A 45,799-nucleotide genomic window follows, 5' to 3' on the forward strand; every position below is an offset into this window, starting at 1 on the left:
TGACAGCACCGCATGGTTGGAGGCCAAGCGGGCCGCCGAGCAGGCCGAAGCTGACGCGTGGAGCGAGCATTACCGCATGCCGCCGCTGGAAGGCACCGACCGTGCCGTCTCCTGGGCAACGCGCTGCCGCCACCAGCTCCTCTCCGCCGCCTACATCGCCACTGTGCTGGAAGGCGCCACCAGCGACGCCGAGTGGGAGCAGATCGAGGAGGCCGCTCGCACCATCACGCGGGCCGGTTGGTGGATCGATCAGCGCGACGCCGACCCCAGCGACCTGCCGGAACTGCTGGACGCCGCCACCGAGGACGACCGGCCAACCGAGAACCCGCACTTCTGACGCCATCCCCTGGGGTGCACTACCACGTACGTACGTCCGGCCGGGCCAAGCATGCGATCGCACGGATCCTGTCGTCCGCAAGCTGCACCCCGGGGGCTGCCCGTCTTTCGTGACATCAGCAGCCCAGACGAAGGAGACCGTCGTGCCCGAGCCGACCATCACCATCCAAGTCGAGCCCAGCGGCAGGGTCAGCGCCCGAGGCGCCGACGACCTGGCCGCCGTACTCCTGCGCCGGGCCGGATTCACCGAGATCAACGACTGGCACGGCCTGCGCCACCGACTGGCCTTGACCACACCTTTCGAAGAGCGGACGGACGTGGCCACGTACGCGGCGCAGATGCTGCGGGCAGCCCGCTACAACGTCGTCATCGACCCGGCACTCGACACCAGCCGCATCACCCGGCTGGGAACTAAGCGATCGGCTCTGCGCAGCCAGTGAACAACTTAGCCAGATCAGGGACGACTTGCACGGGCTTCCCCACGAGATCAGGACGTTGGACAGCGCCGACGCGTGCGAGACCCAGCACGCCGTTGCTGCTGCGGCTTCCATGCCTGCTGTCGCCCATGCGGCCCGCGCCGTCTCGCCGGTTACCACCAACGTCGCGACAACCAGCGCCCGTTTCCCAATGAGTACGGCATCACCCACGCCCACCTCGCGGTCGCCCCGGCGATCGCTGTGAAGCCCTGGAGTTCCGAACTGTGCCCGACCCCCTTGCCAGTCTGGACGACCGCTTGGAGGCGAAGCTCGGTTGCAGCCTCGACGAGCTGTACGCCGTCGCACCTGACGCGGCAGACGCCGCACTCACCCTGATCACGACGCACCGGCATCTCGTCACCGCCGAAGCATCCACCGCCGCGCTGCGAGCACGGCTGGACTCGCTGACCGGGAGCGCTCACCGCACCGACGCGATTTTCGTGGACGCCTTGTTCGACATCGCCGAGCAACTCGACAACGCCGTGACCCAACGCGATGCACTGCGTTCCCGACTGACCGACCTCCTCACGCCGCCCTCCGCGCGCACTACGCCCCGCCTCACCCGCTAAGGACACCGCCCATGACCGCCAGAAGAGCACAGCGCAGCGCTCCTCAAGCCTTTCCCGTCTGCTCTCGGAGTTCGAAGTGCCATCCCCGCGTACACGTACGCCCTCGTCCACCCCCGGAACCGACGCTCTGCTCTACCTGATGCTCGGCGTTGCCGGTGTGTTTCTCGGGGGCGGATCGGTTGCCTGGCTGTTCGGCAACCTCACCAACTTCCTGCTCGGATCGGGCCCGTGGGCCCGCTACCAGATCGCAGAAACGATCCTTCATCCCGCCCGTTTGTGGCCGGCTCTTTCGCAGCCCGCGCTGATCGCCGGCTGCTACGTCGTGCCCGCGCTCGTCCTCCTGACCATTGCCGCTCTCGGTGTGAAGCTTTGGCTGCGGCTGCGGCGCAACCCGCAGGGCCTGGCCAGCCGCCGCGATTTGGCCGCGCTGCTGCCCAAGGAGATCGCCGCCAAGGCCATCGACCTGCGTCCCAGCCTGAGCAACGTCAAGCCCGCCCAGGTCAAGCCCGAAGACCGCGGGATCCTGCTCGGCACCCTGAAGAACACCCGCACCGAGGCACGGTCCTCCTGGGAGGACGTTCTTCTGCTGATCATGGCCCCGCGGTCCGGCAAGACCAGTGGCATGGCCATCCCCGCGATCCTGCGCGCTCCCGGCCCGGTGCTGCTGACCTCCAACAAGGCGGCACGCGACGCGTTCACCGCGACCGTGGACGCCCGCGCCGAGGTCGGCACAGTGTGGACTCTGGATCCGCAGCAGATCGCGCACGCGCCGCGCGAGATGTGGTGGGACATCCTCGCCGACGCCCGCGACCTGGCCGGAGCGCGGCGCCTGGCTGGGCACTTCGTTTCCGCGAGCGTCGATGAGTCCAGCCAGGGCGACTTCTGGTCCACCGCCGCCGCCAACACCCTCACCGCGCTGTTCCTGGCAGCGGCCCGTTCCGGTCGCCCGATCACCGGTGTGCTGGCCTGGCTCGCTTCCCCGGCCGACCGCACCCCGGTCGACGTCCTTCAGGACGCCGGGCTCGACGCGGTCGCCGCCCAGCTCCAGGGGACGGTGGCCGGGGCCGTCGAGACTCGCGACGGCATCTTCGAGACCGCCCGGCAGTACGCGGCCTGCCTTCTCGATCCTGCCATCGCCGCCTGGGTCACCCCCGATCCGACGCTGCTGGAGTTCCAGCCGAACGCCTTCGCCACCAGCCGCGACACGCTGTTCCTGCTGTCGAAGGACGGCGGCGGCTCCGCCTCGGCGATCATCGCCGCAGCAGCCGATGCCGTGATGCGCTCCGCTGTCATCCAGGCCGAACGCGACGGTGGACGCCTCGACCCGCCGCTGCTGGCGATCCTGGACGAGGCAGCGAACGTCTGCAAGATCAGTGATCTTCCGGACCTGTACTCCCACTTGGGGTCCCGGGGCGTCATTCCCGTCACGATCTTGCAGAGCTACCGGCAGGGCGTGCGGGTGTGGGGCGAGGCCGGCATGGACGCCCTGTGGTCTGCGGCCACTATCAAGGTGATCGGCAGCGGCATCGACGACGCGGACTTCGCCGACAAACTCTCCCGCCTGGTGGGCGAGCACGAAGTGCAGACCGTCTCCACCTCCAACAGCGAGTCCGGCCAGTCCACTTCAGTGTCGATGCGCACCGAGAAGATCCTTCCCGCCGATGAGATCCGCGCCCTGCCCAAGGGCAGCGCGCTGTTGCTGGCCACCGGAATCCGCCCCGCCCTGCTGGATCTGAAGCCCTGGTACAGGGAGTCGAACGCCAAGCAGCTCGGCGCCGCTTCCGCCCACGCGACGGCGGCCATCACACAGCGGGCCATCGCCAAGACCGTGCGCCGCGAGGACTTCGGAACCGCAGCATGACCACACCCCCTCACGCTTCCTCATCTGCTCACCCGTGGCCGTCTGGAGCCTGATGTCCGAGCACACCCCCACGTTCTCTTCCGTCCACGCCTCCGCGCGCCTGGCCGATACCCCCCTCGTCAAGTGCCGGAGCGACTGGTGGCTGGTCACCCCGAGCGGCTCGCTGCGTGCGACCGACCCGCACTTCATCGGCGAACTGGACGGCTTCGCCGCCGCTTTGGCCCTTGCCGACCAGGCGGTAGCGGAGGCAGTCACTGGCCAGAGGGCCGGGCAAAAGGCCGAGCGGTGACGCCGCTCATCCAGGCCGAGCAGGCCGTCCTCGGCGCCATTCTGCTCGATCCCGACCAGCTCCCCCGCCTGTCCGCGTGGCTCGCGCCCGATCACTTCTACCGGCCCTTGCACGGCGCCCTGTACGCCGCGATGCTCCACCTGCACGCCGCCGGTCACGAGGCCGCGAAGCGGCAGCCCGGCCACGACGTCCCGATGTCGTGGGTGACCGACACCCTCACCAAGGCGAGCACGCGCATCCGCGGGGTGACCGCGTCCTACGCGCACACCCTCATCGCGGCCTGCCCCCGCCCGGCCCATGCACCGGTCTACGGCCGGATGGTGCTGGAAGGCGCGATCCACCGCAGCGTTGCCGAGCACGCGACCCGGCTGCACCAGGCGGCACACGCCGATGCGATACGCCGCGAAGTCGAGGGGACCGTGCACCACGTCCAGGTCCTGACCGAGGTCCTCGACGATCTCGCACGCCGCTGGGGCACCGAGCCACGAGCCACCGCCCAGCCCCAACCTCAGCCACCATCCACCACCGCGTCGGCTCCATCTCGCGTGCCGGACGGGCAACTTGAGGACGAGCCCATGCTCCTCGCGAGTCTCGTGGACCACTCCACTGAACTCGGCGAGTTGGTGGCCTGGCTACGCCCGGAGGACTTCGCCGATCCCGGTCACGGACACCTGTACCGATGCCTGGGAGCGCTCCATCATCGCGGCGAGCCCATCGACCCACTCACGGTGTTGTGGGAGGCCCAACGGCGCGGCGTCCTGATCGACGGCAGTCTGGACGCCGACCAGATCCTCACGATCTGCGGCACCCCAGGCATCGCCTCCGAGCACTTCGGCGAACGAGTCCTGCGCTCCTCGCTTTTGCGCACGGCCGCCGCCTCCGCGCGACAGGTCGGCGAGTTGTCCGACAACCGAGCCCTGGCACCTGGGCGCCTCATCGGCTACGCGCTCCACGCCCTCAAGCCCGTTGATGACGTGCACCGCCGCTGGCGCATCGCCACCGGCGCATCCGACCGACCCACGTCGCCGCAGCCGCGTTCATCGGCACGCATGAGCGCCGCCCTCGCCCGCAGCCAACCGCACCCTGCCGCGCGCGGACGTCCTCAAGCCGCCGCGACACCAGCCTCCCTCCCTGCCGCCCGCTCTCACCACCGGAACCACTCGTGATCCACACCCCCCGTGAAGACGCCCGCGCCCTGTCCGCGATGGCCCACGAGGTCGACACCCTGCGCCAGAGTCTGCCGGTCGCCGAAGACCTCGACGGCTCCTTGGACTTGGTATGCGCTTCCCATCAGCTCGCTGCACTCAACTCCCTTGTCACCTGGCTCTCCGATGAGGTGCTCTCCCGCGTGGCCGACCGCCGGCCCGTCTCCGACGACCGCCGCAGGGCCGTCGCCGCCTTCTGCAGCGCAACCACTGACGCCGGACAAGCCGCTGCAGAATTCGCAGGCGTCTACGAGCAACTGGGCTTCTTCTACAGCGTCGCCGGCTACCACGACTCCGCCGACCTACGCGATGTCCGCTGGCACGCCACCACGGTGGCCGAGGACCACCTCAGCGCCACCCACAACGCACTGCAGTCCGCGGCCGACACGCTTCACCTCACCTCCGTACACCTCAACTCGGACGCTGGTCCCCGCGCCACCGCAGCCCGTAGCAGCACCACCACGTCCACGCGCATCGCCGCCTCCGAAGCGTTGTCTTCCTACCCACCAGCGGCCGTGCACATAGCCGCCTCCGGCGCCTCCCGCCCGGCCCGCTGAGGTGCCCGACTCCCCGGCCACGCCGCTGATCGGCAGCCTGTGCTCGGGATACGGCGGCCTGGACCTCGGCGTCCAAGCCGCCCTCGGCGGCAGCCTGGCCTGGCACGCCGACATCGACCCAAACGCCGCCCTCATCCTGGCCCGCCACTGGCCCAAGGTGCCCAACCTCGGCGACATCTCCGCCGTGCGATGGGCGGATGTGCCACGGGTCTGCGTTTTGACCGCCGGCTTCCCCTGCCAGGACGTGTCCTTCGCCGGTCGCCGGGCCGGGCTCGCCGAAGGGACCCGCTCCGGCCTGTGGCACCACGTGGCCCGCGCCATCGAAGCTCTCGACCCCTGCCTGGTGGTGATCGAAAATATCCGAGGACTGCTCACCTCGCCCGCCGGTTCCCCTGGCGACGTGGAACGCTGCCCGTGGTGTCTGGGAAACACCCCAAGTCAGCCTCCTGTGCGAGCACTTGCTGCCGTACTCGGGTCCCTGGCCGACCTCGGGCTCGATGCACGCTGGTGCGTCGTTCGCGCATCCGATGTCGGAGCACCGCACCGCCGTGAACGCGTCTTCCTCACCGCCTGGCCCACCCGCAGGATCACCGCTGCTCAAGACTCCGACGAGCAACCTGGGATCCAACGGCGGCAGCCAGCACCCGGCCAAGCGCAAGCGCGGCGGCCACGGACCGAATCTGGCCGACGAGGTGGAGTGGCTCCTGCTGCCCACCCCGAAGGCTCCGGACGGCATCAAGGGCCGCCCCAACCAGCGCCACGGCAACGGGGATCTGACCTTGCCGTCAGCAGCGGCCCGGCCACTCTCGACGCAACAACCGCACCACACACCCACGAGCCGCAGGGTGCACGGGGAGGTCCGACCGACCTGGCTAGTGATGCCCATGCCGTTGTGGAGCGGCACCGAGTCGGACCGGACACGCTCGACACCAGGTGGGGACCGTACGCCGCCGCCGTCGCTCGATGGGAGATGCGCACCCGCCCGGCTCCGCTTGCCACCGATGCTTTCAGCCGCCTGAGCCCGGCTTTCATGGAGTGGATGCAAGGGCTACCCCAAGGGTGGGTGACCGGTACTCCCGGCCTGGGCCGACCCGCCCAGCTCACCGCGCTGGGCAACGGCGTCGTTCCCCAACAAGCCGCACACGCACTGCAGTTGCTCAGACCACCCCTGGGACTATGCCCGAGCTGTAGGCGGTGGTGAGGCCCTACTACACCTGCCTTCCCGGCCGGGCCAAATCCCTCTTTCTCCGGATTCTCATCCTCCGACGCCGTTCAACCGACACGGAGGAAGGCCCATGTCCGAACCCACCGAAGCGATCCCAGAGCCCGTCCGTATACCCGACCACGACCTTGACGACCTCGCTGCCACCGTCTCCCGACTCGTTGCCGAAAACCGCACCCATGGCCAGCTCCTGGACCGCCTTACTTCCGAAGGTGCCGAAATGCAGTCGGCGCCTTCGGAGCAGGCCGCGCCAGCAAGCGAGGACACGCAGGAGGAGACCGATCCGTCGTCGGTGTTCATCCTCGCCCTCGATGACGAGGCATACGCAGTCGAACTGGCGGCGCTGCGGTTCTGGGTGGACCACCTGGTGTTGCGCACCTACGGGCGAGAGGTCACCACCAGCCGCCCGTGGTGCCAGCAGTGGAGTGAGCACCCCGAGGCGGTCGCGCGCCTGCACGCGCTATGGCTGGCCTGGCAGCAGTTCACCGACGTCGAAGCCGGGCTCGCCGGCCCCTCGATCTGGCACCGCGACCACCTCGACCCGGCCCTGCTCCAACTACGTTCTGCCGACGGGCCGTTCGCCGCCTGTACCACCAGTGCGGCCCGCCCCAACCACCGGCTTCTGGCTTCCCCCGTACCCGCCTCCGAGGCAGCCTGACATGTCCCACCAGCACGAACCGTGGCGCCCCGACTACCGGCTCGATGGCTTCGAGCCCGCCAATGACGCCACCGCAGCCGACTTCGGCGCAGCCACGATCTGCGACGACAGCTTCATCCCCGTCACCGCACACCACACTGGCGATGGCCGCGACAGCTACCTGGTCTTCTACGACACATCGGCGACCTGGGACGTTCCCGGCACGCCCGCGTACGTGGCCATGCACATCACACGCGACCGCGAACGCCACACCTTCCGTTGCGCCACCCAATCCGAACCGCTGGTCCCCCTTGCGCAGCGGTGGCTCATCCAACGCGGCTGTCCTGCCGAGGCGATCAACGCCTCGCCCGACGACGCCCCCCAGCCGAAGGACAACCTCACGCAGCGGCTGGAGGAGCAGCTGAAGTCATCGAGTGATCGATACGACGTGCTCGACCACTACACCCACAACCCCGGCAGTTTCGACTTCGGCACGGAGACCTGGGCCATCATCCACGACCGGCACCCGGACTCCGCTGAACTGCCTTACCGCGTCTTCATCGAAGAGGTCTCAAAGGACTTCGACGTCTACACCGTGCGCGAGGGCGCCTTCTCCAGTTGCGAGGACGCAGACGAGTGGCTGTTCAACCGCGACACTCCGCTGCCTGAGCCCGCAGCCAGCCCGAATCCCTCTGCCACGGCTGCTCGCGCACAGGCCGCGCTCACGCGCTCCACCACCAAGAGCTGGGCAGCACCCGCCTCGATCACCGTGGATTCCGCGATACGTCCGGCCACCGAGCAGCCGCAGACCCGAAAGGGAACGCGATGAAGGCCCCCCGCTACGCCTTCGCCGCGCACCCAGACGCCCTGGCCGATCTCCGCCAGATCCCGAGCCACATCAGGGACTTGGCGTTGTTGGAACTCCAGCACCTGGTGCACGGCAACGAGCGCAGTGCACCGCTCAAGGGCCGACTCGCCGACTGCCACAAGGTGTACATCGACCCCAAGGCCGAGTGGCGCCTGGTCATCCGGTTCCGCGACGCACCGCCGGAAAGCCAACACCGGCGCGAGATCTACCTCCTGGCGGCAGGCGAACGCGAAGCCGGCGCGGTGTACCGCGTCGCTCACGAGCGTTTGCAGCGGGTCCCGCAGACCACCATCACGGCGAGCACGCCGGTCGGTCGCCAAGCACAAGCCGCCCGAGCTCGATCACCACATCTGCGCAGCGTTCCCACCGTCGCCACCACACCCGAGCCGCACCCCCACCGTCCTGCCACCGCGCCCGCCCCTGCCCGAAAGGCCCGCGCATGAACGTCTCCCGCCAGGAAATGGCCGACCTGCTCACGCAGACCGCGAACGGCATCGCCGCCGTGCTGGATGCGGATCCCCCGGCTCCCGCCCGATCCAATCGCCCCTACCTGGCGCCGCTCCTCGGACTGCTGTCCGCCGCGACGCCGGTGTTGTCCACGCTCTCCGACCCGAGTCTTGTCTCGTAACAGGTCGTGGACCTGCTGGGTGGTGCCGTCGGCTTCCTTGGCGTAGTAGTCGAACACGGTCTCGTACGGCCGGAAGTCATGCGGCAGGTACTCCCACGGAATACCGGTGCGGTTGACGTACAGGATCGCGTTCACGATCTCCCGCAGGTCGTGCACCCGGGCCGCTGTGCCGGGCCCGGTCCGGCTCGCCTCCGGCTCGCCCGCCAGGCGGTGAACACCGGCTCGATCAAGGCCCAGCGGGCGTCGGACACGTCACTGCGGTACGGACGACGAGCACTCACACCCTGTGCAACAACCGCCAATGCCACCGGTCACAAAAACATCCCAGAACACCAACTACCTAGATCAGATGCCCTCTAAGTCCAATACCAGCGACTTTGCGTGCTGTTGGGTCGTTGGGTGTGGTGTGCCAAGGCCGGGTCAGGTGAAGTCGTCGTCGGGTGGGCGTCTGTCGGATCGGATTGCTCTGGGGGTGCTGACGCGGGTGTTTCCGCCCGACTTGGTGGATGAGGTGATCGCTGAGTGCGGGCGTGTGGAACAGCGGTCGCGTCTGTTTCCGGCCCGTGTGGTGGTGTATTTCGTGCTGGCGATGTGCCTGTTCGCCGGGCAGGGCTATGAGGAAGTCGCCAGGCTGCTGACCCAGGGTCTTGAGCGGGTGCGGCGGTGGGAGAAGGCGTGGCAGGTACCGACGACGGCAGCGATCGGCAGGGCTCGTCGCCGGTTGGGGCCACAGCCGCTGAAGGTGTTGTTCGGCCGTGTCTGCCGACCGGTGGCGGTGCAGGACACGGCAGGTGCCTGGTATCGCAGGTGGCGGCTGGTGGCGGTGGACGGCACTGTCTTCGATGTCCCCGACACCGAGGACAACGCTGGGTTCTTTGGCCGTCCTGGCTCGGGTCGCGGGCAGCAGCGGAGCGCGTATCCGCAGGTCAGACTTGCGGCACTGGTGGAGTGCGGGACACACGCGGTGTTCGCCGCGGCAACGGGACCACTGTCGGTGCACGAACAGCACCTCATCCCGGATCTCCTGGGCCGGCTTGAGCCGGGCATGCTGGTGCTTGCCGACCGGGGGATCACCGGCTTCGAGTTGTGGCGGGCGGCCGCGAACACAGGTGCCGACCTGTTGTGGCGGGTCCGCAAGAACGTCGTGCTCCCTGTCGTTCGGGATCTCGGTGATGGTTCCTACCTGTCCGAGATCGTCGCGTCCAGCGACCGCGGCCCCCGCCGGGATCCCGCCAGGGTCCGGGTGATCGAGTACACCCTCGACGGCGGCGAGGAGGCGGTCTACCAGCTCATCACCACGCTCTGCGACCCCCACCAGGCCCCTGCCACAGAGCTTGCTGCCCTCTACCATCAGCGGTGGGAAATCGAGAGCGCCCTGGACGAGATCAAAACGCACCAGGGCGGGCACCAGCTTGTCTTGCGCTCGCGGTATCCCGACGGTGTCGAGCAGGAGGTCTACGGGTTCCTCCTGGTTCACCATGCCTTGCGGGAAACCATGCACCACACCGCCCATCAGGCCGGTCTCGATCCCGATCGGATCTCGTTCACCCGCACCCTGAACGCCGCCCGCCGCCACGTCACCGGCCAGGCGGCACTTTCCCCCCTCCAGGCTCCAGCAGGCACTGGCTCACACGGCCCGTGAGCTGCTGGAAAGGCTGCTTCCACCCCGAAGGCTGCGTGCCAATCCCCGCGTCATCAAACGCAAGATGAGCAACTGGCACCTCAAACACACCCACCACCGCAACCCACCCCGACCACCCACGCGCGCAGTCACGCTGGTCCCACCCACCAAACCCACCAGCACACGCCAGAAAAGAACCTAAATCACCGGTATTGCCTCTAAGTCGTCCCTACGAGACGGTCCAGTTCGCCCACGGCAGACGCCCCCGGGCGGAATCGACTACGCACTTCGGCACGCCCCATGCCAACGTACGGGCGTCGGGAAAACCCCAGGTCACCAACCCTCCACCCCACTGCAACAGGAATGCCGTTGACTCACCGTGCACCGCTCACCAACCACCACACCGACGGCACGCCGTGCCCGCCTGAACACAAGCACACCGCCTCCGGCAAACCGCTTCACCCCGACTGCCCCGGCCGCGCCTACTCCCAGGCCGTCTGCACCTGCGGCACGTGGACGTTCAAGGATCGCGGCAAGGGGTACGTGAACGAGTCCCGCAAGCGCCACGTGGCCAGCCATGCCAACCCCGCCGCACCGTAAGCCCCGCGCGACCGACTCGGCCTCGCCCTGCGCTGAACTCCTCACCACGACCCCGTCTTCGGCCCTGAGGGATTCCCATGCCCCGCTCACTGACCGTCGGACAGCTGATCCGCCAGCTTCAGGATCTCGATCCCGACCAGCCTGCCCGTCTGGCCATCAACCCGGACTGGCCTTTCTCCCACTACGTCGGTCGCGTCCTCGATGCCGACGGCGCCGTCTTCATCGCCGAGGACGGCCAGGAGGGCTACCTGCCCCACGGCGTCGGCATTCAGCTCGACTGGCTAACCGGTAGCAACCCCGTCAACGCCCGCGACTCGCACGACGCCCCGTGGTCCCCCGACGCGCCGGACGCCGCGCACGTCGTCACCGGAATTCTGGATGGCCCGGGCTGGACTGTAGACGACGACAGCCTGCCCGCCACCTACTCCGCACCCGGCGGCCACCCCTGGGTCCGCCATGACGATGACGGCTGGCTCTACGAAGCGCGCAAGGCTCCCGAGGCCGATCCGACCTGGCACGTCCACTTCACGTCCTCCGTACCGGCCGACGCGATCCGGGCGTTCACCGCCGCCCTGCTGGCCACATCCTGACCCTGGTCCCAGCTCAAGCCGCCCGAGACGTCTCACGCCTCGGGCGGCTTGTCTTTCACCACACCACTTCACCAACAGGAGCGAAGCCATCACCGCCTTGACCGATACCCTCCTGCCACTGCCGACGCTCGTGCACACCCCCATGCCCGCCGGTACTCGCGGCGCATTGGTCTACACATCAAGTGCTTCTCCCCATCGCGACATCCTCGTTCGTTGGATCAGCCCCGACGACAACCGCCTCGGGTTCGGGAAGATCCTGTTGAACTGGTGGCCCGCAAGCGAGGGCGGCATGGACGTCACCGCCCACCTCGGCCTTGCGACCAGCGAGGTCCTGCTTGCCACTTGGCCGGGGCTGACCGGCCACTGGTCGCACGTCATCCGCCCCACTCTGAACGGAACAACCGGTCTGTGCGCCGCACTCACCGTCGCCAAGGTCGCCTTGGACGTCGCGAACCGCATCGCCGGACCCCGATAGGCCCACCAAGAAATGGCCGCCCCCGCCTCACCCGGCAGGGGCAGTCTCGTCGTGCCAGCGCAATGCCTCACACGCGGCGTCCGTCCACCGACGAACGTGCCCAGCGCCGCTGACTGCCCATCGGGTGCGTACAGATGGCGAGCGTTACATCTGCTGCAATACCGCCGGTTAGGGAAGGTAGGTGCCAGCCAAGGTTCCGTCGTATCCCGTAGCCCGGACCGCTGCCGTGAAGTTGGTGTAGTTGGTGCCGGGCCCGCTGATCATGGCGTCGAAGTCGGCATGCGAGATTTCCGGTTCGGCCCACTGGTGTGCGCAGCGGCAGCGGATGCTGACTCTGCTGCCGTCGCAGATGATCAGCCAGTCACGGCGGGCGCCGCAGGCGGGACACATCACGATGATGCCGGTGATGGTCAGCTCGTGCGGGTGCAACACAGAACGCGAGTACCCCGGGGTGTCAGGTTCTTGCAGCTCTTCTTGGAGACGTAGCAGCGGGTCGTCCAGCGGGGCCGTGGGCTGGTCGGTGGTCTTCGGCTCCCGGTCCATTCGTCTTTGCACGAGCATCATCTCCATCAAGTCCATCTGATTCCTCCGTAACAGTGGGCGCGACGGATGTCCAGCGCTTTTGTGCCCACTGGTGAGTTCAAGCTGCTGGTCAGTGCCGCGTCGGCCTGGCGTGTGATTGTGCCGGGGTGGGCTGGGCTGCAGTCGTCGGGTTCATGCGTGCGGCGTTCCGACCGGATTGTGACTTGTTCTGCCGATTTGCTGCCTTCTTGTCGGATGAGCGGGGCGCAGTCGGTTGCGTGGGGAGGTCGCCCAGGCGGCGCAGCCGCCAGACGAGAACGTCGTTGACGTTGTCTGCCGTGTCCAGTTCGCGCATTTCCACGGCTTCCTTGAGCAGGGCTTCGGGGTCGTATCCGGCTTGCTCGGCTTGGTCGAGCGTGGCCGCCAGCGCGTCCCACCCGGGTGAGCTGCTCGCGTGGTCGGCGCCTTCGGGGAGCGCCGCTCGGACGGTGATGAGGTGTCGTTCGCGGGTCGTTTCGGGAAGCGATCGGCCTTGCTCGCGCATCGCGTTCATCGGGGCTTGAGCCGCAGCTTGGTACCCGGCCCGCAGATGCTCGGCTGCCTCGCGTGAGGCGGCGGCCTGCTGGGCGTGTCCGCGGGCGGAGTGCCAGCGAGCGGCGGCGACGGCGACGAGCACCAGGGTGGAGAGCAACATGGCGGTGGCGCCGCCGTCTTCGCCTCGGCCGAGCGCGCCGCCGGCGTGGACGATACCCCGGGCGGCGGCGCGAAGGGCGTGGTTGTCGGCCTGCTCGGCACGAATGTGGGAGCGAGTGGCACGTTCGAAGGCGCGGGCGGCGGCGCGCAGTTCTGGACGGCTGGCGGCCGGGGCGGTCTGTGCGATGGCGTCCAGCACTTCACCGATGCCCACGAGTTGGGCAGCGGCTTCTTGCGCGTGGTCCTCGTCGAAGGCGCTCATGGCCTGCTCGGCTGCCTTGACTGCGTCTCGGCGAGCTTGCGCGGGGCGCGAGGGTCGAACGGTGACCGTGGTAACGGTCGGCACCTGTGGGTCGCCGTCGGCCTCGTTGGTGGCAGCAGGGTTGGTCAGTCGTTGCCGGATCTTGGGAAGAGACAGGTCGGGAGCGAGTTTGGAGCCGGGGAACCAGATGGGGTCACCGTTGCGGTTACGGTCGCCGGGGAGTGCGACCTTGTAGCCGAGGACGTCGCCGGAGGGGACGTGGCGCTTGTCGACGCGCAGTCCGGCCGCGGTGAGGCGTTCGAAGAACTCGACTTCGGTGGAAGCTCCGGCGAGGGCTTGGCGAACGGCCTCCCTGAGCGTCTCGCGTGCGGTCTGGTCCTGTCCGGTGCGTTCGGCTTTGAAGTGCTCAGCGTTGGTGGGGTTTTTGGCTGCGGTGCCGTCGCCGGGGTTGAGTTCGCGCAGGTTCCATTCCTTCTCGACGCGGCGGCATTCGTCCTGGGCGCGGTTGAAGTCGTAGGCAATGCGGGGTTGTCGGAGGTTGCCGCGCACGATGGTTGCGGCGATGTGGATGTGGTCGTGGGCGTGGCGGACGGCGACCCATCGGCAGCCGTCTGGGTCGTCAGTGGGGGCGATGCCGGTGGCGTTGACGATGCGGCGGGCGACCTCGCCCCATTCGGCGTCGGTCAGGTGCCGGTCGCCGGGGTCGGTGCGGACCGAGCAGTGCCAGACGTGCTTGGCGGGCCCGCGGTCGCCGACCTGGATGACGCGCAGGTCGAGGGCACGGGTGAGCTGGGTGAGGGTGGCATCGGGGTCGCGGCCTGGGTCGGGTGCGAAGCCGTCCCAGGAGGCGACCAAGTGCGGGTCGGTGTGCTCCTCGTGCCGACCGGGTCCGTAGAGGTAGGCGAGCAGGCCGTGCGTGCGCGAACCTCGGGTGACGTTAGGGACCATCAGGCGCGTTGCCGGGCCAGGGTTTCGGCGGCCTCGTCGATGCGCGTGAGGGTGTGCACCAGGCGGGTCAGCGTGTGGTCGAGTACCACGGGTCGGGGCTGGCTGCCGGAGTTGTAGATGTACGCGATCTGGTTGATGTTGTTGCCGACGCGGGAGATCTGGGCGCGCAGTGCTGCCAGTTCGTCGATTGCGGTGTCGAGTTGGCCGGTGGCGTGCAAGACGGTGGAGAAACCGCGGGCTTCGGCTAGTCCTGCGGTGGCCAGGAAGCCGGAGGGGAACATGCCGGTGCGTCGTGCGGCGGCGACGATCTCGCTCTTCTCATCGGCGGTGAGGCGGACGGCGATCACGTCTTCGCGGTGTGTGGGCTGGTAGGTGCGGCGGCGCGGCCGGCGGTCGGGGAAGGCGGGCGTGATCCGGCTCGTCGGTATCGAGCTGGTGCTGCTGTCTGCCCCTTCCTCCTGCTGTGGCGACCCCTGGCGCCGCAGGTCCGGCTGGTCCTCGTGCGCCCTCGCTCGGGGACCAGCCGGGCCTCGCCCGCTGCCCTGGGCGGGGGCAAGCGCGTTGGGTATCCCTTTGGGATATCCAACGCAATAGCTTGCTCCGCCGGGGGCCGTGGGAGCGTGACGCTCCGGTTCAGGGCGGGTGCCGGCGGGGCCCGGGATCGTCATCGGGTCCTCTCCGCGCGGCGGCGCACGTCGCGAAGGATTTCGGCGACGTAGTCCATGGCCAGGACAGGGTGATGGAGGGTGCGTGGGCAGCTTTCAGGGGTGCGTTGGACGGTCCAGGTGCCGTCCGGTGCAGTCTCGACGCGGTGGAGATGGCCTCGGTTGTGCAGAACGGTGATCCAGGCGTCGGCTTGGGCTGTAGTGGCGGGCGCGGTGCGCATGGGCGGCTCTCCAGGGCGGGGAGATCTTGCGTGGGGATGTCACGGGGTGGGTGGTCTGACCGGAGCGACCGGGTCAGACCACCCACACCGTTGGGTTGGCCGGTCAGGCGACCTGGCTGTTGTCCGACTATCCGGGCGTGTCCCGGAGCTGCTGCATCAGGTCGGTCAGCCGCTGGTTGGACAGTGGGAGACCTTGTCCGCGGATGGCTTGGGCGACCACCGCGCGGGTGACCCGGCCGGAGTCGTTCACCGCCTTGCGGGCGATCGGGAGGAGCTGCTCGGTGACCGGATCGGTCGTACGGTCACCGCTGTCCGGGGTGTCCGAGGCGGGCTCCGGCGTGGCGGTCACAGGCCGGGCGGTCGGCGAGGGGGCGACCTGGAGGGCTCTGGCGGGTGGCTGTCTGCCCTGGGCAGAGGCGTCAGACGGCTCGCTGTCCGAAGTCGGGGCTGTGGCGACCGGGGTAATCTCCTTGCCCGGGGTGTCCTGACCGGCCGGTGTCCGGGTGTCCTGATCCGTGCTGACCGGGGTCACCGGCTTCCGGTCAGTCGGTCGTCCGGGTGACCGGGACAGTTCCGGGCGTGGGTGTCCGCCGAAGACCTCACCGACCGGCTTGTCCTGCTGACCGGTCCGGCTGAGCCGGGTGGCCGGGACACGGTCGAGTGCGTGCTCGTGGTGTCCGCGTTTTCCGGGGCCTGCTGATTCGGTGACCTGGCGCGCGATGAGGATGTAGAGGTGGACCGCTCCGGCTAGGGCGAGGGGCGCGAGGGTGGACAGGACACCGACCGTGAGGTCTTCTAGCCGCAGTCCATGGCCGACGGGCTGTTCCTCGTTAAGGCGGACGGCGTGGAGGGCATTGGCCCAGATACTGGCGGCGGTGGCGGTGCCGAAGAGCGTCCACACGTACAGCCGGGAGAGGAAGGCGGCGGCCCGCAGGACCAGCAGGGCGCGCACCCCGTAGGCGATGAAGCCGTCGATGACCAGGGGGAAGAGGTAGGTGAGCAGGCCGCGAACGTGGATGGCGACGGCCATCTGCTGGAGGGCGTCGTACGACAAGGCGCACCCGGCGCCGCCGAGGGTGATGATCGCGGCCCGGTCCCAGCCGGTGATGCGCGCCTGAAGCGGTGCGGGGGCGGTCACGCCGCCGCCTGGACGTCGGCGCGGGTCAGGGTAGCCTTCTTCTTCCGCGAGGCGCTCTTGGCCTTGGTTTTGCCCTTGCGCTTGCCCATGGCCCTGTTGCGTTCCTTGCGGCGCTGCTCGCGGTAGAGCTTGTGGGCGTGCTCCTCGGTGAACTTCAAGATCCAGGCCAGGCGGCTGGCAGGGGTGCCGCCCTTGTAGGCGGCGTGGATGAGGACCTGGCGTTCGGCTTCGGTGAGGTGGATGTCGCGGCCTGCGAAGGCGGCGTTGATGCGGGCGTAGTCAACGCGGCGCTTCAGCTTGCGGTGCAGGCTGGCGCGTTCCTCCTCGGTCAGGCCGCCTCGGATGCCGTCGGTGTCGCCCGCTTCCAAGGCGGCGTCCAGGCAGATCTGCTCGACCGGGCATTGCGAGCACAGGCGCTTGGCGGCTTCGATACGGTCCAGCTCGTCGGGTTCGGGGAAGAACATCTCCGGGTCGAAGGGGTTGGCCTCGGTAGAGCGACAGGCGGCTCGGTCCTGCCAGCTGAAGTCGCCCAGGGTGCGGTGGACAGGCGTCATCGAGTTCGTGGGCATGAGGTGGTTCTCCGATCGCCCTCCGCGCGCTCGTGTGGCGTCGGCGGAGGGTGCGCAAGGTCGGCGAGGTGCGCGGGGCCGCTCGACGGGCCCCGGATGAGGCGGCAGGACGGTCAGGCGGTGTGGCCGCGTCTACGGTCGGCGCCGGTGAGGATGACCCGTTCAGTCATCTCCGCCAGGCGCGAGGCGACGCGGTCGCCGACGGCGTCGCGCAGATCGCGGATCGACAGGTTCGTCGTGATCAGCGTCGGCAGCAGCTCGTTGTACCGGTGGTTGACCAGCCGGTAGGTCAACTCCTCAGTCCACTCCGAGGACTTCGCCGCGCCGAGGTCGTCCAGGATCAGCAGGGGGCAGCGGGCCATAGCCATCAGCTCCCGCTCGCTGTCAACGCCAGGGCGGGGCCGCAGGTGGGCATACAGGTCGGCGGCGGTGGTCGCCTGCCAGCGCAACCGGACCCCGGCACCGATCAGCGACCGCAAGGCGCCGTACGCCTGGTGCGTCTTGCCGGTGCCGGTCGTGCCGACGATCAGTAGCGAGCTGCCCTGGGCGATACCCGGCACCCCGCCGGGACCGCGCCGCCCGGCCTCGGCAACCGCGCGGACCCACGCGACAACCTGCGGGTGGTCGGCAATCGCACGGCGGTAGCGGGCCGGAATGCGGGCTTCGGCCGCCTCCAGGGCCGGAATCGGCTCGGGGGTGTCATCGGCCGGGATCGCGGTGGGGTCGACTCCCCGGGCGGCGAGGATCTTGGCGATGCGGGCGATGGTGCGCTCGCCGACGAGCTTCGGTTCGCGGTCGCGCATCACAGCTCCTCGGCGTAGGCGGCGGCAGCGTCGACCGGGTTCGTCCACGCCTTGTGACCGTGCACGGTAGGCCGGATTTCCGGCCGCCCCAAGCCAGGCCCGCTAGCATTCATGGCCTCGTTGACCAGGCTGGCCAGCACACTGGGGTGCATCGGCTTGACGCGGTAGCGCTCCAGCCCCGCCCGGATGTGCCTGGGATCGATGCCCTCGGCGAGCATCTTGTTGATCTCGCGTCCCAGATGCCCGAGGACGCTGCCAGGCGGGCGATTCGAGCAGGCAGCGACGTATTCGCCGATCAGCCGCTGGGCGGTGGATGCCGTTGCAGGGGCGCTTGCGCCCCCCGTAGGGATAGATCCCTGATCCAAGGTCCTAGGTCCTAGATCCGTGCGCTGAGGGCTCACCGAGAGCTCAGTGAGTCCTCCGTGAGGGTTCACTGAGTCTCCAGTGAAGGCCATCTGACCTGCGATTTCCTTGCTCTCGCTCAGATGGCCGGAGACCTCACCGCGTTCTCCGTGAGCCTTCATTGAGGCCTCAGTGAGTCCTCCGTGAGTCTTCACCGAGGGCTCAGCGACCTCCGATCGTGTCCCACTCTCGTGCACGGGGCAGGCGCAGCAGCGCGACCCGCTTGGCCGGTTGATCTTCTGGTGCCGGTGCCAGGAGACGATGTGCAGGTAGCTCCTGCCGTCCTCGCCGGTGTACCGGCAGATCAGTCCTGCCTCGGCAAGTTGGTTGAGATCGTCCTCGACATCGACCGGTGTGTGCTCGGGACGCAGCGCCCACAGCAAGCCTCGGAGGATCGCGGCGTGGTCGCGGTGGCGACCGTGGTCGTCAGCCTGGGTCAGCAGGCCGAAGAACGTCCGCTCGGCAGTCAGCGACACCTCGGCGAGGGACTCCGACGCGAACGCCTCCGGTTTGATGGTGCGAATCCTCGCCATCGGTCACCGCCTCCGGTCGACGCAGGTCAGGGCCGCACTGGTGAGGGCGAACTCGTGGCCTCCGCCCCACAGTGCCGCGTTTGGACGGGCCCGCAAGGGCCAGCGAGCAGCAGTGATGGCCTGGGTTCGGGTCAGGGGCTGCAGCCACCCGGCCGCGTCGTAGGCGCGCGCCTGCGGGTGGAGCCAGGTCCAACTCGGGTTCCGGAAGTGGATCCGGATCGCGGCGGCGCCGGGGGTCATGTCGGCGAAGAGGGCCGCGAGACGGCGCTGCCGCTCGTTGGACCCAGTTATGGCCCGAGTTTCGCTCCAGGTTTCGGACATGCGATACCTTCTCGTTTGCATGAGGGCGGAGCGGCCGTCTCGTCGAAAATTTCAGCCGCGTCGCCGCGTTGTGAATCTGCACCCTTCGGGGTGCTGGCCGGCGTCCGGGAGCTGGTAACTCTCGGACGCCGGTCCACACGCACCCGCGCTATTCGCCTCACGGCGGCATGTACGTCATCGGCCTCTCTCCACGCCTGTCAGCCCGCCCGGTGCGGCCTTGTGCGGCGACCGGAACCATACGAGCACCCTCGGCCACACGTCCACGGCGATACGCACGTCTCCCCAGATGGGGATGAAGCCGGGCGCAGTCAGCGGGTTCTAAGGCCGCCAGCTGGCTTGGCTCGGTGCTGCCCTGAGGGTGAGGAAATTCCCAACCGATCAGCAGGCGGTCAGCAGGCGGATCACCCCATCCTCCCGGGGATGATCTTCATTCCGCCCACCCACCTGACGCCACAACGTCCTGTTGAATCAGCTGGTCAGAGAGGATTTAAGCCAAGGGCATAGAGACCGTCAATCGAGGCCCTTTGGCCGTTTTGTCCCCATACGGCGCCCGGGCAGCGCCCGCCGATCGCTTCGCCCGCAATCCCGCAAATCGCTTGCATCGTAAGGGAGATGAGGCTTTAGGGTCGCCACGCAGAGGAGCCTTTAACAACTGGACTAGACCGACCCAGTTGATCGGAAACGAAAAGCGGCAAGGTTTTGCCGATTCCGCGGCCCGCACAGCGAACCAAGGCGAGGAGCCGGTTTCGCGGGCGATCATCGCCAGCCCTACGGCCGTATCGTTTAGTTCTCAACCATGCATTCCGCTTGACCTGCCGTCATGTCACCCGGGCGGTCAAGATCATTCCATTTTCGCGTATCGTCTATCGGGAAGACGGAAGGGCCGGGGGGTCAGCGGTCGCGCTGACCCTCCTTTTGTATGCCCGAAGGCAGGCGGCCCTCAGCGGGCTGACGACTCGAGAGATGGTGTTGATAGTCGTGAAGCGGCGGGCTGACGGCAGCAATGATGTTACCGAGGAGGAATTCCCTTCGCTGCCCACCGGAGTCGCCGGGCAGTACATGGGATTCGGCGCGACGCTCAAGCAGTGGCGCAAAGCCGCCGGCGTCATCCAGCCGACCGCTGCGCGGGCCCTGGGGGTCAGTGAGCGCACATACCGCAACATCGAACGCGGTGCGACACCACGGTTCACACAGGCCCAGTGCGACGCCCTGGCAAAGCTGCTGAAGCTCGACCGAGATGAACGCCATGCTCTGCTGCTCTACAACGTGGGCACGTACCTGCGGTCTTCGCCGTCGGAGGGCCGCCACGAGGTGAATCCCGCTCTGCGGCTGCTCATCGACCGGCAGATGCCCAGTCCCACCTACCTGTCCGACCGCAACTGGAACATCATCGCTTACAACACGGCCATGGCTGAGCTGTGGCCGTGGGTGATGGAGCCACGGGCCAACATCATCCGCTGGGCCCTGACGACACCTGAGGGGCGTGCCACATACCACGACTGGCACAAACACGCCACCGTCTTTGTGCGCATGCTTCGGTTTGCGCAAACCACTCACGGGGATGACGCGGACCTCCAGGAGCTGATCGAGGACGTCAAACGGAACCCCGAGGTCCGGCAGATTTGGGAGTCAGACGTCGATCTCGTTGAGCATCGCGATGGTCACGTCTTCCTCGCCAGCGTGCCGACGCTGGGCTGGCGGACGATCGAGATCGTCAGCCACGTGGCGTACCCGGCGATTATGCCCGACTGCCGCTTCGTCGTCATGACCTGGGTAGAGGCGGAATCAGACGGTCAGCGGGATGCGTTGGGCGGCGCCCGTAACGCCTGGGCGGACGAAACTCACAACACGACACTCGTACGCGACCGGGCCCAGGAGCGGATCGCTGAAGCAGACCGACTGCGCGCCGAGGATGTGCGCACTGCGCGCCTGGTGGTGGAAAGCGCGGGCAAGGCTGCAGCGCAGGCCGGGGAGGAAGGGGTCCCGCTGCCCGCCCTCAGCCGTCTTGTGGGGCCTGCCTGTCAACTGACCCTTTCGCCGTCCAAGCGCAATGTGGTCTGGGCCGTGGAGGAGACGCCCGGGCAGTGGGGCGTCACGGAAGTCTCGCCGTCCACGGTGATCGCGCGCGTACCGCGGGGAGCCCTATCGACAGAGTCCCGGGCCGAGATGAAGCGGTTGACGCGCATCGCGCTGCCTGCTGCCCGCGAAGCCGCCGTCGCTCGCATTGAGCAGCTCATTGGCGAACTTCAGGAGGAGCAGCGTCTCCTCCACGAAATCCAGGCGGACTTGGCTGGGTACGACCACGCCGCACGAGCTTCGGCCCGGCCTTCGCCGCAAGCAGTCGAGCATGAAGGGCGCATGGAGAACTTTGCACTGCTGTCCGCTCCGGCAGACCTCCTTCGAGCCTCCTCCTAGAAAGAGCTTTCCGTGCGCAGATACACCTACCCCTGCCCACTGCGCTGGGCCGACGCCGACGCCGACGGGCACATCAACAACGCGCAGTTCCTCCGGTACATGGAGGAAGCACGCACGCGCATGTTCCGGGAAATGGTGCCCACCGACGAAGAATGCCGCCGCCAGAACGCGTTCGTCGTCGCCCGCTCCGTTATCGACTACCGCACCCCACTCCACTACCGGCATGAACCCGTCGACGTAGACGTCTGGGTCGGCACAGCGTCCGCTGCCACCTTCGAACTCGCCTACGAGATTCACGATGCCAATCACTTGTACGTCGAAGCAACGACCACGATCGTCGCTTACAACCTCAACACCGGTCGGCCGCGGCGCCTCACCGAGCCCGAACGCGCCTTCCTCGCCCGCTACTCCGAGCCCTGAGCTCGTTTGCGGCGGCCCATTGCCCGTATCCCGTCGATCTATTGCTGCCGACGACGGACGGATCCAGCGGCGCGGCGCCCATGGAATGCTCAAGCAACAGGCGTACACCCGCATAGGGAGTTGAGACCCCTCAGCATTCGAGGGGCCTCAACTTCAGTGTGCCTTCTCGTAGGCCTCTCGGATCTCGGCCGACACTCGGCCGCGATCATTCACCTCGAAGGCCTGCTCCTTCGCCCAGGCGCGGATCTTCGCGCTGTCCTCGCCGCCACCAGCCTTGGCCAGACGCTTGGCCGACCGCCCTCTACCCCTCCCAACCTTCCGAGCCGCCTTGACGAACGGGCCGAGGGCCTGGAGCAGTTCCTCGTGCGACTCCGGGGCGAGGTCGATCTCGTAGGCCACACCGTCCAGGGAGAACGTGTGTGTTGCGGCCTCTGATGTCTCTTCGCCTGTGAGGTCATCGGTGTAGATGGTGACGATCTTCTGTGCCATGCAGGGCATGGTAGCCATAGCAGCCCCACCCTGCAGCCAAGTTACTCATTAGGGTCCATAGGGCTCAGGCCGTTAGTAGCCGGGCAGTTAATGCCTATCGAAGGTAGGTCTGCTGCCACTCAATAGAAGTCATGTTCAGGGCTGCTTCAGCAAGTTCTTGGGCCGAGGCTGTCTTGAGTTTCGCCAGGCTGCTGTCGATCCAAGGCTGTACGTTCTGGTAGCCCTGTTCCCGGTACTCAACGGCCTGGATCAGGCACTCCAGCTTGTCTGCGTCATGGGCGACGATCACTTCGAGGCTGTCACCGTTCTCGTACTCCTCGATGATGGACTGTAGGCCAGCCCGCACCCCGGAGTGCGATGCCGACACCTGGTCCCTGGTCACGTCCTCATTGCTGGAGGCGGACAGGTAACGGCGGCCGATGTGCGGGATGTCGCCGATTCGGGTTTCCTGCGTGTCATGGAAGGTACACAGCAGGGCCACCTTGGCAGGGTCGGCCCCTTCCATGAGGGCCAGGACTGAACCGACCACGGCTGTCCGCCAGGAGTGCTCCGCGATCGTCTCAGGGTCCTTCACCCCGACGATCCACCAGCCTGACCGCTTGGCCCGCTTGAGCATCCCCATCTCCAGCAGGTACCCGGCAGTACCGGCGGCGGTGTTCTCTTCCTCCATGATGCCCTCCATGGGTCAAGCACGTTCTCCGCGTAGGAGCTGGTGCACGGCGCCTAGTTCGCGCCGAGATCGGGATGATAGATCGTTCTCGTCAAGCGTGATGACGGTATGAGCCATTAGAACCTTGGCAGTTGCAGGTTCAGCTTGTGGCAGCCATGGGCATGCGGTGAGCAACGCCCATACCGAGTGGGCGTACAAGTCCGCGTACGTGGGCGCTTCCTTCATGCCCTGGGTGAGTCTCCGCATGAGCGTGATGGCATCCCACTCCGGCAAGCTGCGCTTGGCCATGAATCGGTCGTCGACTTGCGTAGCCGGAAGGGCTCCGAGCCAGTAGGCCCAGTAGTTGAGGTTCGCTGCCTCTCCCATGTCGTCATCAGCCAAGGACCGGTCGATGAAGTCTCGAAGGGGCTGGGGATCACCGTGTCGGGCCAAAGCCGTCGCGATGCTTCGTCCCTCTGCCCAGTGCATGGACCAGCCGCGGACGGAGAGAACTCCGCGCTGGCGGTGGAGGGCGTGGGCTGTCCAGCTAGCAGCGTCCGGACTCCGGTCATAGCTCGTCAGGTAGAGCACCTGTCGGCGCAGGAGTATCCCATTACTGGCGGTTCGGGCCGTTTGCTCAGCCATCTCTCGGAGGTGCGCAAAGAGGGCTGTGCGCTCGCCAGCAGGCAAGAGCGGCGCATCAGCCACGGGGCCGCGCCGCGCTGCCTTTGGGCGGTTCCCGACGGCCGGGGGGCATGTGCCGTTCACGGCCCAGGCAATCATGTGGGCGGTCTCGCGATTGTGGACCCACTCCGAAAGGGGATGCTCGCGGTGGTCAGCCGGCGGGTCCAACGCGGCGCCGATGATCCGGTCCGCGTCCATGGCAGGGTCGAGCAAGCGGACGAGGTTCTGGTCAGCCCCGAGGGCAAGTAACCGTCGTGTCAGGTCCAGCAACGCCCCAGCCCGCATGTTGGCTAAGGGGCGACGACCGGATTCCCACCCCTGGACTGTGCGGACATCCCCCTCCAGTAGTTCCGCGAACTCAGCCTGAGTCAAGGGGATGCTCTCACGGGCGAGGCGCAGTACGTATCCGCTGATGGCGCCGGTGATCGAACGACGCTGGTCTTGCGTGCTCATCGCGCTCTCCGCTGGTTGACCCTTAACACGTACCCGCAGTGAGTGTTTCGCCATGCGTGGCGCCCGTACGTTGAAGCCGGTGAGTAACCCGACCGCCCCGCAGGGTGATGGCGCGTCCAGTCGCGAGCTTAGTTCTCCTCGCACGTTTCTGCTGTCTGCCCGTCAACTTGCCTGAGCGGGAACCTTTGATCCGGAGTACCGACGATGACGACGGACACTACGAGCGCCAGAAGCACGACGAGCAGCACGGTCACTCATGTCACCCCGAAGAAACGCGACTTCGGGTACAACCACGCGACCGAGCACGCTGCTCTCGCAGTGGATCTGCACTTCGCTGACGGTCACACCGAGCCGAGTGTGTTGATTCTGCGTCCCGGTCAAACCGAACTGCTGTGGATCCAGATCGACGCGGCGATCAAGGCCCGCGCCAGGGCGTTGCAGGCTGAGGGCGGCGATGAGTTGTGAGTGGTGCCATGGGGGCTGAACCGATCCAAGATCCCCTACTGACGATCTGCGTCTACCGGATCGGCAGCCGAGGCAAACGCGTGGACATACGCCAGGAGTGCCACTACGAGTCAGAGCCCGACGACGCCGTCACCGCCAACCCCATGGCCTACCCACCGTGCAGGTGCCGGCGCTGCGGGGGTGAGCCGCGATGACCGCCCCACGGATTGGCGACCTCCAGTTCGACACGCGACGGAACCGCGAGTGCATCGTGACCGACATCGAACCGTGCGGCCGGATCATCGTCCGCCCGCCGAACAGCACGCTGATCGAGTGGGCCGCGGATCCCAGCGATCTCGTACCCATACCCGAGGAGGGTCGACGGTGAGATTACGGCTCCTCGCCGAAGACGAGTCGACCGGCGCGGCGAACCCGGCCGCGTGCGTGGAAATCTCCTTCGACCTCGTCCACCGCGACGACGCAGTGTTCTTCCCCAAGCCCTGGCGGATCACCCCGGCCGATCTCATACGCCTGGTGGTCGAGATTGATCTAACACTTGGTGAGATCCGCGCAGAAGTCATGCGCGCGGAAGTCACGCTGAAGCGAGCCTTGGGCGACTGGTACGCGGAGGGCGGTGCGGCCATCGCCTCAATGCCCCCGAATGACGCCCTGCTTGCCCGTGTTCTTCACGGCCTAAGCAAGGACGACCTCACTGCGCGGCGCGACACGGCAGGGCCGCTGCCCTCTCAGCGACACCCCATGGCAGCGACATCGTGACGCACCCACACCCCGTGGAGGACGGAGAAGCCAGGTTGTCCGGTCGATCCTTCTACCGCCCGCATACCGAGCTGGCCGCCGCGATACGGGTGCCGAGGCTGACGTGCTGGCAGTGCGCTGCCGCTGTGAGCCCGGATGGGCGAGGCGCCTACACCTGCACCTGCGGCGCCGTGGTGGTTGGTCTTGGCTCTCCACGCCGCCCCCAGCGCGTGCGACACGGCGGTCACCGCCAGGGTCGCCATCGCACCACCGATCCGGGCACCGGTAACCCCTAGTCGCGCAGTGGGACTGGTCCCCCGCCGCGTCCGTGCCGCTGGCCTCTCCCCCGAGGGCCACGGGCGGCACGGATCCAGCCCGGCACGTGCGTGTCTCCCCGTCGCGGGCGTGCCTGGCCACCTAACGGCCGCCGAGCCCCTGACAAGGCAAGAGCGGCTAAGGCCCCTCCACGCTGCCTGGGGGCGTCCCACGGCGCGGAGGGAAGGGCGGCGGTTCCGTTGGGGAGCCCGGGGCCGCCGCCGCACCACCCCACCGCCGTGCAGCGGCGGATCGTCTCAATCGAAGGAGATGTAGCGGATGAGTACGAATATCGTGCCCCCGGCGGACGTCACCGCCGAGCGGGCGCAACAGATCCTCGCGGCCATCGAGGCCGACCCCGAGTTCCCGGCTTTCCGGGCTGCCACGTTGGAGTACTCCTCCGACTGGCAGTGTTTCACGGGCTTTCCCGTCATCGAGCGGTGGAACCTGGACGCCGATAAGGAGCCGCTGCTGACCGAGGGCTTGCGCGCCTTGGCGATCAAGGCGGCGGTCTACGCGCTAACCGGAGACGAAAACGTCGCCGAGGTGCCCATCGCGGTTCCGGTGGACGAGATGACGCACGCGATGATCGCCCAGCCTCAACTGCTGGCCCGCATCGCCGGTCGCTTCGGCTTCCAGGTGATCCACCAGACCGACCAGGAGCACACCAACTACATGCCTGGCTGCGTCACCGACCAGGTGTACCGGTTGGCCTGGGGTGAGCCCCCGGTCCGGTACTGGCTCGCCAAGGACGAGGTCGACCGGCGCTTGGCGTTCCTGGCCGACCGGTACGCCTCGATCGGGCTGGGGCGTTCCGGCCGCGAGCATCAACTCACTTTCGCCGTCTGAACCACCTATGTCGCGGCGGCGCCGAGGTGGACAGGTCCAAAGGCTTCGGTGGTAGTGCGATCCGGTCCGGGTCCAGCCCGATCCGGTCCGGGTGCACGCATACCGGAGTCCCATCCGCTGCGTACCGGTAGCCGTCGGCTTCGTTGAACGGCCACAGCCGTGACGGCCGGTCGGCGACAACGAAGCGGTCGCGAGGCAGGCGCAGCGACGGGCACACCCCGCACACCGGCGGGTCGTCGTCCTCGCACATGTACGGCTCGTCTGCCATCCGCCCACCGTAGTGGTACCGCCCAACCGCCGCCTGGCTCCGGCAACTTGAGCGCATCGTTTTCCCTCGCGACGCGCCGCCGGGGCCGAGCCAAATCCACCAGAAAGAGTGACTATGACGATCCTCGACGCGCCCCCGTCGGCGCGGCTGTCCTTGATAGAGCTGGAGATCACTGGCCAGTGTCAGGCGCGGTGCGTGACGTGCTACAACCGGTCAGGCCCCCAGGGGGCGCACGGGGCGATGGGCCGCGCCGACTGGTGCCACGTGATCGACCAGGCCGCCGGACTCGGCGTGCAGCGGCTCCAGTTCATCGGCGGTGAACCCACCTTGCACCCCGACCTGGCACCCCTGGTGCGGCACGCGCTGAGCCGCGGCATTGCGGTGGAGGTCTTCTCCAACCTCATCCATGTCCGCCCGCACCTGTGGGAGGTCTTCGCGCGTCAAGGGGTGAGCCTGGCGACCTCGTACTACAGCGACCAGGCGGCAGAGCACGAGCAGATCACCCGGCACCGCAGCTCGTACGACCGTACGAAGGCGAACATCTCTGAGGCTGTGCGGCTCGGCATTCCGATCCGCGCCGGAGTCATTCGCGTGCTGGAGGGGCAGCGCGTGAAGGAAGCGGTGGAAGAACTCCGTGGCCTCGGCGTTGAACGTATCGGCGTTGACCGGGTCCGAAGGATCGGCCGGGGTGCTGGCGACCGCGACGGGCACGACCCGGCGGAGCTGTGTGGGCACTGCACCCGTGGCCGGGCCGCCGTGCTGCCCACCGGCGAGGCGGTCGGGTGCGGGATGTCGCGGTGGATGAGCGCCGGAAACGTGCTGACCACCCCGCTCGCCGACATCATCACCAGCCCCGAGTGGCAGCAGATCACGGCCGCGGTTCCGGCACCGCGCTCGGGGGCGTGCGTGCCGGAATCGTGCACCCCCAAGGAGGACTCATGCCAGCCCTCTCCTGGCATCGATCCGTGCGTGCCGAACGACTCGCCCTGCCAGCCCGCGAAACCCGCATGTTTGCCCAAACTCCCTTAGCCTCGATCCACCGATCAACCGCTGTGCCAGGGGCTGGACATGAAGGCGCGGATACCCTCTGAGCTGGAATGATGGGACTTCCTACGGTTCCATATCCACAGATCGAGAGAACATCCGCGAGATGCAATCTTCCCATGCCGCTTCGATGGTATGCGCGGAGTTCGACGAGCCGAACGTGATCGCAGACGCGGGCCTGGTGCCCGTGGTCCGGCTGTCTGAGCGGGTGCGACTGCCGTACCTGGTCAGCCAGGCGGTCCGGATCGCAGGTGCGGGCAAAAGCGGTGGCGCGAACCCGGCAGCGAAGGTGATGTCGCTGGTAGCGGCGATGTGCGCCGGAGCAGACAGCGTCGAGGACGCCGACCGGTTGCGGCACGGCGCGATGCCAGTGGCCTTCCACGGCATCCGAGCCCCGTCCACGCTGGGCACCTTCCTACGCTCCTTCACCCACGGCCACGTGCTGCAACTGCACGCGGTGCACCGCAGGTTCCTCGCCGAACTGGCAGCGCATACCCCGCTGCTGCCCGACGCGGCCGAGGTGGCGTTCATCGACGTCGACTCCACGCACAAGCGCGTGTTCGGCCGGACCAAGCAGGGCGCGCAGGTCGGCCGGTTCAAGGGGGTGCGTACCTTGCACCCGCTGCTGGCCACCATCTGCACCCCCACCACGCGGCCAGTGCTCGCCGGGGTGCGGCTGCGGCAGGGCAAGGCCGCTGATGCCCGCGGTGCCCCGCGTTTTGTCACTGAGGCGGTAGCCACCGCGATCGAAGCGGGCTGCACCGGGGTGCGGATCGTGCGCGCGGACTCCAAGTTCTACAGCGCCGATGTGGTGGCCGCCTGCCGCCGCAGACGCACCCACTTCTCGATCACCACAGGCATGAACCCCTCCATCCAGCGCGCCATCACCTCGATCAGCCAGGACGCGTGGCGGCCCATTCGCTACCCACGCGCTGTGGTCGACCCTGACACCGGTGAGCTGATCTCCGAGGCCGAGGTCGCCGAGATACCCGCCTACACCGCCTTCACCGGACGACCCAAAGCTGAGCAGGTCACTGCCCGTCTGATCGTCCGCCGAGTGGTCGACCGGGCCAAGCCCGCAGTCGAAACGGACCAAGGCGAGCTGTTCCCCGTCTGGCGCTACCACCCGTTCTTCACCGACAGCCCCTTTGAGACCCTCCAAGCCGAGCGGCAGCACCGGCACCACGCGATCATCGAGCAGGTGATCGCCGACGGCAAGGGCGGGCCCCTGGCCCACCTGCCGTCGGGCCACTTCAACGCCAACGCGGCCTGGTTGACCTGCTGGGCGATCAGCTACAACCTGCTGCGGGCCGCCGGCACGCTGGCCGGAGCGTTCTACGCCAAGGCCACCACCGCAACCATTAGCCAACACATCATCTGCGTCCCTGCCCGCCTGGCCCGATCAGCCCGACGGCTCACCCTCCACCTGCCGGAACCATGGCGTCGGCAGGAATCCTGGCTCCAGCTCTTCCGCGCTGTTCACGCCCCACCAACGTCAGCCTGACGCCCCTGCCCGAACGCCCGCGAGAGCCCGAGCGGAGAACACGTGGAAAAGCTGGGCAGACCAGTGGATACCTGCTGCCCGGCGCACAGGACAACACCAAGACTGCCCCCACCGAAGCCATCACGGGACCGCTTCAGAGCTGCATCGGTGGAGCGAGGCTTAGGAGGAGGTCAGATGAGCGATTGGGAGAAGCGCGCCGCCGCTCTGGCCGCGGAAACCGTTCACCCCTCGTCGCGATGGTCGATGCCGCTGGCCACGACACCGCGCCACACGTTCGTGCCCCGCTGGTGGGAGTACCACAGCGACACCACAATCCTACGCATCGGCGAGGACGACGCCGAGGGGTGGATGAGCGCGGCATACGACAACCGCACACTGGTGACCCGCATCGGCCCGCTCCACGCCGACCACGCCGCCCCCGGCCAACAGACCGACGGCCGTCCCACCTCGTCATCCACCATGCCGTGCCTGGTGGTTCAGATGTACCAGCACGCCATGATCACCGACGGGTGCGACGTCCTGTGCACCACCGGATCCGGATACGGCACGGCCCTACTGTGTCGCCGTCTCGGCGCTGAGCATGTGACCAGCATCGACGTGGACCCCTACCTGGTCCATGCTGCAACCCAACGGATGCACCCCACCACGACGGTGTGCGACATCACCGGCGCATTGCCCGGCCAGTTCGACCGCATCGTCTCTACCGTCTCCATCCGGCCCATCCCGATCTCGTGGGTGGCCGCGCTGAAACCGGGCGGCAGGCTCGTCACCACCATCGCCGGAACGGGCCTGATCGTCGTGGCCGACAAAACGCCGGACGGCGGGGCATTCGGCCGAATCGCCCCCGAGGGCGCCGGATTCATGTCCACCCGCCACAGCGACGACTACGACGACCACCTGAACGAAGTTTGGGAGAAGATCAACCACGCCGACGCGGTCGGGGAGGACATCAGCACCAGCCGGTATCCACTGCTGTTCCCACCGGACGACTGGTCGGTGTACTCCATGCTCGAACTCACGGTCCCCGGGATCGAACACCGCCGAGCGGCGGACGCCGACACACGCACGGTATGGCTACTCCACGAAGACGGGTCATGGGCCCGCGCCACCGCAGACGCCTTCCTCGCCTCCCCCGAGGTCCACCAAGGCGGCCCACGCCGATTGTGGGATGAACTGGAACGCGTCCGCCACCGTCTCAACCGGGAAGGCACCCTGCCCGTCTACGGCGCACCGGTACGGGATCGCCCCCGACGGCACGACCACCATCGCTCACGGTGACTGGACCGTCACCCTGTAACCGGAACTGGGCCGGATGCCCCAACTCCCGTACTGCACCGCCGTCGTACAGGGGGTATTGGGGATCACGGCGGTCAGCCTGCTGCAGGCTGGCACGACGCCTGACCCCCTGTCAGAACGAGCGTCAAGTTGTCGCCCGGAACGCCCACAATGCGCATAACTGCACATCAGAAAGACCGCGGGTCAGGCGCCATTTGCGGCAGACTCAAGAGCGGCCACGCACTCGACATGATGGATCATCGCGATCAGGTCGCAACGAGCAGGTCTGGCGAAACAACAGGTCAGACGCCGATTCTCGGCCCGCTGGGCTGGCTGACAGGCGGCCGGAGCGTCAAACGAGCGTCACGGCCACACGCCGCCTGCGGTGTCCACGTGACATCGGATTTCACACCAAGTTCCCGTCCTGGCAAGGCCGGTGCCGTGGCATGGCGAGCGAAGAGCGCCCACGGCTCACACCATGGTGATCAGGGTGTATCCCATGGTGATGCCCATCGCGATCTTGTGGCAGGCGGCGAGGCGTGGGGTGAGGATCGGTACGCCCGTTGGAGCACACCAGGTCAGCTGAGTGCGGGAGTCGGCGGGGTTGTTCGCTGTGTCCCGCGTGTGCGTGTTGGTGGTCAGGGGCGCTGGGGTGAGTCGGTCGCCGAGCCAGACGACGTAGCCGATCATGAAAAGCGCCAGGATGAGGGCTAGGGTCGGGAAGCGTGTCATACCGGAGGCTCCGGCCATGCGGGGCATCCCCGTTGCCATCCCCCTGTCGGTGTCGCCGGGCGCGGGGTTGCGCATGGCCAGAAGCATGTAGAGCATGGCGCCGCTTTCGACCATGTGTGGCAGGGGGTGCGGGCAGCGCCAGCCGTGCGCGGCGTCACCGCGCCAGTTGCGGATGGTTCGGGCGGCGAACCAGGCTGAGGCGAGGGCGAATGTGCCGTCCCAGATGGAGTTCGGCAGGGAGTTCAGGCGTGGTGTCAGCATTCCGGCCATCGAGATTCCCATGGCCAGATGTGTGATGTCGGCGTCGAGTTCGACCTCCCGTCGCGTGCGCCAGGAGGTGAGCAGCCGGGCCGCGCAGGACACGGCGATGGCGAGCATGATCGCGGCGAAGGTGTCGGCCAGCCAGGAGGGGTGTGCCATGGGTGTCCTCCGTGTCCGTCGGCCCGGCTGCTGTCTCAGTCGGGTCAGGTGGTTGGCGGTTCGTCTCGCGGGGCTGCGGGGCGCTCGGTGGTGCTGGGCCAGTAGGCGAGGGCGAACAGGGCGAGCAGTGGGCCGGAGTTGGGGTCGGTGCCCTGACCGGTGAAGATGCCGCCGAGGGCTTCCCCAGTGATCCAGATGACTGCGGCCAGCACCAGCGCGAGGGCGATCGCCACCCGGGTGAAGGGCGCGGGCAGGAAGACACTGATGGCGACGGCGCCGAGCAGAACCGCGAGGGTGGTGGCAGCCGCCAAGCCCTGGTGGGCGACGAGGTCGGCTGTGTGCTTCTCGATCCAGGAGAGCCATCCCGGCTGTCCGGAAGCCATCTGGGCGATCATGTCGTGCAGTCCCTGCGGGCTGCGGTCGCCGCTCTGCACGGCGAAGTAGGCTTCGCTGCCCCAGAGCATGAGCCACAGCGCTCGTGCCCTTGGCGCGCCCACCGGCCGCTCGGCGACGAACCGCGACGGTGTCACGCCTCGCCCTCCCCTGCGCTCGGCGGGCCATAGCAGGACTGCGAGCAGCGCGTAGAGGATGACTGCCCCAGGGGCTCCGTTGACGGGGCTGGCGGTGCCGTTGAGCAGGCCGCCAAGACCCTCACCGAGCCACCACACCGCCAGTGACCAGGCAATGGAGGCGGCGAGCGCTGGTTTGAGGGTGGGACGCCAGGCGATGCCAAGGCCCAGCAGCAGTTGGACGGTGGCGAAGGCGGCGTTGGTTCCTACGGGATGGTGGGCGACGACGCCAGCGGCCCAGGTGATGGGGTGGGCGATCAGCGCGGGGTTGCCCTGTGCTGTGGTGGCGAGGGTCTGGGTGGCGAAGTCCTTCGTGAACATGTACGGCTGGAACTGCAGGATGCCGTCGAGCAGCCACACGGCTGCCAGGGCGAGTTGGAGCAAGCGCCGGACGTCGCGGGCCTGCCGCGCGATCGTCGCCGCTGGCACGAGGGAGTACCCTCCGCCGCCAAGCGCGGTGCTTTCGCTCATGAGGTGATTCCTTCCCGGGAGTTGGGGTGGCCGACACCACCGGAAGCAACGGAGGATGAAATTGAACCCGCTGACGCAAAGGGTGGTTGGGGAGCGTGATGCAGCGGGCCGCGGGTGAGCGGTGCGCCGCAAGGGTTGGCGGGACGATGGGCCGTCATCCGGGGTTTTCCCATGTGGCGAGACGGCTCAGATAGGCGTTGTAGGCGGCGAGTTGGGCGTCGTGGTCGCGTTCGGCCTGACGGTCCGCACAGGCCGCCGCCCTACGCTCGGTGGCCGCCCACTGGACGAGCACGGCCAGCAGGACCAGGACGGTGGGGATCTCGCTGAACGCCCAGGCGATGCCACCACCAGTGTTCTGGTCGGCGAGCGGGGTGACCTGCCAGGCGGCCGGTGGGTGGGCGAAGAAGCCGACGATCAGGCCGCTGGACATCATCACCGCGATGCCGAAGAAGGCGTGGAACGGCATGCCGATGAACAGCTCCAGCATCCGCATCACATGGGATGGGCGGCGCGGAGCCGGGTCGACGCCCATGATGGGCCAGAAGAACAGCAGACCCGTCGCCAGGAAGTGAGCGAGCATCCATTCGTGGCCGAGCCAGCTGCGCATGGTGAAGTCGAACAGCGGCGTGAAGTACAGGCCGTAGAGACTGGCGATGAACAGCGGCAGGGTGAACAGCGGGGAGGAGACCACCCGGGCCAGTCGGCTGTGCAGGAACCAGGTGATCACCTCCCGTGGTCCGGTGCGCCCCCGTCCAGCGGCGGGCAGGACGCGCAGGGCCAGGGTGACCGGGGCGCCGAGCAGCAGCAGGATCGGCGAGAGCATGGAGAGCACCATGTGCTGCACCATGTGGACGCTGAACAACTCCATGCCGTAACCGCCCACTCCGGTGCAGGTCACCAGGGCGACGCTGATCACACCGACGGTCCACAGCAGGGTGCGGGTGATCGGCCAGCGGTCGCCGCGCCGCCGCAGCCGCCACACCGCCAACGCGTAGAGGGCCAGGGCCAGCAGGCAGACGATCGGCTCGACCGGGAGCGGTTGCGGGTGCCAGGCCAGCAGCCGCCCCAGGGTGGGCGGCGCCATCGGCATCCACATCGGGCCGGTCATGTGCATGTGCTCCATGCCGCTCATGCCATTCATGCCGTGCATGACCGGCATCGACGGCATGCCTGGAACGGGCGTGGGCGTCGCGCCGAAGGCCGCCGCGGCGGGGGTCGCGTACAGCCCGGGAAGAGTGGCCATGTCATCCCTCCAGCAGGCGTTGGCCGACGTACTCGCCCGGCGCGGCGCCCCCGGGGACGGCGAAGACGGCGCTGGACTCGTGGCGGATGAAGCGGGTGAGGTGGTCGGCGCCGTCGAGTTTGGTCTGCACCGTGATGAACGCGGCCGGATCGGCCTGCCAGGTGATGAACAGCAGCCCGGCGTCGGGCTGTCCGTCCGTGTCGTAGCCGTCGTGGTAGGAGAAGCCGCGGCGCAGGACGGTGGCTCCGCCGTTGGACTCGGGTGCGGCGACGCGGATGTGGGCGTCGCCTGGGATGGCCAGTGAGGCGTCGGGGTTGAACTTGTTCAGGTCCATCGGCGTGGTCTCGGTTCCGCCCTCACCAGCCGACAGGGGCGCACCGTTGTCCTTGCGGCGGCCGATCACCTGCTCCTGCTGGGGGAGCGTGAGATCCGCCCAGTCGTCGAGCAGCATGCGGATGCGGCGTACGACGGCGTAGGAGCCGCCGTTCATCCACGCCTCGGCGCCGTGCTTGTCTGGGGCGAAGACCTTGGTGGCGAAGTCCTTGTCGGTTGGCTTGGGGTTGCCCGTGCCATCGATCTGTCCCATCAGGTTGCGCACCGTCTTCGGGCGGGCGGTGGCTCCCGGTGTGCGGTTGAAGCCGTTCATCTGCCAGCGGACGGTTGCCGCTTCGTTTGCCTCGCGTTGTAGGACGCGCAGTGCGTGGAAGGCCACGAGGGGGTCGTCGGCACCGATCTGGATCCACAGGTCGCCGTCGCTCCGCTTCGGGTCGATGGCGTCGGACGGGAAGTGGGGCATCGGAACGAGTGCGGCCGGTGCGCGGTCGTCCAGACCGGTCTTGGTGAAGAAGCCGCGGCCGAAGCCGAAGGTCACGGTCAGCGAGCAGGGCCCGGCGTCCAGCGCGATCTGGTCGTCGTCGGCGGGCGGGCGGCCCGCGGTCATCGCCTCGGTCGCCGTTGACCAGCGGCGCATCAGCTCGGTGGCGCTCTTGCGCCCGGCGTTCGCAACGAGGTCGAAGGCGATGATGTGGCCGATGGACTGCATCGGCGTGGTGATGCCCGCCTGGTGAGTGCCGTGGAACGGTACGGCGGTGCTGCCGACGACGGTGATCGGGGTAGGGCTGTCGACGGCCGCGAATCCGGCCGTGCCGCCAGCCGCCCCGGTCATCAGGCCGACCGCTCCGGCCGCGCCTGCCGTCCCCAGCAGCCTCCTACGGGAAATTCCTTGCTGATCGGGTTGGTTCGTCATGTTGCCTGCCAGATGTACGGGAAGTCTTCGCGTGGGTGGTGAGGGCGGGGCGGGCCAGAGGGCAGCCCCGCCCTCTGGCCCGCCAACGCGCCCTTGGCGTGGGTCAGTTCGAGGGCTGGTAGGTCGCGGGCCGGACCGGCACCCGGACAGTGATCGACGGGGAGGTGGCGAAACGGAGCTGGAAGGTGACCGTCTCGCCGACCGTCGGCTTCCTCTTCAAGCCCATCAGCATCAGGTGGTTACCACCGGTTCGCAGCACGAGGCTGCCATGCGCGGGAATGGTGAACTCCTTCACCTGCTGCATCTGGTCAGACGCCGTGGTGCGGTGCATCGACACCATGGAGGCGATGTCACTGCGCACACCGGTCAACTCGTCCGCTTTGCTGCCGGTGTTGGTGACGGTGAAGTACCCGGCGGCCATGTCGGCCATCGGCGGCTGGGGCACGTAGGCGCCGGTCACCTTCAACTCCGGCCTACCACTGGACGCCTGTGCGGAGACAGACGAGGCGGAGCAACCGGTCAGCGCGGTGACGCCGAGCACGAGCGCGGCAGCCGCAGGCACGTGGGACATGAAGCGCTTCACGGCGTCTCCCCCTTAACGATCTTCGGGAGGTCGGCGGTGTAGCGCTGCTCGGACACCCCGGAGGTGTAGAGGATGTGCGCCTTGTCGTCCTTGGGCGAGAAGACGATCACCTCGGCGCCGTGAGTGACGGTCTCGCTTCCGTCCTTGTGCTTCACGGGTGGGGAGACACTGACGCCCACGCTGCTCGCCGCGGCCTGTATGGCGTTGAAGTCACCAGTCAGGCCGACGAAGTCCGGGTCGATCGCGCCGAGCCACTGCTTGAGCCGTTGTGGAGTGTCACGAGATGGATCCGTACTGATGAAGACGACACGCAGCTGCCGACGCTCGGCCGCCGGCAGCTTGCGGGCGGCGCCCGCGATGTCGGCCATCGTCGTCGGGCACACGTCGGGGCAGTGGGTGTATCCGAAGTACAGCAGCGTGGGATGGCCCGCGGTCTGCCGGACCAGGTCGTAGGAGTGGCCGTCCTGGTCGGTGAGCGTGAGGTTCGGCTTGGCGTCCGGCGGACTGAGCGCAATGGTGCCGGGCGGGGCCGAGGAGGACGCCCCGGAGACGACGGCGACCGGCAGACTGCCGGAGGAGCCGCCGCAAGCGGTCAAGCTGAGGGATGCCGCTGCACCGAGGGCCACAACCGTGGCCAGTCGACGCGCGGCAGGCGCGAGGGTACGCATCAGGGAACTCCTGCAGTGGGTACGGCACACGGCAGCCGCCCACCCGTTCCGAGGGCGGGCCGCGTACGAGGGCTGCACGGCGAGACCAGACCCCACGCCCCCGCGACAACCCGCCGTCTCACTCCTGCCGCCAATACGGGCAGGCAGGACGGACAGTTGGTGGGATGCCACGGGAGTCGCGGAGAAGAGGCGAACGCCGCGCCGCGCATCCGCGGCGGGCAAAGGAGCCGCACGACGGGCATAGCGCGGTGGCGTCACCGGGGCGACAGTTCTCACCGGAATGGCGCGATGACGGCCACACCCTCCACGCGAACCCACACGGGTGCGGAGAGCGGTCAGACCGCCAGGGCCACCACGGGCGGACCCCGCCGGATCACAACGTGCCGGAGCACGACAGCCCGAAGCCGCTTCGCCCCACATCGCACCGCGGGTCGACCCAGCGCGGCCGAACACCGCTCCAGCAGGCTGGCCACCAGCGCCAGCGCCCGGACGACGGTGAGCAGGCCGACCAACGGCAGCAACACGGAAAGGTGTTCCGCGACCACTCCGGGCAGCCGGACAACCCGCCACAGCGCCGCCTCACCGCGACGCAGGACCCAACCCGCCACGACCGCGGCGACCAGATGCGCGGCGAGCATCGGGACGGTGAACATCGCGGCCAGCGACATCACATGCGCACCGTGCCCCGCCATCCCCGTCATACCCGGCATACCGTGCACGCTGCCCATGACCTTGGTCGGGTCGATGCCCGCCTGCCGCACGATGCGTATCGCACTCTGGGGGGTCAGATACGTCGGTCGCGCATCGCATATCAACCGCTCCGCCAGCGCCACAACACCGTCGGGCCGCTTGGGCGGGACGGCCATCGAGTAACCCTGGCCGAGGCAGAAGAGCAGATGCAGGCCGAGTTCGCCGGCCAGCAGCGTGGCCGCTATGCCGGGTAGCGAACGCTCACGTCCGGCCAACGGCCCCACGGCGCATAGCACTCCGGCCCAGCCCGCCACCAACGCCCACAGCGACACCCCGGCCCGTGAGGCCATGGCGTGCCCCATCGCCGACAACGTGACACAGACCGCCGAGAACACCGCCGCTCTCAGCAGCCTCAGGTCGGCGCCAGCGCGCACGGGGACCGCCATAACGCCCGCCATCATCCCATCCCACCCATCGACCCCGGACGCTGGGTACCAGCCTCCGCACCGAACCGGCAGCTCCCTCATGACCGCTCCCGGCCGCCCAACAGGTAGCCCAGCGCGGCGAACACGGCAGCCCGCAGGCTCCGTAGCACCGGCGATGCGATACACGAGAACGACGTCCTGCCAACGGATCGGGCGCAGCCGTCGCAGGATGCTCTGACGCCAGACGTCACCAGACGCGCACCGACCGGCTGGGTGCGCTCCACTGCGAATCGGTACTCGCGGCCGGAAGGGTCGCTGCTGCGACGCGCCACGTAAGGGACCTAACTCCTCGCATCGACGACCGGCCCACCCCAGCCCGCCGACAGCGGCGAGGCGCGGCAGCCGAGATCCCTGCGTCGCGGGCGGCGTCGCGGTCCTGGGTATCGACCGCCAGGCGCCCTCTGGCTCAGCTCAGGTCAGAACGCGCCAGGTACGGCGAGAGCTAGCGGCTCCAGGTCTCCGTAGAGGGCGGCGTGGAGTGCGGCTGCGAGCTCACGCGCCCGGCCTTCGGTCCGCACGCTGTGCATCATGAAGTAGATGGGGCCCGTGTATGCATCCAAGCCGATCTCGTGATTGCGGACCAGGCGGAGCATGGCGGCGCGGACTGCGTCGTTCACAGTGTCCTCGACGGTGTGGCCTGGGCTGGCGGTAAGACTGTCCGCCTTCACGGTCCACGTTGGGCCGTCGTGTTCGATGGCTACGAACACGACACGCCGCGCCATGGCCTCCCGGTACGCAGCGTGAAAAGCTTTGGTGCCAGTCGCGTTCGGCACGAGCTCGGCGGGACAGGGAACCGGCAGCTGCTGCATGAGGTGCATTGTGTCAGTGCATCTTCCGGATCCCCGGGGCGGTAACGATCAGGTTCGGCCGGGTGGGTGAGTTCCGTGGGGCGGCGCAGCCCTCAGCTGCAGGCGCCCGGCGCATCCAGTTCACAGGCGTTGCCATATGCCACATCGACCTGCCGCTGTGGATCGACCTTCTCGGCCAACTCGGCCGCGACTTCGCCGATCTGCACATCACCCTGACCGCGCTGGAGGTCCAGCCGGGGAGCGATACGCTGCAGCAACTCGGACCGAAAATCCTGTCCATCCACGAGCTGATCGGCTGAGCCCTGGTCCGCCTGTCCACTCTCGACGGCAGTCAGTACACGGCGGTGCCCGGTAGCCGCGCCTCCCTGGATCCGCTCAGCTCCGTCGTCGCCTCGGTTGCCCTCGCCGCTTCGGACCTGGCAACCGCCGTGGCGGACAACCCCCTCGAAGTCGCTGGCTTTTCCGGCAGTGTCAGCCGCAGCGTCCTCGGATTCGCTGGCGCCGCCCTCGTCGGACAACTCGCCCAGCGGCCTTCAAGGGTCTTGGTTGCGGCTTGACCGGACCTACGTACGGATACGTGCTTTCGGGGGCGCCGGAAGTGGGGGCCGCTAAAGTCCTATAAGGTTCTTGTAGGTGTGCCGGGAAGTCTGGTCGGTGAAGAGCTACAGGGCGTAACCGACGGGGGATGTTCATGACCGGCCTGACCATCGTTTTGCTGCTCGTGGTGCTGGCCACGGCGGTCGCGACGGGGGCCCGGCACTGGCGGCTTCCCGCCCCGCCCCTGCTGGTCGTCGCCGGACTCGGCATCGGGCTCCTGCCTTGGGTCCCGGCCATCCACGTCGCGCCCCAGGTGATCAGCGTTCTGGTGCTGCCGCCGCTGTTGTACGCCTCGGCTGAGGAGATGTCCAGCCGGGAGCTGCGGGCGGTGTGGCGGCCGGTGACGGTGCTGGTCTTCGGCCTCGTGCTGGCCTCGGCCGCGGCGGTAGGCATGATCGCCTCGGTCCTCACCCCGCTATCTGCCGCGACCGCCTTCGTCCTGGGCGCGATCCTGGCCAGCACGGATCCGGTGGCTGTGACGGCGTTGGGGCGCCGTCTGTCGCTGCCGCCGCGCGTGCAGGCGATGGTGCAGGCCGAGAGCCTGTTCAACGACGCCACCTCCCTGGTGCTGTACAAGGTCGCGGTGGCCACGGCGGTGACCGCCAGTGCGGTGTCCATACCCTCGGCCGCCGGGCAGTTCGTCGTACTCGGCGGTGGCGGAGCCCTGATCGGCGGCGCGGTCGCCGCCGTGGTGGTGCTCGTTCGCAGGCGTACCGAGGACCCGGTACTGGAGACGGTCATCGCGCTGGTCACTCCGTACGCGTCGTACGTCCTGGCCGAGGACCTACACACCTCCGGGGTGACGGCGGTCATCGTCGCCGGGGTCATCCTCGGCAGCACCGGCCACAAACTCACCAACGCCCCCATACGGCTGCAGATCCACGCCGTCTACGACACCGTCGTCTTCCTGCTGGAGAGCGTCGTCTTCGCCGTCATCGGCCTGCAACTACCCACCCAGGTGCGTGAGCTCGCCGCCGACGAGCGCGGCTGGCCGCTGTGGGTGCCCGCCGTAGCCTTCACCGTGCTGGCGATCCGCCTGCTGTGGGTCTTCCCGCTTTCTGCCCTCATGCAGTACCGACGTGGCAAGAACCGCATCTCCTGGCGGGTTCCAGCCGTGCTCTCCTGGGCCGGGACCCGCGGGGTGATGCCCCTGGCCGCGGCGCTGTCCATACCCCTGACCACCCACACCGGTGCCCCGCTGCCGCACCGGGCACTGATCCTGACTCTGACCACCGGCACCATCGCCCTGACCCTTGTCGTCCAGGGCTTCACCCTCGCGCCCGTGGTCCGCCGATCCGGCATCGCCCTGGAGCCCCAACACACCGCTCGCGAAGAAACCCAGGCCCGTCAGCGCCTTGCCCGAGCCGCCCTGGCGGAGCTGGAACAGATCGAAACCGCCGACGCCGCCCCACAGATTGCTGTCAAACAGCTCCGTCGCCACCTCGAAGCCCGCATCCAACAAGCCGACGACGACAGCGGCACCGACAGTCACGCGGGCGACACCGCGATCCGGCCTGCCGACGCCTACCGTGCGCTACGCCGCGACCTGATCGCTGTGGAGACGGCCGAACTCCAGCGCCTGTACGACGCGAACAAGATCAGCAACACCACCCGTCGCCGCCTCCAACGCGCACTCGACCTGGAAGAAACCAGCCTCGGCAACTGACCACCCCGACAAGACGCCCGGCATCGCCGCGCGCGAGGCAGCACCGACGACCTGCCATCGCTCCGCACGACGGCGTGCGGACCTCGACTTCGCTGGTGAGGGTGAACGCGGTGGCGCGTATGCGACGGATGACAGCCGAGTTGCCGAAGCCAGGAGCCTGCAGCGGCCTGTCGTGCGGGTGTCGCACGAGTTGTCGTATGTCCGGAAAGCCACGTTCTCGTCTCGGCAATATGCCAGCAAAGCGGGACGGAACCGTCAAGGACCGCCGTGATCACCGGCGTAGCGTCCGTGTCCGTACCTGCGGAGGGAGGTCCTCCGACTTCCTGGAAGGAGCCCGTTGTGGCATTGCAGCATGCTGCCTGCCCACCAAGCTGTACCTGTGATGATCGCCTGTCGTCGGGTGCGTCGTTGCGTCCTGCTCGTATGGAGCTGCCTGAGGAGGAGATGGAGCCGGAGGCCGCCTACCGGTTGGTCCATGACGAGTTGATGCTGGACGGCAACGCACGGCTCAACCTGGCCACGTTCGCGACCAGTTGGATGGAGCCGCAGGCTCGGGCGCTGATGGACGAGTCGTTGGCGAAGAACGCTGTCGACCGCGAGGAGTACCCGCAGACTGCGGCCATGGAGGAGCGGTGCGTGCGCATGCTCGCGCGGTTGTGGAATGCGCCTTTTCCGGATGCCTGTGTCGGCTGCTCCACCACCGGCTCCAGCGAGGCCGCGATGCTCGCCGGACTGGTGCTCAAACACCGCTGGCGGGAACGGCGCCGCTCAGATGACCTTGATCCCGGTCGGCCCAACCTGGTGATGGGCGCCAACGTCCAGGTCTGCTGGAAGAAGTTCGCCCGGTACTTCGACGTGGAGCCACGACTCGTTCCACTGGAGAACGGGCGATACCACCTCACCCAGGAACTCCTCGACCAGTACTGCGACCAGAACACCATCGGTGTCATCTCTGTCCTCGGGTCCACCCTCGACGGCTCCTACGAACCGGTCGACCGGATCTGCACCGCACTCGATGTCCTCCAACAACGGACCGGCATCGACATCCCCGTCCACGTGGACGGGGCCTCCGGGGCCATGGTCGCCCCCTTCGTGGATCCTGACCTCGACTGGGACTTCCGGCTGCACCGCGTGGTGTCCATCAACGCCTCCGGCCACAAGTTCGGCCTGGTCTACCCCAGCATCGGCTGGGCGGTCTGGCGTGACGCCGAGACCGTCCCGGAAGAGCTGATCTTCCAGGTCAACTACCTCGGCGGCCACATGCCGACCCTCGGGCTGAGCTTCTCCCGTCCCGCATCCCAGGTGGTGGCCCAGTACTACAGCTTCCTGCGCTACGGCCACAGCGGGCTGCGCCGGATCCAAGAGCGCTGCCACAGCATCGCACGGGCACTGGCCGAGGAGATCGCCGCGATCGGCCCGTACCAGCTGCTCAGCGACGGATCCCAACTTCCGGTGGTCACCTTCCACCTGACGCCGGAGACGGACGGTTTCACCGTCTTCGACGTCTCCCGCACCCTGCGTGAACGGGGCTGGCAGGTCCCCGCGTACACCCTTCCACACAACCGTACCGACCTGGCCGTCCTGCGCGTGGTGGTCCGGCACGGATTCAGCGGCGAGCTGGCCCAACTCTTCCTGGACGACCTGCGCCGCGTCACGGACCAACTGACCAACCAGTACGGCTCCCGCGTCATACTGCGGGCAGCGGGCCAGAAGCCAGCGCCGTTGCCCTCGATGATCGGCGGCGGCAAAGCCATCGCTGGCTGAACGGCGTGGCGGCCAGCCGTCGGCCGACTCCCTTCGATACCCTGCGGGCCCCGCAGGCCCCGATCTCGCCTGCTTCCCGCCCCGGGACGTCGAGAACGCTGAGTTGGGGTCGGCCGATGACACACACGTGGCGCAGACATCACCGCCGCGCATCCCGCAGGCGAGAAGCGGTCGAAGCCGAAGGGCGGGCGACGCCACGGACAGGCGTCCGTGATACCGATGCGTCCCGTCTACCGGGACCAAGCGCCCGGCTCTTGGCTGGGGTTCGGCTGTTCGTGCTGTCCGTCGTCTTGCTGGCTGTGGTCGGCGTGTTGGGCCGGGTGTTCGGCTGGCTGTTACTCACGACGACGCTGGGCCCCACGGCGTACCTCCTACTGGCGCACCCGGACAGTGAGGCCGCGCAGGTGCGGAACGCGGTCTTGGGGCACACGGCCGCGACGATCTGGGGGCTGGCCTGCCTCGCCGTGTTCGGCTTGTGGAGCAATCCATCTGTCGTCGAACAGCATGGCGATTCCCTACAGCAGATCGGCGCCCAGGCCCTCGCCGTCGGCTTGACGCTGCTGGCGCTCCTGGTGCTCAACGCGGACCACCCGCCAGCCGCCGCTACCGCGCTGCTCATCACCTCGGGGATCACCCGGCCGGGACCACCGCTGTACGGCATGCTCGTCGGCCTCGCCATCGTGATCACCGCGGCGGCTCTGCTCGCCAAGATTCCATGGCTGCGCCAGCGCACCCGCCAGACCGTCGAGGACCAGAGCAGGTGATAGGCCCTCCGCTCTGTTCACCTTTGCCGCCCTCCACGCCGCGGGCGACACGACGACTGCGTGGCGTGGCGGTCAGGCCGTGCCCGGCACCGGCTTGAGCTTGTGTTGCAGTAGCCAGCTGACTGTTTGCAGTGTGTCCGGCACGGTCCATGAACTGTCCCGGGGGCGCTTGGAGGTTGCGCAGGCCGTCCGCGTCCCGAAATTTGTGCATGGCCGGGGGCAGTGTGGTGCCGGGAGCCACGTGCGCCGCACCGTTGAGGACGAAACGCTCGTCACCGTGGCCGTCGACGAAGAAGATCTCGTCCGCGTGGTTGAGGTCATACGTCAGGGGCTGCCCCGTGCGCCAGTTCTTCGCGGGCGGGGAACCCTCGGGCGCTTTCTGGTACCAGACGCCGAGGTACTTCCAGAGCTTGGCGATGTCGGCAGGTGTGCCGGTCAGCGCCTGCCAGTTGATGGGCGTCGGCGCGTACTGCCGTCGGTAGGCCGCGAGTTGTGCCGGGGTGTCGCGTTCCGGGTCGATGGTGATGGTCAGGAACTCGACCTTGGAGTCCTCGTGGTCCTGGTCCACTGCGTGCGCGGTGGCCACCAGGTTCGCGGTGTCGAGTGGGCAGGTCTCCTGGCCCTCATTGGTGGTCTCCCGCAAACCACGTCCCGCAAGTCAACATTTGACCTCCACGTCGAGGGGATGAACACCTCGGCCACTCCAACGCTTGGCCACGGTAATCGCCGCACCAGTGAGAGCCGCCACCGGAGCAAAACGGGCCCGCCGAGCTCGGGCCGGGAAACGGGGCGCTGACTACTGGGTGGCGCAGTAGACCAGCATGGTCGCTGCACTCGCCACTCCGGTCGCGGTGAGGATGATCAGCAGGCCGGTGATCACAAGTGCGAGTAGCCTCCCCGCTCCGACCAGCATGGCTGCGGAGGCACGTCGCGCCGGCGCAGGCTGCTCACGCACCCTCGACCGCGAGCGGCGGACGGCAGGCGCGGCGTGCGGCAGGGTGTTGTGTCGATACCGCGTGCTGGCATTGACCATGAAGTCCCTCCGCGAAGGGAGAGTTCCAGGGGCTGATCTGTGGCGTGCGATGGACGGGACGCGAAGCGTCGGCATGGGCGCCGGGCGAGTTGATGCGGTCGGTTCGCGGGAGGCGAGGTTCGCTACCGCAGACTGCTGTCAGCGCGACGATGCGTGCCGGGTAAGCCGTGCGACCTGGCCAGGAAGAGGCTCCGCTCCGTGGCACCTTTGCATTACGCCAAATGATGTCGCGGCCGAGGACGCGGGGTGAGTTATCACCGTCCAGCGATACCGGTTCAACGCCGTGAGGTGCGGGAACACGCTGCCTCTACCGCTCAGTTCCGCATGCTTCGCCGGGCTTGGTTGCGTGGGCTTTGCTGTGGCAGGCGACCGCCGCGCCGCAGTGTTGCCTGGGCGTAGTCGTCGGCTTCGGCATCCGTAGCGAACACGCGCCCTGCGGCTTGGAGTTCGTTCAGCACGCCGAGGGCTTTCATGAGCTCGCGATGGGGGTCGCGAACGCCGCAGATGAGAACCAGGGCACCGCGATCGGCCAGCGAAGAGGCGGCGTCCCGCAGCTTGATGATGCCGGTGGCGTCGACGTCTGTTACGCGCGCCATGCGCAGGGTGACGATTAGCGCCCGGGAGTCAGCAAGGGGACGCAGCAGCCGCTCCGCCGTGGCGAACAACAGTGGTCCGTCGATGGTGTACACCGCGATGGGGCCATGGGTTGGTCCCCCGCGTGTTTCCATGCCGGGTGCGCACAAGGACGCGGACTCCACACGAGCGGAGCGGACCATGGTGCGCACCGCCAGGGAGGCGGCCACGGCAACTCCCATGGCGACCGCTGTGACCAGGCCGAAGACGAGGGTGGCCACGGCGGTGATCGCGGCAACCGCCGCTTGGCCGCGGTCTGCGCGGGCCAGGGCACGCAGGGTTCGGACATCGACCAGCCGCACCGCTGTGGCGATCAGCACTCCAGACAACGCCGAGAGCGGGACCATCGCCATGAGCGGAGCGACGACGAAGGCGAACAACGCCAACGTCACGGCATGCGCGAGGGCGGCCAGACGAGAGGACGCCCCGGCCCCGACGTTGCTGGCTGTCCTCACCACAGTTCCGGCAGCAGCCAGCCCACCGAACAGCGGCGCGACCAGGTTGGCCACGCCTTGTCCGAACAACTCCCGATCGCCGTCGTGCGGTTCAGCACCTCTTACGGCATCCGCGGTCGCAGCCGTGATCAGGCCCTCCGAGACCACCACCGCCGTAACCGCCACCGCCGACGGCAACAGGCTCGGCACTGCCGATAAGGCCAGGAAGTCCAAGCTCAGGTGGGGCGGATCCGCCCGCACCGAGCCAATGCGCGGCACCTGAAGACGCACTAGCCTCGCTCTTTCGCTTCACGTGGGATGTCGGTGTTGTCCGTCAACTTGTGGGCGTTCGGGCCGGTGTCGTGGTCTGGGCCTGCCGAAGGCCCGACGCGGTGGCCGGGGTCTCCGAAGTCCTT

At 68.0% G+C, this 45,799-nt stretch carries 51 protein-coding genes and 1 pseudogene (1 of these 52 only partly in view); 29 read left to right on the forward strand and 23 right to left on the reverse strand.

Annotation, left to right across the window (positions count from 1 at the left end; translation table 11 throughout):
- The 12 genes from P3G67_RS22200 to P3G67_RS22255 form a co-directional block, all read left to right on the forward strand.
- Positions 1-337: the 3' portion of a hypothetical protein gene (locus P3G67_RS22200; protein ID WP_276095026.1), read on the forward strand. It extends 161 nt beyond the left edge of the window; 337 of the gene's 498 nt are visible here — the last part of the coding sequence; the start codon falls outside the window, past its left edge; its stop codon occupies positions 335-337.
- A gap of 142 nt (positions 338-479) precedes the next feature.
- On the forward strand, positions 480-776 hold the full coding sequence (locus P3G67_RS22205; RefSeq protein WP_276095027.1) for a hypothetical protein: 297 nt from the start codon (positions 480-482) through the stop codon (positions 774-776).
- A 260-nt stretch (positions 777-1,036) separates the two neighbouring features.
- Positions 1,037-1,381 (forward strand): hypothetical protein, encoded by a 345-nt coding sequence (locus tag P3G67_RS22210; RefSeq protein ID WP_276095028.1) that lies wholly within the window; start codon positions 1,037-1,039, stop codon positions 1,379-1,381.
- Between the two features lie 76 nt (positions 1,382-1,457).
- Positions 1,458-3,242 (forward strand): type IV secretory system conjugative DNA transfer family protein, encoded by a 1,785-nt coding sequence (locus P3G67_RS22215; protein ID WP_391858315.1) that lies wholly within the window; start codon positions 1,458-1,460, stop codon positions 3,240-3,242.
- Positions 3,243-3,294: 52 nt separating this feature from the next.
- Positions 3,295-3,531 (forward strand): hypothetical protein, encoded by a 237-nt coding sequence (locus P3G67_RS22220; protein ID WP_276095029.1) that lies wholly within the window; start codon positions 3,295-3,297, stop codon positions 3,529-3,531.
- On the forward strand, positions 3,528-4,697 hold the full coding sequence (locus P3G67_RS22225) for a DnaB-like helicase N-terminal domain-containing protein (RefSeq protein ID WP_276095030.1): 1,170 nt from the start codon (positions 3,528-3,530) through the stop codon (positions 4,695-4,697). The genes P3G67_RS22220 and P3G67_RS22225 overlap by 4 nt, the downstream gene beginning before the upstream one ends.
- Positions 4,694-5,293, forward strand: a complete 600-nt coding sequence (locus tag P3G67_RS22230; RefSeq protein ID WP_276095031.1) for a hypothetical protein — start codon at positions 4,694-4,696, stop codon at positions 5,291-5,293. The genes P3G67_RS22225 and P3G67_RS22230 overlap by 4 nt, the downstream gene beginning before the upstream one ends.
- Before the next feature lies 1 nt (position 5,294).
- Positions 5,295-6,494 (forward strand): DNA cytosine methyltransferase, encoded by a 1,200-nt coding sequence (locus P3G67_RS22235; protein WP_276095032.1) that lies wholly within the window; start codon positions 5,295-5,297, stop codon positions 6,492-6,494.
- 94 nt (positions 6,495-6,588) lie between these two features.
- A complete protein-coding gene (locus tag P3G67_RS22240; RefSeq protein ID WP_276095033.1) occupies positions 6,589-7,173 on the forward strand; it encodes a DUF4913 domain-containing protein in 585 nt (194 codons plus the stop codon).
- Between the two features lies 1 nt (position 7,174).
- Entirely contained in the window at positions 7,175-7,981 is an 807-nt protein-coding gene (locus P3G67_RS22245) for a hypothetical protein (RefSeq protein ID WP_276095034.1), read from the forward strand.
- Positions 7,978-8,463, forward strand: coding sequence for a hypothetical protein (locus tag P3G67_RS22250; protein ID WP_276095035.1), 486 nt, complete (start codon positions 7,978-7,980; stop codon positions 8,461-8,463). Before P3G67_RS22245 ends, P3G67_RS22250 begins: the two co-directional genes overlap by 4 nt.
- The gene (locus P3G67_RS22255) at positions 8,460-8,648 is read left to right on the forward strand and encodes a hypothetical protein (protein ID WP_276095080.1); all 189 of its coding nucleotides are present in this window, start codon (positions 8,460-8,462) and stop codon (positions 8,646-8,648) included. The genes P3G67_RS22250 and P3G67_RS22255 overlap by 4 nt, the downstream gene beginning before the upstream one ends.
- Before the next feature lie 66 nt (positions 8,649-8,714).
- On the opposite strand, the pseudogene P3G67_RS36105 reads toward P3G67_RS22255, so the two are convergent.
- Positions 8,715-8,804: pseudogene (locus P3G67_RS36105) on the reverse strand (transposase); the annotation flags it as partial.
- Between the two features lie 250 nt (positions 8,805-9,054).
- Here P3G67_RS36105 and P3G67_RS22265 point away from each other — a divergent pair.
- The 4 genes from P3G67_RS22265 to P3G67_RS22280 all read left to right on the forward strand — a co-directional run bounded on the left by P3G67_RS22265 (position 9,055) and on the right by P3G67_RS22280 (position 11,934).
- Positions 9,055-10,290, forward strand: a complete 1,236-nt coding sequence (locus P3G67_RS22265; RefSeq protein ID WP_276095078.1) for an IS4 family transposase — start codon at positions 9,055-9,057, stop codon at positions 10,288-10,290.
- A gap of 348 nt (positions 10,291-10,638) precedes the next feature.
- Positions 10,639-10,869, forward strand: coding sequence for a hypothetical protein (locus tag P3G67_RS22270; protein ID WP_276095036.1), 231 nt, complete (start codon positions 10,639-10,641; stop codon positions 10,867-10,869).
- 77 nt (positions 10,870-10,946) lie between these two features.
- Complete coding sequence (locus P3G67_RS22275) at positions 10,947-11,459, forward strand: DUF317 domain-containing protein (protein ID WP_276095037.1); 513 nt, start codon at positions 10,947-10,949, stop codon at positions 11,457-11,459.
- A gap of 97 nt (positions 11,460-11,556) precedes the next feature.
- Positions 11,557-11,934 (forward strand): hypothetical protein, encoded by a 378-nt coding sequence (locus tag P3G67_RS22280; protein ID WP_276095038.1) that lies wholly within the window; start codon positions 11,557-11,559, stop codon positions 11,932-11,934.
- 168 nt (positions 11,935-12,102) lie between these two features.
- Here the strand turns inward: P3G67_RS22280 and P3G67_RS22285 are convergent, their stop codons facing one another.
- The 8 genes from P3G67_RS22285 to P3G67_RS22320 all read right to left on the reverse strand — a co-directional run bounded on the left by P3G67_RS22285 (position 12,103) and on the right by P3G67_RS22320 (position 19,011).
- Positions 12,103-12,513 (reverse strand): hypothetical protein, encoded by a 411-nt coding sequence (locus P3G67_RS22285; RefSeq protein ID WP_276095039.1) that lies wholly within the window; start codon positions 12,511-12,513, stop codon positions 12,103-12,105.
- 73 nt (positions 12,514-12,586) lie between these two features.
- Entirely contained in the window at positions 12,587-14,359 is a 1,773-nt protein-coding gene (locus P3G67_RS22290) for a relaxase/mobilization nuclease domain-containing protein (RefSeq protein ID WP_276095040.1), read from the reverse strand.
- On the reverse strand, positions 14,359-14,706 hold the full coding sequence (locus tag P3G67_RS22295; protein WP_276095041.1) for a plasmid mobilization protein: 348 nt from the start codon (positions 14,704-14,706) through the stop codon (positions 14,359-14,361). Before P3G67_RS22295 ends, P3G67_RS22290 begins: the two co-directional genes overlap by 1 nt.
- A 666-nt stretch (positions 14,707-15,372) precedes the next feature.
- Complete coding sequence (locus P3G67_RS22300; RefSeq protein ID WP_276095042.1) at positions 15,373-16,383, reverse strand: DUF2637 domain-containing protein; 1,011 nt, start codon at positions 16,381-16,383, stop codon at positions 15,373-15,375.
- Complete coding sequence (locus tag P3G67_RS22305) at positions 16,380-16,952, reverse strand: WhiB family transcriptional regulator (protein ID WP_276095043.1); 573 nt, start codon at positions 16,950-16,952, stop codon at positions 16,380-16,382. The genes P3G67_RS22300 and P3G67_RS22305 overlap by 4 nt, the downstream gene beginning before the upstream one ends.
- Before the next feature lie 113 nt (positions 16,953-17,065).
- Complete coding sequence (locus tag P3G67_RS22310) at positions 17,066-17,755, reverse strand: ATP-binding protein (RefSeq protein ID WP_276095044.1); 690 nt, start codon at positions 17,753-17,755, stop codon at positions 17,066-17,068.
- Positions 17,755-18,690, reverse strand: coding sequence for a hypothetical protein (locus P3G67_RS22315; protein WP_276095045.1), 936 nt, complete (start codon positions 18,688-18,690; stop codon positions 17,755-17,757). Before P3G67_RS22315 ends, P3G67_RS22310 begins: the two co-directional genes overlap by 1 nt.
- Positions 18,691-18,693: 3 nt before the next feature.
- Positions 18,694-19,011: a transcriptional regulator gene (locus P3G67_RS22320; protein ID WP_276095046.1), complete on the reverse strand. Its 318-nt coding sequence runs from the start codon at positions 19,009-19,011 to the stop codon at positions 18,694-18,696.
- Between the two features lie 807 nt (positions 19,012-19,818).
- Here P3G67_RS22320 and P3G67_RS22325 point away from each other — a divergent pair.
- Positions 19,819-21,426 carry a helix-turn-helix transcriptional regulator gene (locus P3G67_RS22325; RefSeq protein WP_276095047.1) on the forward strand — a complete coding sequence of 536 codons (1,608 nt, stop codon included), beginning with the start codon at positions 19,819-19,821 and terminating at the stop codon, positions 21,424-21,426.
- A gap of 12 nt (positions 21,427-21,438) precedes the next feature.
- On the forward strand, positions 21,439-21,846 hold the full coding sequence (locus tag P3G67_RS22330; protein WP_276095048.1) for an acyl-CoA thioesterase: 408 nt from the start codon (positions 21,439-21,441) through the stop codon (positions 21,844-21,846).
- A 153-nt stretch (positions 21,847-21,999) separates the two neighbouring features.
- Here P3G67_RS22330 and P3G67_RS22335 read toward each other — a convergent pair whose 3' ends face one another.
- From P3G67_RS22335 to P3G67_RS22345, 3 genes are all read right to left on the reverse strand, one after another.
- Complete coding sequence (locus tag P3G67_RS22335; protein ID WP_276095049.1) at positions 22,000-22,335, reverse strand: histone-like nucleoid-structuring protein Lsr2; 336 nt, start codon at positions 22,333-22,335, stop codon at positions 22,000-22,002.
- Between the two features lie 94 nt (positions 22,336-22,429).
- The gene (locus P3G67_RS22340) at positions 22,430-23,005 is read right to left on the reverse strand and encodes an HD domain-containing protein (protein WP_276095050.1); all 576 of its coding nucleotides are present in this window, start codon (positions 23,003-23,005) and stop codon (positions 22,430-22,432) included.
- A gap of 15 nt (positions 23,006-23,020) precedes the next feature.
- The gene (locus tag P3G67_RS22345; RefSeq protein ID WP_276095051.1) at positions 23,021-24,121 is read right to left on the reverse strand and encodes a helix-turn-helix domain-containing protein; all 1,101 of its coding nucleotides are present in this window, start codon (positions 24,119-24,121) and stop codon (positions 23,021-23,023) included.
- Between the two features lie 204 nt (positions 24,122-24,325).
- On the opposite strand from P3G67_RS22345, the gene P3G67_RS22350 reads away from it, so the two are divergent.
- From P3G67_RS22350 to P3G67_RS22365, 4 genes are all read left to right on the forward strand, one after another.
- On the forward strand, positions 24,326-24,586 hold the full coding sequence (locus P3G67_RS22350) for a hypothetical protein (protein WP_276095052.1): 261 nt from the start codon (positions 24,326-24,328) through the stop codon (positions 24,584-24,586).
- Between the two features lie 190 nt (positions 24,587-24,776).
- Positions 24,777-24,953: a hypothetical protein gene (locus P3G67_RS22355; RefSeq protein ID WP_276095053.1), complete on the forward strand. Its 177-nt coding sequence runs from the start codon at positions 24,777-24,779 to the stop codon at positions 24,951-24,953.
- Positions 24,950-25,342, forward strand: coding sequence for a hypothetical protein (locus P3G67_RS22360; RefSeq protein WP_276095054.1), 393 nt, complete (start codon positions 24,950-24,952; stop codon positions 25,340-25,342). Before P3G67_RS22355 ends, P3G67_RS22360 begins: the two co-directional genes overlap by 4 nt.
- A gap of 573 nt (positions 25,343-25,915) precedes the next feature.
- Complete coding sequence (locus tag P3G67_RS22365; RefSeq protein WP_276095055.1) at positions 25,916-26,485, forward strand: hypothetical protein; 570 nt, start codon at positions 25,916-25,918, stop codon at positions 26,483-26,485.
- On the opposite strand, the gene P3G67_RS22370 is transcribed toward P3G67_RS22365, so the two are convergent.
- Positions 26,469-26,753, reverse strand: a complete 285-nt coding sequence (locus P3G67_RS22370) for a hypothetical protein (protein WP_276095056.1) — start codon at positions 26,751-26,753, stop codon at positions 26,469-26,471. The two genes, P3G67_RS22365 and P3G67_RS22370, sit on opposite strands and share 17 nt — an antisense overlap.
- A gap of 114 nt (positions 26,754-26,867) precedes the next feature.
- On the opposite strand from P3G67_RS22370, the gene P3G67_RS22375 reads away from it, so the two are divergent.
- From P3G67_RS22375 to P3G67_RS22385, 3 genes are all read left to right on the forward strand, one after another.
- Positions 26,868-27,782, forward strand: a complete 915-nt coding sequence (locus tag P3G67_RS22375; protein ID WP_276095057.1) for a radical SAM protein — start codon at positions 26,868-26,870, stop codon at positions 27,780-27,782.
- 121 nt (positions 27,783-27,903) lie between these two features.
- Positions 27,904-29,301, forward strand: coding sequence for an IS1380 family transposase (locus P3G67_RS22380; RefSeq protein WP_276095058.1), 1,398 nt, complete (start codon positions 27,904-27,906; stop codon positions 29,299-29,301).
- A 174-nt stretch (positions 29,302-29,475) separates the two neighbouring features.
- On the forward strand, positions 29,476-30,579 hold the full coding sequence (locus P3G67_RS22385) for a protein-L-isoaspartate(D-aspartate) O-methyltransferase (RefSeq protein ID WP_313880978.1): 1,104 nt from the start codon (positions 29,476-29,478) through the stop codon (positions 30,577-30,579).
- 468 nt (positions 30,580-31,047) lie between these two features.
- Here the strand turns inward: P3G67_RS22385 and P3G67_RS22390 are convergent, their stop codons facing one another.
- From P3G67_RS22390 to P3G67_RS22425, 8 genes are all read right to left on the reverse strand, one after another.
- Positions 31,048-31,728: a DUF5134 domain-containing protein gene (locus tag P3G67_RS22390; protein WP_276095059.1), complete on the reverse strand. Its 681-nt coding sequence runs from the start codon at positions 31,726-31,728 to the stop codon at positions 31,048-31,050.
- A 44-nt stretch (positions 31,729-31,772) separates the two neighbouring features.
- A complete protein-coding gene (locus tag P3G67_RS22395; protein WP_276095060.1) occupies positions 31,773-32,768 on the reverse strand; it encodes a hypothetical protein in 996 nt (331 codons plus the stop codon).
- A 154-nt stretch (positions 32,769-32,922) separates the two neighbouring features.
- Positions 32,923-33,891: a cytochrome c oxidase assembly protein gene (locus P3G67_RS22400; protein ID WP_276095079.1), complete on the reverse strand. Its 969-nt coding sequence runs from the start codon at positions 33,889-33,891 to the stop codon at positions 32,923-32,925.
- Between the two features lie 121 nt (positions 33,892-34,012).
- Positions 34,013-35,257: an iron uptake transporter deferrochelatase/peroxidase subunit gene (gene efeB / locus P3G67_RS22405; protein WP_276095061.1), complete on the reverse strand. Its 1,245-nt coding sequence runs from the start codon at positions 35,255-35,257 to the stop codon at positions 34,013-34,015.
- Positions 35,258-35,360: 103 nt separating this feature from the next.
- A complete protein-coding gene (locus P3G67_RS22410) occupies positions 35,361-35,828 on the reverse strand; it encodes a copper chaperone PCu(A)C (protein ID WP_276095062.1) in 468 nt (155 codons plus the stop codon).
- Positions 35,829-35,836: 8 nt separating this feature from the next.
- Positions 35,837-36,508 (reverse strand): SCO family protein, encoded by a 672-nt coding sequence (locus P3G67_RS22415; protein WP_276095063.1) that lies wholly within the window; start codon positions 36,506-36,508, stop codon positions 35,837-35,839.
- Positions 36,509-36,843: 335 nt separating this feature from the next.
- Entirely contained in the window at positions 36,844-37,632 is a 789-nt protein-coding gene (locus P3G67_RS22420; protein WP_276095064.1) for a hypothetical protein, read from the reverse strand.
- A gap of 467 nt (positions 37,633-38,099) precedes the next feature.
- On the reverse strand, positions 38,100-38,492 hold the full coding sequence (locus tag P3G67_RS22425; protein ID WP_276095065.1) for a hypothetical protein: 393 nt from the start codon (positions 38,490-38,492) through the stop codon (positions 38,100-38,102).
- A 62-nt stretch (positions 38,493-38,554) separates the two neighbouring features.
- Here P3G67_RS22425 and P3G67_RS22430 point away from each other — a divergent pair, with 62 nt between their 5' ends.
- The 4 genes from P3G67_RS22430 (at position 38,555) to P3G67_RS22445 (ending at position 43,283) form a co-directional block, all read left to right on the forward strand.
- Positions 38,555-38,791 carry a hypothetical protein gene (locus tag P3G67_RS22430; protein WP_276095066.1) on the forward strand — a complete coding sequence of 79 codons (237 nt, stop codon included), beginning with the start codon at positions 38,555-38,557 and terminating at the stop codon, positions 38,789-38,791.
- A gap of 392 nt (positions 38,792-39,183) precedes the next feature.
- The gene (locus tag P3G67_RS22435; RefSeq protein WP_276095067.1) at positions 39,184-40,755 is read left to right on the forward strand and encodes a Na+/H+ antiporter; all 1,572 of its coding nucleotides are present in this window, start codon (positions 39,184-39,186) and stop codon (positions 40,753-40,755) included.
- Positions 40,756-41,145: 390 nt separating this feature from the next.
- Complete coding sequence (locus P3G67_RS22440; RefSeq protein ID WP_391858316.1) at positions 41,146-42,519, forward strand: glutamate decarboxylase; 1,374 nt, start codon at positions 41,146-41,148, stop codon at positions 42,517-42,519.
- Between the two features lie 275 nt (positions 42,520-42,794).
- The gene (locus P3G67_RS22445) at positions 42,795-43,283 is read left to right on the forward strand and encodes an HPP family protein (protein ID WP_276095069.1); all 489 of its coding nucleotides are present in this window, start codon (positions 42,795-42,797) and stop codon (positions 43,281-43,283) included.
- On the opposite strand, the gene P3G67_RS22450 is transcribed toward P3G67_RS22445, so the two are convergent.
- Together P3G67_RS22450 and P3G67_RS22455 are read right to left on the reverse strand one after the other, a co-directional pair.
- Positions 43,204-43,926: an SCO family protein gene (locus P3G67_RS22450; RefSeq protein ID WP_276095070.1), complete on the reverse strand. Its 723-nt coding sequence runs from the start codon at positions 43,924-43,926 to the stop codon at positions 43,204-43,206. The two genes, P3G67_RS22445 and P3G67_RS22450, sit on opposite strands and share 80 nt — an antisense overlap.
- A gap of 704 nt (positions 43,927-44,630) precedes the next feature.
- Positions 44,631-45,674 (reverse strand): SulP family inorganic anion transporter, encoded by a 1,044-nt coding sequence (locus P3G67_RS22455; RefSeq protein ID WP_276095071.1) that lies wholly within the window; start codon positions 45,672-45,674, stop codon positions 44,631-44,633.
- Positions 45,675-45,799: the final 125 nt, after the last annotated feature.

Origin of the sequence: Streptomyces silvisoli, assembly GCF_029269905.1 — a bacterium.
GTDB lineage: Bacteria > Actinomycetota > Actinomycetes > Streptomycetales > Streptomycetaceae > Streptantibioticus_A > Streptantibioticus_A silvisoli_A.

Excerpts from the sequence above, each read along its gene's own strand:
- P3G67_RS22220 (WP_276095029.1), top strand. The coding sequence starts at position 3,295 with ATGTCCGAGCACACCCCCACGTTCTCTTCCGTCCACGCCTCCGCGCGC.
- P3G67_RS22240 (WP_276095033.1), top strand. The coding sequence starts at position 6,589 with ATGTCCGAACCCACCGAAGCGATCCCAGAGCCCGTCCGTATACCCGAC.
- P3G67_RS22245 (WP_276095034.1), top strand. The coding sequence starts at position 7,175 with ATGTCCCACCAGCACGAACCGTGGCGCCCCGACTACCGGCTCGATGGC.
- P3G67_RS22250 (WP_276095035.1), top strand. The coding sequence starts at position 7,978 with ATGAAGGCCCCCCGCTACGCCTTCGCCGCGCACCCAGACGCCCTGGCC.
- P3G67_RS22255 (WP_276095080.1), top strand. The coding sequence starts at position 8,460 with ATGAACGTCTCCCGCCAGGAAATGGCCGACCTGCTCACGCAGACCGCG.
- P3G67_RS22275 (WP_276095037.1), top strand. The coding sequence starts at position 10,947 with ATGCCCCGCTCACTGACCGTCGGACAGCTGATCCGCCAGCTTCAGGAT.
- P3G67_RS22285 (WP_276095039.1), bottom strand. The coding sequence starts at position 12,513 with ATGGACTTGATGGAGATGATGCTCGTGCAAAGACGAATGGACCGGGAG.
- P3G67_RS22290 (WP_276095040.1), bottom strand. The coding sequence starts at position 14,359 with ATGGTCCCTAACGTCACCCGAGGTTCGCGCACGCACGGCCTGCTCGCC.
- P3G67_RS22305 (WP_276095043.1), bottom strand. The coding sequence starts at position 16,952 with ATGCCCACGAACTCGATGACGCCTGTCCACCGCACCCTGGGCGACTTC.
- P3G67_RS22310 (WP_276095044.1), bottom strand. The coding sequence starts at position 17,755 with ATGCGCGACCGCGAACCGAAGCTCGTCGGCGAGCGCACCATCGCCCGC.
- P3G67_RS22315 (WP_276095045.1), bottom strand. The coding sequence starts at position 18,690 with ATGGCGAGGATTCGCACCATCAAACCGGAGGCGTTCGCGTCGGAGTCC.
- P3G67_RS22320 (WP_276095046.1), bottom strand. The coding sequence starts at position 19,011 with ATGTCCGAAACCTGGAGCGAAACTCGGGCCATAACTGGGTCCAACGAG.
- P3G67_RS22335 (WP_276095049.1), bottom strand. The coding sequence starts at position 22,335 with ATGGCACAGAAGATCGTCACCATCTACACCGATGACCTCACAGGCGAA.
- P3G67_RS22340 (WP_276095050.1), bottom strand. The coding sequence starts at position 23,005 with ATGGAGGAAGAGAACACCGCCGCCGGTACTGCCGGGTACCTGCTGGAG.
- P3G67_RS22345 (WP_276095051.1), bottom strand. The coding sequence starts at position 24,121 with ATGAGCACGCAAGACCAGCGTCGTTCGATCACCGGCGCCATCAGCGGA.
- P3G67_RS22350 (WP_276095052.1), top strand. The coding sequence starts at position 24,326 with ATGACGACGGACACTACGAGCGCCAGAAGCACGACGAGCAGCACGGTC.
- P3G67_RS22355 (WP_276095053.1), top strand. The coding sequence starts at position 24,777 with ATGACCGCCCCACGGATTGGCGACCTCCAGTTCGACACGCGACGGAAC.
- P3G67_RS22365 (WP_276095055.1), top strand. The coding sequence starts at position 25,916 with ATGAGTACGAATATCGTGCCCCCGGCGGACGTCACCGCCGAGCGGGCG.
- P3G67_RS22370 (WP_276095056.1), bottom strand. The coding sequence starts at position 26,753 with ATGGCAGACGAGCCGTACATGTGCGAGGACGACGACCCGCCGGTGTGC.
- P3G67_RS22375 (WP_276095057.1), top strand. The coding sequence starts at position 26,868 with ATGACGATCCTCGACGCGCCCCCGTCGGCGCGGCTGTCCTTGATAGAG.
- P3G67_RS22380 (WP_276095058.1), top strand. The coding sequence starts at position 27,904 with ATGCAATCTTCCCATGCCGCTTCGATGGTATGCGCGGAGTTCGACGAG.
- P3G67_RS22385 (WP_313880978.1), top strand. The coding sequence starts at position 29,476 with ATGAGCGATTGGGAGAAGCGCGCCGCCGCTCTGGCCGCGGAAACCGTT.
- P3G67_RS22390 (WP_276095059.1), bottom strand. The coding sequence starts at position 31,728 with ATGGCACACCCCTCCTGGCTGGCCGACACCTTCGCCGCGATCATGCTC.
- P3G67_RS22395 (WP_276095060.1), bottom strand. The coding sequence starts at position 32,768 with ATGAGCGAAAGCACCGCGCTTGGCGGCGGAGGGTACTCCCTCGTGCCA.
- P3G67_RS22400 (WP_276095079.1), bottom strand. The coding sequence starts at position 33,891 with ATGGAGCACATGCACATGACCGGCCCGATGTGGATGCCGATGGCGCCG.
- efeB (WP_276095061.1), bottom strand. The coding sequence starts at position 35,257 with ATGACGAACCAACCCGATCAGCAAGGAATTTCCCGTAGGAGGCTGCTG.
- P3G67_RS22410 (WP_276095062.1), bottom strand. The coding sequence starts at position 35,828 with ATGTCCCACGTGCCTGCGGCTGCCGCGCTCGTGCTCGGCGTCACCGCG.
- P3G67_RS22415 (WP_276095063.1), bottom strand. The coding sequence starts at position 36,508 with ATGCGTACCCTCGCGCCTGCCGCGCGTCGACTGGCCACGGTTGTGGCC.
- P3G67_RS22425 (WP_276095065.1), bottom strand. The coding sequence starts at position 38,492 with ATGCAGCAGCTGCCGGTTCCCTGTCCCGCCGAGCTCGTGCCGAACGCG.
- P3G67_RS22435 (WP_276095067.1), top strand. The coding sequence starts at position 39,184 with ATGACCGGCCTGACCATCGTTTTGCTGCTCGTGGTGCTGGCCACGGCG.